The sequence below is a fragment of the Acidobacteriota bacterium genome (genome assembly GCA_016184105.1).
GTDB lineage: Bacteria > Acidobacteriota > Vicinamibacteria > Vicinamibacterales > 2-12-FULL-66-21 > JACPDI01.
The window spans coordinates 24,897-81,541 of sequence record JACPDI010000006.1 but is presented as its reverse complement, the minus strand read 5'-3'; the positions used below and the strand labels follow the sequence as shown (position 1 = coordinate 81,541).

General features: G+C 68.4%; 59 protein-coding genes and 1 pseudogene (1 of these 60 only partly in view). 56 read left to right on the top strand and 4 right to left on the bottom strand.

From position 1 onward, the window contains the following. From HYU53_01460 to HYU53_01370, 19 genes are all read left to right on the top strand, one after another. A protein-coding gene (locus HYU53_01460) for an acyl-CoA dehydrogenase family protein (protein ID MBI2219856.1) crosses the window boundary here: on the top strand, window positions 1-817 show its 3' portion. The gene continues 326 nt to the left of window position 1, outside the view; the window shows 817 of its 1,143 coding nt (coding positions 327-1,143); its start codon lies off the left edge, out of view; its stop codon occupies window positions 815-817. Between the two features lies 1 nt (window position 818). Next, window positions 819-1,754 (top strand): methylmalonyl Co-A mutase-associated GTPase MeaB, encoded by a 936-nt coding sequence (meaB, locus tag HYU53_01455; GenBank protein MBI2219855.1) that lies wholly within the window; start codon window positions 819-821, stop codon window positions 1,752-1,754. Then, window positions 1,751-2,152, top strand: coding sequence for a methylmalonyl-CoA epimerase (gene mce / locus HYU53_01450; protein MBI2219854.1), 402 nt, complete (start codon window positions 1,751-1,753; stop codon window positions 2,150-2,152). The genes meaB and mce overlap by 4 nt, the downstream gene beginning before the upstream one ends. Then, window positions 2,149-3,006 carry an MBL fold metallo-hydrolase gene (locus HYU53_01445; protein MBI2219853.1) on the top strand — a complete coding sequence of 286 codons (858 nt, stop codon included), beginning with the start codon at window positions 2,149-2,151 and terminating at the stop codon, window positions 3,004-3,006. Before mce ends, HYU53_01445 begins: the two co-directional genes overlap by 4 nt. 17 nt (window positions 3,007-3,023) lie before the next feature. Continuing rightward, window positions 3,024-3,887 carry an S-methyl-5'-thioadenosine phosphorylase gene (gene mtnP, locus HYU53_01440; GenBank protein ID MBI2219852.1) on the top strand — a complete coding sequence of 288 codons (864 nt, stop codon included), beginning with the start codon at window positions 3,024-3,026 and terminating at the stop codon, window positions 3,885-3,887. Then, entirely contained in the window at window positions 3,884-4,819 is a 936-nt protein-coding gene (locus tag HYU53_01435; protein ID MBI2219851.1) for a carbohydrate kinase family protein, read from the top strand. The genes mtnP and HYU53_01435 overlap by 4 nt, the downstream gene beginning before the upstream one ends. Then, a complete protein-coding gene (locus HYU53_01430; GenBank protein ID MBI2219850.1) occupies window positions 4,816-5,523 on the top strand; it encodes a hypothetical protein in 708 nt (235 codons plus the stop codon). Before HYU53_01435 ends, HYU53_01430 begins: the two co-directional genes overlap by 4 nt. Window positions 5,524-5,647: 124 nt before the next feature. Continuing rightward, window positions 5,648-6,658 (top strand): VWA domain-containing protein, encoded by a 1,011-nt coding sequence (locus tag HYU53_01425; protein ID MBI2219849.1) that lies wholly within the window; start codon window positions 5,648-5,650, stop codon window positions 6,656-6,658. Between the two features lie 71 nt (window positions 6,659-6,729). Beyond that, window positions 6,730-7,173 (top strand): DUF2085 domain-containing protein, encoded by a 444-nt coding sequence (locus HYU53_01420; GenBank protein MBI2219848.1) that lies wholly within the window; start codon window positions 6,730-6,732, stop codon window positions 7,171-7,173. A gap of 10 nt (window positions 7,174-7,183) precedes the next feature. Further along, window positions 7,184-7,597 (top strand): hypothetical protein, encoded by a 414-nt coding sequence (locus HYU53_01415; GenBank protein MBI2219847.1) that lies wholly within the window; start codon window positions 7,184-7,186, stop codon window positions 7,595-7,597. After that, entirely contained in the window at window positions 7,594-7,767 is a 174-nt protein-coding gene (locus HYU53_01410; protein ID MBI2219846.1) for a hypothetical protein, read from the top strand. Before HYU53_01415 ends, HYU53_01410 begins: the two co-directional genes overlap by 4 nt. Continuing rightward, window positions 7,764-8,168 carry a VanZ family protein gene (gene vanZ, locus HYU53_01405; GenBank protein ID MBI2219845.1) on the top strand — a complete coding sequence of 135 codons (405 nt, stop codon included), beginning with the start codon at window positions 7,764-7,766 and terminating at the stop codon, window positions 8,166-8,168. The genes HYU53_01410 and vanZ overlap by 4 nt, the downstream gene beginning before the upstream one ends. Further along, window positions 8,137-8,919 (top strand): enoyl-CoA hydratase/isomerase family protein, encoded by a 783-nt coding sequence (locus HYU53_01400; GenBank protein MBI2219844.1) that lies wholly within the window; start codon window positions 8,137-8,139, stop codon window positions 8,917-8,919. The genes vanZ and HYU53_01400 overlap by 32 nt, the downstream gene beginning before the upstream one ends. A gap of 11 nt (window positions 8,920-8,930) precedes the next feature. Further along, window positions 8,931-9,380, top strand: a complete 450-nt coding sequence (locus HYU53_01395) for a 6,7-dimethyl-8-ribityllumazine synthase (GenBank protein MBI2219843.1) — start codon at window positions 8,931-8,933, stop codon at window positions 9,378-9,380. After that, window positions 9,377-9,808 (top strand): transcription antitermination factor NusB, encoded by a 432-nt coding sequence (gene nusB, locus HYU53_01390; protein MBI2219842.1) that lies wholly within the window; start codon window positions 9,377-9,379, stop codon window positions 9,806-9,808. Before HYU53_01395 ends, nusB begins: the two co-directional genes overlap by 4 nt. Then, the gene (lysS, locus tag HYU53_01385; protein MBI2219841.1) at window positions 9,801-11,333 is read left to right on the top strand and encodes a lysine--tRNA ligase; all 1,533 of its coding nucleotides are present in this window, start codon (window positions 9,801-9,803) and stop codon (window positions 11,331-11,333) included. The genes nusB and lysS overlap by 8 nt, the downstream gene beginning before the upstream one ends. Next, the gene (locus HYU53_01380) at window positions 11,330-12,568 is read left to right on the top strand and encodes a lipoprotein-releasing ABC transporter permease subunit (GenBank protein MBI2219840.1); all 1,239 of its coding nucleotides are present in this window, start codon (window positions 11,330-11,332) and stop codon (window positions 12,566-12,568) included. Before lysS ends, HYU53_01380 begins: the two co-directional genes overlap by 4 nt. Continuing rightward, complete coding sequence (locus HYU53_01375; GenBank protein MBI2219839.1) at window positions 12,568-13,242, top strand: ABC transporter ATP-binding protein; 675 nt, start codon at window positions 12,568-12,570, stop codon at window positions 13,240-13,242. Before HYU53_01380 ends, HYU53_01375 begins: the two co-directional genes overlap by 1 nt. A gap of 74 nt (window positions 13,243-13,316) precedes the next feature. Beyond that, the gene (locus HYU53_01370; GenBank protein ID MBI2219838.1) at window positions 13,317-15,944 is read left to right on the top strand and encodes an AMP-binding protein; all 2,628 of its coding nucleotides are present in this window, start codon (window positions 13,317-13,319) and stop codon (window positions 15,942-15,944) included. A gap of 65 nt (window positions 15,945-16,009) precedes the next feature. Here the strand turns inward: HYU53_01370 and HYU53_01365 are convergent, their stop codons facing one another. Beyond that, window positions 16,010-16,204 carry a hypothetical protein gene (locus HYU53_01365; GenBank protein MBI2219837.1) on the bottom strand — a complete coding sequence of 65 codons (195 nt, stop codon included), beginning with the start codon at window positions 16,202-16,204 and terminating at the stop codon, window positions 16,010-16,012. Between the two features lie 149 nt (window positions 16,205-16,353). Here HYU53_01365 and HYU53_01360 point away from each other — a divergent pair, with 149 nt between their 5' ends. The 36 genes and pseudogenes from HYU53_01360 (at window position 16,354) to holA (ending at window position 53,977) form a co-directional block, all read left to right on the top strand. After that, the gene (locus tag HYU53_01360; protein ID MBI2219836.1) at window positions 16,354-17,442 is read left to right on the top strand and encodes a lytic murein transglycosylase; all 1,089 of its coding nucleotides are present in this window, start codon (window positions 16,354-16,356) and stop codon (window positions 17,440-17,442) included. 284 nt (window positions 17,443-17,726) lie between these two features. After that, the gene (locus tag HYU53_01355; GenBank protein MBI2219835.1) at window positions 17,727-18,170 is read left to right on the top strand and encodes a BON domain-containing protein; all 444 of its coding nucleotides are present in this window, start codon (window positions 17,727-17,729) and stop codon (window positions 18,168-18,170) included. A gap of 242 nt (window positions 18,171-18,412) precedes the next feature. Then, window positions 18,413-20,811 (top strand): annotated as a pseudogene (locus HYU53_01350) (ATP-dependent Clp protease ATP-binding subunit). 71 nt (window positions 20,812-20,882) lie between these two features. Further along, window positions 20,883-23,096 carry an outer membrane protein assembly factor BamA gene (bamA, locus tag HYU53_01345; GenBank protein ID MBI2219834.1) on the top strand — a complete coding sequence of 738 codons (2,214 nt, stop codon included), beginning with the start codon at window positions 20,883-20,885 and terminating at the stop codon, window positions 23,094-23,096. Further along, window positions 22,997-23,347, top strand: coding sequence for a BamA/TamA family outer membrane protein (locus tag HYU53_01340; protein MBI2219833.1), 351 nt, complete (start codon window positions 22,997-22,999; stop codon window positions 23,345-23,347). Before bamA ends, HYU53_01340 begins: the two co-directional genes overlap by 100 nt. 40 nt (window positions 23,348-23,387) lie before the next feature. Next, window positions 23,388-24,026, top strand: coding sequence for an OmpH family outer membrane protein (locus HYU53_01335; protein MBI2219832.1), 639 nt, complete (start codon window positions 23,388-23,390; stop codon window positions 24,024-24,026). Window positions 24,027-24,133: 107 nt separating this feature from the next. Next, entirely contained in the window at window positions 24,134-25,360 is a 1,227-nt protein-coding gene (gene lpxA, locus HYU53_01330; protein MBI2219831.1) for an acyl-ACP--UDP-N-acetylglucosamine O-acyltransferase, read from the top strand. After that, the gene (gene lpxI / locus HYU53_01325; GenBank protein MBI2219830.1) at window positions 25,360-26,181 is read left to right on the top strand and encodes a UDP-2,3-diacylglucosamine diphosphatase LpxI; all 822 of its coding nucleotides are present in this window, start codon (window positions 25,360-25,362) and stop codon (window positions 26,179-26,181) included. The genes lpxA and lpxI overlap by 1 nt, the downstream gene beginning before the upstream one ends. After that, on the top strand, window positions 26,178-27,113 hold the full coding sequence (locus HYU53_01320; protein ID MBI2219829.1) for a Gfo/Idh/MocA family oxidoreductase: 936 nt from the start codon (window positions 26,178-26,180) through the stop codon (window positions 27,111-27,113). The genes lpxI and HYU53_01320 overlap by 4 nt, the downstream gene beginning before the upstream one ends. 14 nt (window positions 27,114-27,127) lie before the next feature. After that, window positions 27,128-28,585 carry a menaquinone biosynthesis decarboxylase gene (locus HYU53_01315; protein MBI2219828.1) on the top strand — a complete coding sequence of 486 codons (1,458 nt, stop codon included), beginning with the start codon at window positions 27,128-27,130 and terminating at the stop codon, window positions 28,583-28,585. Then, on the top strand, window positions 28,570-29,400 hold the full coding sequence (locus tag HYU53_01310) for a hypothetical protein (protein ID MBI2219827.1): 831 nt from the start codon (window positions 28,570-28,572) through the stop codon (window positions 29,398-29,400). Before HYU53_01315 ends, HYU53_01310 begins: the two co-directional genes overlap by 16 nt. Further along, on the top strand, window positions 29,397-30,188 hold the full coding sequence (locus HYU53_01305; GenBank protein MBI2219826.1) for a menaquinone biosynthesis protein: 792 nt from the start codon (window positions 29,397-29,399) through the stop codon (window positions 30,186-30,188). Before HYU53_01310 ends, HYU53_01305 begins: the two co-directional genes overlap by 4 nt. Continuing rightward, window positions 30,188-31,399: a dehypoxanthine futalosine cyclase gene (gene mqnC / locus HYU53_01300; GenBank protein MBI2219825.1), complete on the top strand. Its 1,212-nt coding sequence runs from the start codon at window positions 30,188-30,190 to the stop codon at window positions 31,397-31,399. Before HYU53_01305 ends, mqnC begins: the two co-directional genes overlap by 1 nt. Next, on the top strand, window positions 31,396-32,631 hold the full coding sequence (locus tag HYU53_01295) for an amidohydrolase family protein (protein MBI2219824.1): 1,236 nt from the start codon (window positions 31,396-31,398) through the stop codon (window positions 32,629-32,631). Before mqnC ends, HYU53_01295 begins: the two co-directional genes overlap by 4 nt. Window positions 32,632-32,661: 30 nt before the next feature. Then, window positions 32,662-33,516 (top strand): UbiA family prenyltransferase, encoded by an 855-nt coding sequence (locus tag HYU53_01290; protein ID MBI2219823.1) that lies wholly within the window; start codon window positions 32,662-32,664, stop codon window positions 33,514-33,516. After that, window positions 33,506-34,120 (top strand): UbiX family flavin prenyltransferase, encoded by a 615-nt coding sequence (locus tag HYU53_01285; GenBank protein ID MBI2219822.1) that lies wholly within the window; start codon window positions 33,506-33,508, stop codon window positions 34,118-34,120. Before HYU53_01290 ends, HYU53_01285 begins: the two co-directional genes overlap by 11 nt. Window positions 34,121-34,173: 53 nt before the next feature. Further along, entirely contained in the window at window positions 34,174-34,845 is a 672-nt protein-coding gene (ubiE, locus tag HYU53_01280; GenBank protein ID MBI2219821.1) for a bifunctional demethylmenaquinone methyltransferase/2-methoxy-6-polyprenyl-1,4-benzoquinol methylase UbiE, read from the top strand. Between the two features lie 69 nt (window positions 34,846-34,914). Continuing rightward, window positions 34,915-35,871: a TonB C-terminal domain-containing protein gene (locus HYU53_01275; GenBank protein MBI2219820.1), complete on the top strand. Its 957-nt coding sequence runs from the start codon at window positions 34,915-34,917 to the stop codon at window positions 35,869-35,871. Window positions 35,872-35,968: 97 nt separating this feature from the next. Next, window positions 35,969-36,904, top strand: coding sequence for a tRNA (adenosine(37)-N6)-dimethylallyltransferase MiaA (gene miaA, locus HYU53_01270; protein MBI2219819.1), 936 nt, complete (start codon window positions 35,969-35,971; stop codon window positions 36,902-36,904). A gap of 93 nt (window positions 36,905-36,997) precedes the next feature. Continuing rightward, window positions 36,998-38,182 carry a phosphopentomutase gene (locus HYU53_01265; GenBank protein MBI2219818.1) on the top strand — a complete coding sequence of 395 codons (1,185 nt, stop codon included), beginning with the start codon at window positions 36,998-37,000 and terminating at the stop codon, window positions 38,180-38,182. An 11-nt stretch (window positions 38,183-38,193) separates the two neighbouring features. Beyond that, window positions 38,194-39,240: a deoxyguanosinetriphosphate triphosphohydrolase gene (locus HYU53_01260; protein ID MBI2219817.1), complete on the top strand. Its 1,047-nt coding sequence runs from the start codon at window positions 38,194-38,196 to the stop codon at window positions 39,238-39,240. A gap of 69 nt (window positions 39,241-39,309) precedes the next feature. Beyond that, window positions 39,310-39,843: a DUF177 domain-containing protein gene (locus HYU53_01255; protein ID MBI2219816.1), complete on the top strand. Its 534-nt coding sequence runs from the start codon at window positions 39,310-39,312 to the stop codon at window positions 39,841-39,843. Between the two features lie 83 nt (window positions 39,844-39,926). Then, on the top strand, window positions 39,927-40,109 hold the full coding sequence (rpmF, locus tag HYU53_01250; GenBank protein MBI2219815.1) for a 50S ribosomal protein L32: 183 nt from the start codon (window positions 39,927-39,929) through the stop codon (window positions 40,107-40,109). Window positions 40,110-40,207: 98 nt separating this feature from the next. Then, a complete protein-coding gene (gene plsX / locus HYU53_01245) occupies window positions 40,208-41,203 on the top strand; it encodes a phosphate acyltransferase PlsX (GenBank protein MBI2219814.1) in 996 nt (331 codons plus the stop codon). Further along, window positions 41,200-42,129 (top strand): ACP S-malonyltransferase, encoded by a 930-nt coding sequence (fabD, locus tag HYU53_01240; GenBank protein MBI2219813.1) that lies wholly within the window; start codon window positions 41,200-41,202, stop codon window positions 42,127-42,129. The genes plsX and fabD overlap by 4 nt, the downstream gene beginning before the upstream one ends. Then, window positions 42,126-42,866: a 3-oxoacyl-ACP reductase FabG gene (fabG, locus tag HYU53_01235; protein ID MBI2219812.1), complete on the top strand. Its 741-nt coding sequence runs from the start codon at window positions 42,126-42,128 to the stop codon at window positions 42,864-42,866. The genes fabD and fabG overlap by 4 nt, the downstream gene beginning before the upstream one ends. A 110-nt stretch (window positions 42,867-42,976) precedes the next feature. Further along, window positions 42,977-43,219, top strand: coding sequence for an acyl carrier protein (gene acpP / locus HYU53_01230; GenBank protein MBI2219811.1), 243 nt, complete (start codon window positions 42,977-42,979; stop codon window positions 43,217-43,219). A gap of 8 nt (window positions 43,220-43,227) precedes the next feature. Beyond that, window positions 43,228-44,469 (top strand): beta-ketoacyl-ACP synthase II, encoded by a 1,242-nt coding sequence (gene fabF, locus HYU53_01225; GenBank protein MBI2219810.1) that lies wholly within the window; start codon window positions 43,228-43,230, stop codon window positions 44,467-44,469. A gap of 71 nt (window positions 44,470-44,540) precedes the next feature. Further along, window positions 44,541-45,299 carry an electron transfer flavoprotein subunit beta/FixA family protein gene (locus HYU53_01220; protein ID MBI2219809.1) on the top strand — a complete coding sequence of 253 codons (759 nt, stop codon included), beginning with the start codon at window positions 44,541-44,543 and terminating at the stop codon, window positions 45,297-45,299. 2 nt (window positions 45,300-45,301) lie between these two features. After that, window positions 45,302-46,267 (top strand): electron transfer flavoprotein subunit alpha/FixB family protein, encoded by a 966-nt coding sequence (locus HYU53_01215; protein ID MBI2219808.1) that lies wholly within the window; start codon window positions 45,302-45,304, stop codon window positions 46,265-46,267. Between the two features lie 21 nt (window positions 46,268-46,288). Continuing rightward, window positions 46,289-48,130 carry a (Fe-S)-binding protein gene (locus tag HYU53_01210; GenBank protein ID MBI2219807.1) on the top strand — a complete coding sequence of 614 codons (1,842 nt, stop codon included), beginning with the start codon at window positions 46,289-46,291 and terminating at the stop codon, window positions 48,128-48,130. Window positions 48,131-48,144: 14 nt separating this feature from the next. Continuing rightward, entirely contained in the window at window positions 48,145-48,780 is a 636-nt protein-coding gene (locus HYU53_01205; protein MBI2219806.1) for a lysophospholipid acyltransferase family protein, read from the top strand. A 35-nt stretch (window positions 48,781-48,815) separates the two neighbouring features. Then, the gene (locus tag HYU53_01200) at window positions 48,816-49,841 is read left to right on the top strand and encodes a histone deacetylase (GenBank protein ID MBI2219805.1); all 1,026 of its coding nucleotides are present in this window, start codon (window positions 48,816-48,818) and stop codon (window positions 49,839-49,841) included. A gap of 37 nt (window positions 49,842-49,878) precedes the next feature. Further along, window positions 49,879-52,410: a leucine--tRNA ligase gene (locus HYU53_01195; GenBank protein MBI2219804.1), complete on the top strand. Its 2,532-nt coding sequence runs from the start codon at window positions 49,879-49,881 to the stop codon at window positions 52,408-52,410. Next, window positions 52,407-52,952: an LptE family protein gene (locus HYU53_01190; GenBank protein ID MBI2219803.1), complete on the top strand. Its 546-nt coding sequence runs from the start codon at window positions 52,407-52,409 to the stop codon at window positions 52,950-52,952. The genes HYU53_01195 and HYU53_01190 overlap by 4 nt, the downstream gene beginning before the upstream one ends. A 2-nt stretch (window positions 52,953-52,954) precedes the next feature. Then, window positions 52,955-53,977, top strand: a complete 1,023-nt coding sequence (holA, locus tag HYU53_01185) for a DNA polymerase III subunit delta (GenBank protein ID MBI2219802.1) — start codon at window positions 52,955-52,957, stop codon at window positions 53,975-53,977. Here the strand turns inward: holA and rpsT are convergent. Genes rpsT through HYU53_01170 form a run of 3 tightly spaced genes read right to left on the bottom strand, consistent with a single transcriptional unit; the run spans window position 53,974 to window position 55,381 of the window. After that, window positions 53,974-54,234 carry a 30S ribosomal protein S20 gene (gene rpsT / locus HYU53_01180; protein ID MBI2219801.1) on the bottom strand — a complete coding sequence of 87 codons (261 nt, stop codon included), beginning with the start codon at window positions 54,232-54,234 and terminating at the stop codon, window positions 53,974-53,976. The two genes, holA and rpsT, sit on opposite strands and share 4 nt — an antisense overlap. 40 nt (window positions 54,235-54,274) lie before the next feature. Further along, a complete protein-coding gene (locus HYU53_01175; GenBank protein ID MBI2219800.1) occupies window positions 54,275-54,670 on the bottom strand; it encodes an RNA-binding S4 domain-containing protein in 396 nt (131 codons plus the stop codon). A 45-nt stretch (window positions 54,671-54,715) separates the two neighbouring features. After that, the gene (locus HYU53_01170) at window positions 54,716-55,381 is read right to left on the bottom strand and encodes a lytic transglycosylase domain-containing protein (protein ID MBI2219799.1); all 666 of its coding nucleotides are present in this window, start codon (window positions 55,379-55,381) and stop codon (window positions 54,716-54,718) included. A 204-nt stretch (window positions 55,382-55,585) separates the two neighbouring features. Between HYU53_01170 and HYU53_01165 the strand changes: the two genes are divergently transcribed. Beyond that, complete coding sequence (locus HYU53_01165; GenBank protein ID MBI2219798.1) at window positions 55,586-55,939, top strand: hypothetical protein; 354 nt, start codon at window positions 55,586-55,588, stop codon at window positions 55,937-55,939. Window positions 55,940-56,645: the final 706 nt, after the last annotated feature.

Genomic DNA, 56,645 nt, shown 5'->3' with positions numbered 1-56,645 from the left:
GTGGCTCGCCCCGCTCGCGCAGGGCAAGATGCTCGGCGCGTGGGGGCTCACCGAGGCGGGGGCGGGCAGCGACGCGGCAGGCATGAAGACCGTGGCGCGCCGGGACGGTGATTCGTGGGTCATCAACGGCTCCAAGCAGTTCATCACGCACGGCACGGTCGGCGGGGTGATGGTCGTGATGGCGGTGACGGATCGCACCAGGGGGCATCGCGGCATCTCGGCGTTCATCGTCGACGCGGGCACGAGCGGGATGACGCCCGGCCGAAAGGAAAACAAGCTGGGGATGCGCGCGAGCGATACGAGCGAGGTGCTCTTCCAGGACTGCCGGGTGCCGGCCGGCCAGCTGCTCGGCGAGGAAGGACAGGGCTTCATCAACACGCTCCAGGTGCTCGATGCCGGGCGGATCGGCATCGCGGCGCTGTCGGTGGGGCTGGCGCAGGGCGCCTACGAGTGCGCCCGCAGTTACGCGCTCGAGCGGCGGCAGTTCGGACAGCCGATTGCCGCCTTCCAGGCGATCCAGTGGAAGCTGGCGGACCAGGCCACGCGCATCGAGGCGGCGCGGCTGCTGACCTATCGCGCGGCCTTCCTGAAGGACCAGGGGCAGCGGATGACGCGCGAATCCTCGATGGCGAAGCTCTATGCGAGCGAGACGGCCGTTCGCGCGGCCGAAGACGCCGTGCAGATTCACGGCGGTTACGGCTTCGTGAAGGACTACCCGGCCGAGAAGTTCTTCCGCGACGTGAAGCTCACGACGATCGGCGAAGGCACGAGCGAGATCCAGCGGCTCGTCATCGCGCGGCAGCTGCTGGGACAGTGACGTGGCGCTGTCGGACCGTATCCTCGCCGGCGACCCGCGCGCGATCGCGCGCGGCATCTCGCTCATCGAAGACGAGGCGCCGGAAGCGGCGGGCCTCGTGCGCGCGATCTTCCCCCGCACCGGCGGCGCCTACCTGGTGGGCATCACCGGCGCCCCGGGCGCCGGCAAGAGCACGCTGGTCGACCGGCTGACCGCCGAGATCCGCCGGCGCGGGCCGAGCGTCGGCATCGTCGCCGTCGATCCCACGAGCCCGTTCACCGGCGGCGCGATTCTCGGCGACCGCGTCCGGATGCAGGCCCACGCGGCCGATCCCGGCGTGTTCATCCGCAGCATGGCCACGCGCGGCCACCTTGGGGGCCTGGCGCGCGCCACCGGCGAAGCCGCGCTCGTGCTCGACGCGGCGGGCAAGGACCTCGTCATCATCGAGACGGTGGGCGTGGGGCAGGACGAGGTGGATATCGTCCGCACCGCCGACGTGTCGATCGTGGTCATCGTGCCGGGGACCGGCGACGAGGTGCAGGCCCTCAAAGCCGGCATCATGGAGATCGCCGACATCTTCGTCGTCAACAAGGCGGACCGCGAGGGGGCGGATCGCACCGCCGCGTCGCTTGAAGCGATGCTGGCCCTCGAGACGTGGAACGACGGGGCGTGGCGGCCGCCGATCCTGAAGACCGAGGCGACGACGGGGCGCGGCCTGCCGGAGCTGCTCGATACCATAGAACGGTTCCGCGAGCACATGCGGGAGGCGCAGGGCGCGCGCCGGCGTGCGCGCGCCGAGTTCCGCCTGCGCGAGCTGCTCGGGCGGAGGTTCATGCAGCACGTCGAGGAGCAGGTGCTGGAGCCGGGAGAGTTCGACGCGCTGCTGGATCGCATTGCCGCGCGCGAGACCGACCCGTACACCGCCACGGCGGACCTGCTCAGGAGAGCGTTGGGATGAAGGCGATCCTCGATCACATCGGCATCGCGGTGAGCGACCTCGAGGCCTCGCTGGCGCTCTATCGCGACATCCTCGGTCTGGAGATTGCGGCGCCGGAAGACGTGCCGTCACAGCGCGTGCGCGCGCATTTCATACCGGCAGGCGAGGGGTTTCTCGAGCTGCTCGAGGCCACCGCGCCCGACTCGCCGATCGCCAGGTACGTCGAGAAGCGCGGGCCCGGCCTGCACCACGTGGCGCTGCGCGTGGACGACATCCGCGCCGCCCTGGCGCACCTCAAGGCCCGCGGCGTCCGCCTGATCGACCAGGAGCCGCGCCCCGGCGCGCACGGCTCGCTCGTCGCGTTCATCCACCCCTCGGCCGCGCACGGCGTGCTGGTGGAGCTGATCCAGAAGCCGTGATTGTCGGGGACCTCGAGCTCATCTCCGTCTGCGACGCCTATTTCCATCTGGACGGCGGCGCGATGTTCGGCGTGGTGGCCAAGCCGCTCTGGGAGCGGCGCGCGCCGGCCGACGCGCGGAACCGCATCGCGCTCGGCATGCGGCCGCTCGTCGTGCGCGGCCACGGCCGCACGCTCATCATCGACGCGGGCATCGGCGAGAAGATGGACGCGAAGAGCACGGACATCTATGGCATCCGCCGCGAGCGGTCGCTCGAGGAGACGCTCCAGGCCGCCGGGGTCGGGCTCGCGGACGTCGACGTCGCGCTGGCCAGCCATCTGCACTTCGACCACGTCGGCGGCTTCACGCGTCGCGACGCGACCGGCGCGCTCCACCCGCTGTTCCCCCGCGCGGAGTACGTCATCCGGCGCGGCGAGTGGGACGATGCCACCCACCCGCACGAGCGGAGTCGCGCGAGCTACCTGCCCGAAAACTTTGTCCCGTTGATGGACGCCGGCGTCGTCCGGTTCATGGACGGTGATGGCGAGGTCGCGCCGGCGGCGATTCCCGGCATCCGGGCCGTTCGCACGGGTGGCCACACGCGCCACCACACCATCATCTACATCGAGTCGAAATCCGAGGTCGCCGTGTTCGCCGCCGATCTCATGCCGACGACGGCCCACGTCGATGCGCCGTGGATCATGGCATACGACCTGTATCCGATGGAGACGCTGGAATTCAAGCGGGCCTTCCTCCGCGAGGCGATTGACCGCGAGTACCTCGTGTTCTTCGAGCACGATCCGAAGGTCGCCGCCGGGATCATCAGGGAACGGGCCGGCCGGCCGTTCGTCGAACCAGTCGAGCTGCACGTATAATTCACGGATTCATTCACATGAGCGACATCCAGATTGGCATCATCGGCGGCTCCGGCCTGTACGACATGCCGGAGCTGACGGACCGGGACGAGGTGACGTTGACCACGCCGTTCGGCGACCCGTCGGCGCCGTACGTCGTCGGGACGCTGCGCGGGCGGCGCGTGGCGTTCCTGTCGCGGCACGGCGCGGGACACCGCTACATGCCGACCGAGTTGAACTACCGCGCGAACATCTTCGGCATGAAGACGCTCGGCGTGGAATTCATCCTGTCGGCGAGCGCGGTGGGCTCGCTGCAGGAACGGTACGTGCCGCAGCATCTGGTCATTCCCGACCAGTTCTTCGACCGCACCCGGGGGCGCGTCAGCACGTTTTTCGGCAACGGCCTGGTGGCGCACGTCGGGTTTGCCCATCCGATCTGCCGCGCGCTGGGGGAGATCGCGTACGAGAGCAGCGTGACGGCGGGCGCCACGGTGCATCGCGGCGGCACGTACGTCTGCATGGAGGGGCCGCAGTTCTCGACGCTCGCCGAGTCGAAGCTGTATCGCAGCTGGGGGATGGACATCATCGGCATGACCAACCTCCAGGAGGCGAAGCTCGCGCGGGAGGCGGAGATCTGCTACGCGACGATCGCGCTGGTGACCGATTACGACTGCTGGCACCCGGACCACGACGCGGTGACCGTCGAGATGATCGTGGACAACCTCGTCGCCAACGCCAGGACGGCGCAGCGCGTGATTGCCGAAGCCGTCGGGCGCCTCCCGATCGCGCGGGACTGCGAATGCGCGCATGCGCTGCGGTACGCCATCATCACCAGGCCTGAGGCGGTGCCCGAGCGCGTCAAGCGCGATCTGGCGCCGATCATCGGAAAATATCTTTCATGAAGATTGTCGTCACGGGTTCCATCGCGTTCGATTACCTGATGTCGTTCCCCGGGAAGTTCACCGACCACATCCTGCCGGAGCACATCAACCGGGTGAGCCTGTCGTTCCTCGTCGATTCCATGGACAAGCGGCGCGGCGGCTGTGCGCCGAACATCGCGTACACGCTCGCGCTGCTCGGCGAGCGGCCGCACCTGATGGCCACCGCGGGCGAGGATTTCGGCGACTACCGCCGCTGGCTGGAGGCCGCCGGCGTGGACACGTCGCTCGTGAAGGAAATCGCGGGGAAGTTCACCGCGTCGTTCTTCTGCTCGACCGATGCGGAGCACAACCAGATCGCCTCGTTCTACACCGGCGCCATGGCGAACGCCGCGGAGCTGTCGTTCCGCACGATCGACGGCTGCGGGCTCGCGATCATCGCGCCCAACGATCCCGAAGCGATGCTGCAGTACGCCGACGAGTGCCGCGCGCTGGGCGTCCGGTTCATCTTCGATCCCGGACAGCAGTGCGCCCGGCTCACCGGCGACGAGCTGAGGCACGGCCTGCGCGGCGCGGAGATCCTGATCTGCAACGACTACGAGTTCGAATTGATCCGCGAGAAAACGGGGCTCTCCGACGCCGACCTCCTGTCGCAGGTCCGGGTCCTCGTGGTCACGCGCGGCGAGAAGGGGGCGACGATTACCGCGGAACGGCAGGCCGTCGACGTGCCGGCCGTCGCACCCGAGCGCGAGGCGGATCCCACGGGGGTGGGCGATGCCTATCGCGGCGGCTTCATGAAGGGGCTCGCGCGCCGCGCGGACTACGTCACCTGCGCGCGGCTTGGATCGGTCGCCGCCACCTACGCGCTGGAACATCTCGGCGGCAGCAGCCACTCGTATTCGTGGGACGACTTCAGAGACCGGTACGAGCGGCACTTCGGCCCGCTCAGGCTGTGAACGCCGCCCCCGTCGTCGTGTGCGCGACGGCGGCATCGTACATCGCGGGCTGGGTCGTCGGCCTGCCGTATCTCGTTCCTGTCCTGAACGCGCTGGCGGGATATCCCTTCATGATCGCTCCCGTGCGGCGGGGCCAGCTGCGGACCGCCATCGGGCTCATGCTCGTCTGGGCGCTGTCGATGGGCGTGTTTGCGACGGCCCTCGCCTACGCGCGCCCTGCCACGACCGCACGCCTCTTCCTGAACGCCGCCGCGTACGAGCGCGAGATGTTCACGTGGGTCGCGACGAGCGATGGACGCGAGAGCCGCCCCCGCGAGTCCATCCCACAGCACCTCGGCCAGGCCGCGGTGTTTTCGGGCCTTTCGCTCGCGACGGGCAGTGCCCTCTCGATGCCCATGGGGGCCGCGCTGATGAACTACATGGGGCACTACGTGGGAGCGCTGGCCCATCACGGCGGGTCGCCCTGGCTGCTCGCAGCGGCGTGGCATCCCTGGTCTGTAATCCGGATAACAAGTTTTGTCGTGCTCGGCGTCGTCCTGTCGGGCCCCGTCATCTGCGCCGTCGGCGGCGGCCGGTGGCGATGGGACGGCGAACCCCGGCGTTGGACCGTGCTGGCGATGGCCGGGCTGGTGGCGGACGTGCTCCTCAAGGCGTTGGCCGCGCCGGTGTGGAGGCATTTACTCACATCGCTTGCCGGCTGGTAGTCCCGGAGCGCAACTGGGTCGCGCACGACATACTGCCGGGCTCCGAGGGGCACGCCGCCGGGTCGGCGCGGTGCGGTATGTCACTTGCTGAGCACCTGACGGGACGTCGGCAAGGAGGCGTGCTGTGCGGCGACTGGGTCTCTCGTTTCTCGCGGTGCTGAGCGTCGCGGCTGCGGCGCACGCACAGCTGCTCCCGCCGGTCCCGGCGCTGAAAGACACTGTTGCGCAGGTGCCGCCGCCCGTCTTTCGCAGCGGCGCGGAGCTTGTCGCGCTCAGCGTCGCCGTGCTGGATCGCAACCAGCACTTCGTTCGGGGCCTGGCCGCCACCGACTTCGCCGTGTTCGAAGACGGCGTCCAGCAGGACGTCTCCTTCTTCGCGACCTCCGACGTCCCGCTCGATCTGATCCTCCTCCTCGACACCAGCGCGAGCATGAGCGACAAGATGAAATCGGTGCACGAGGCGGCCCTGGGCTTCCTGCGCACGTTGCGAGGGCAGGACCGCGGGGCCGTCGTCGCCTTCAACGATGGCGTGCAGGTTCTGCAGGCGCTCACCGGCGATTTCCCGAGCCTCGAACGCGCGGTCCGTTCGACGCAGCCGAGTGGAGCGACGGCGCTGAACAACGCGATCTACGTGGCCCTGAAGGAATTCGGCCGCTCCGCCCGTCAGTCCGGGGAGGTGCGCCGCCAGGCGATCGCGGTGCTCTCGGACGGCGACGACACCTGCAGCCTCATCTCGTTCGACGACGTGCTGGGCGAGGCGAAGAAGAGCGGGGTGGGCATCTACACGATCTCCTTGCGCATGCGCCTGGGCCCCAGGCAACACGGCACTTTTTCCACGGCGCTGTATTCGATGAAAACGCTGGCACAGGAGACCGGCGCGCTGGCATTCTTCCCCGCAGCGATCGAGGACCTGAGTGGCGTCTACGGAAAGATCGCCGACGAGCTCGAACACCAGTACGCGATCGGCTACTCGCCGAAGAACGGCCGGGCGGACGGCCGTTTTCGCCGCGTCATCGTGCAGGTGGTCTCGCGGCCCGAGCTGCGGCTGCGCGCCCGCACCGGGTACTTCGCGGAACGCGCGCGCGGGTCGACAGCCGCGGCGAACACGGCCAGCGCCCCACTGCCGCGGCGATAGGTGATAAAAAGGGGTCGGGAGCCTTTTTCCTCTCTCCCGCATCAGGAAACAGGCCCCGACCCCTTCTCATCATGCTCCTGCCGCTGCTCCTCGCATCCGCCGCGGTCTGGACGCTCGCCGTCATCGCGGCGCCGCTGCTCGACGCGTCGTTCATCTACGCCGCCGCCGCGCTCGTCTGTCACCAGATTCCGGAAAGAACCTTTCAAGTCGCGGCCGGGCCGGTCGCCGTCTGCGCGCGCTGCCTCGGTTTGTACGTGGGCGGGCTCGCCGGTCTCGTTGCCGGCGGATCGTGGCGCATCAAGGCGCCGCACCTCACGCCGGCGGTGGCGCGCGCGCTGCTGGCGCTCTGCGCGATCCCGACGGTGCTGACGCTGGCGGCCGAATGGATTGCCGGATGGCCGGTGGGCAACATGACACGGTTTCTGACGGCGCTCCCGCTCGGCGGCGGCGCGGCGTTGGTCGTCGCCGCGGCAATCGCCGCGGAGCGCCGGGGGGCCGGCGCTCGGGTGATGTAGACTGAATCCAGTGAGGAATTCCGCCAAGGCGGCCACGGCCGCCGCCGCGCCCCAGGTCGACAAAACCGGACTGATCCTGCTCGAAATCGCTGCCTGGGCCGTCCCCGGGGCCGCGCACCTGTGGCTTGGGCGCCGGCAGAAGGGGCTCGTGTTCCTGATCGTGTTGCCCCTGATGTTCGCCATCGGGCTCGCGCTCGATGGGCGGCTGTTTCCCTTCGACGTGTCGCAGCCGCTCGTCGCCCTCGCCGCGGTCGCGGACGTCGGGCTGGGAGCGCCGTTTCTCGCCGCGAAGATGTTCGGCCTCGGTGCCGGTCGCGTGATCTCGCTCACCTTCGAATACGGCAACGCCTTCATCATCGTCGCGGGCCTGTTGAATTTCCTCGTGCTGCTCGACGCCTACGACATCGCGCTCGGCCGGAAATGACCAGTCACCTCCTCCTGATGGCGCTGTTCGCGGCGCTGGTCTCCGCGGTGTTCGCGACGCTGCTGCGCGACACCCCGCGGGATCAACTCGCGCTCGGCGCGCGGCTCTTCGGCGGATTTCTCGCCGTGGCGGTTGCGCTGGGCTGGCTGATGTACCCCTTCCCGCTTTGATCTGGCTTCCCGCGGTGCTCTGGATGGCGGTGATCTTCACCGTCTCCTCCATTCCCGACGTCGGGGCGATGCCGGGCGGCTTCGCGGATTCGACGCTGCACGGGGCGGAGTACCTGGTGCTCTCGGCCCTCCTGGTGCGCGCGATCGCCCGCGCGGAATGGCGGTGCGTGACGTGGCGGACGGCGCTCGCCGCGCTGGCGGCGAGCACGGCGTACGCGCTCACCGACGAGTGGCACCAGTCCTTCGTGCCGGGGCGCGCGAGCGAGTGGCGCGACGTCGTCTCTGACGCGGCGGGCTCGTCGGTGGCCGCCGGAGGCGCGTGGGCGTGGAGTATAATCAGGCATTTTTCGCGATCTCGCGAGAGGCGTCATGGCGTACACGAACCTCCTCCTCGAGCGTGACGGCGGCGTCGCGGTCGTCACCATCAACCGGCCCGAGAAGCGCAATGCGCTCAACAGCGACACGATCGACGAGCTGCGGCGCGCGGTCCTGGACATCAAGCGCGACGATGGCGTGCGGGCGGTGGTGATCACCGGCGCCGGCGACAAGGCGTTCGTGGCGGGTGCGGACATCAACGAGCTGGCGGTGCTGACGCCGGTGGGCGGGCGGGATCACGCCCGTACCGGCCAGCACGTCTTCGACCTGGTCGAGCATCTGGGCAAGCCGGTCATCGCCGCGATCAACGGCGTCGCGCTCGGCGGCGGATGCGAGCTGGCGATGGCCTGCACGCTGCGCATCGCGGCCGACACGGCGAGGCTCGGCCAGCCGGAGATCAACCTGGGCATCATGCCGGGGTACGCGGGCAGCCAGCGGCTGCCGCGCCTGGTCGGCAAGGGGCGCGCGCTCGAACTGCTGCTGACGGGGGACCCCGTCACCGCGGAGGACGCGTGGCGGATCGGCCTGGTCAACCGCGTGGTGCCGGCGGCATCGCTGATGACCGAGGCCAGGGCGCTCGCGCACGCGCTGGCCGCCAAAGCGCCGATTGCCGTGCGCTACATCATCGACGCGGTCAACCAGGGGCTCGACATGAGCCTGGCGGATGCGCAGACCAACGAGGCCACGCTGTTCGGCCTGGTCTCGAGCACCGAGGACATGCGCGAAGGCACGAGAGCGTTTCTCGAGAAGCGCAAGGCGGGGTTCAAGGGGCGCTAGCGCCACGCATCATGGCTGATCACGCGCGGCGCGGCGTTCGAATCGCGCTCGTCGTGTCCCGCTACAACGAGTTCGTCACCGATCCGCTGCGCGATGCGGCGCTGGAGACGCTCGTCGAGGCGGGCGTGCCACGCGAGAACGTTCGCGTGCACGCCGTGCCGGGCGCGTACGAGATCCCGCAGGCCGCGGCGGCGGTGGCCTCCGCCGGCGGCGTGGACGCGCTCGTCTGCATCGGGTGCGTCATCCGCGGCGCCACGCCACATTTCGAGTACATCTCGTCGGCGGTCGCGCACGGCGTGACGACCGCCTCGATCCGGACCGGCGTGCCCATGGCGTTCGGCGTGCTGACCACCAACTCGGTGGAAGAGGCGCTCGAGCGGAGCGCGCCCGGCCCGGCGAACAAGGGGCGCGAGGCCGCGCTGGCCGCGCTCGAAATGGCCGCGCTTTTCAGGAGCTTATGAACCGCGAAGAGAGGCGCGGGGCGCGCGAGGCGGCGCTCCAGATCCTGTACCAATGGGAGATCGGCGGCGCATCGCTCGATGACACGCTGGCGGCCTACTGGGACGTTCGCGAGCAGGATCCGGCCGAGGGCACCCCTCCCGCGGTGGACCGCGAGTACGCCGCGACGCTGGCGCGCGGCACCGCCGAGCGGCTGCCCGAGCTCGACCCGCTCATCGAGGCGCGGGCGGAGCACTGGCGGCTGTCGCGCATGGCCGTCATCGATCGTCTCATCCTGCGGCTCGCCGCCTACGAGCTGCGGCACCAGCCCGGCGCGCCCGCGCCCGTGGTGATCAACGAGGCGCTCGAGCTCGCCCGCACGTTCAGCGGCGAGGACTCGGTGCGGTTCATCAACGGCGTGCTCGACGGCCTCGCGAAGCGACATGACTGAGGAACAGCAGCAGAAGGAATCCGACCAGATCGTTCAGCGGCGTGCGAACCTCGCCGAGCTGGAGCGGCTGGGGGTGCCGCCGTACCCGCGCAAGTTCGAGCGCACCGACACGATTGCATCGCTCGTCGCGGCGCACGGCGCGAGAAGCGCAGGCGAGCTCGAGGCCGCGCGCGTGGAGATCCGCACCGCCGGCCGCATCCTGGCCATCCGCAGCTTCGGCAGGGCCAACTTTCTCGTGCTCTCCGACGGCCAGGCGAAGATCCAGGTGTACGTCCGGAAGGACGCGCTGCCGGAGCTGGACTTCCGGGTGTTCACGCTGCTGGACTTCGGCGATTTCGCCGGTGTCGCGGGCCACCTGTTTCGCACGAAGACCAACGAGCTGACGATCTGGGCGACGCACGTCGAGTTCCTCGCGAAGTGCCTCCTGCCGATGCCCGAGAAATGGCACGGCCTCCAGGACGTCGAGATTCGGTATCGCCAGCGCTACCTCGACCTGATCGTCAATCCCGACTCGCGCAAGGTGTTCGAGGTCCGCAGCCGGGTGCTTGCCGCGATCCGTGCGTTCCTGAACGCGCGCGGCTACCTCGAAGTCGAGACGCCGATGATGCAGGCCGTCGCCGGCGGCGCGCTGGCCCGCCCCTTCGAGACCCATCACAACGCGCTCGACCTCGACCTCTACCTGCGCATCGCGCCGGAGCTGTACCTCAAGCGGCTCACCGTCGGGGGAATCGAGCGTGTCTACGAGATCAACCGGAATTTCAGGAACGAAGGGATCTCGACGCAGCACAACCCCGAGTTCACGATGCTCGAGTTCTACCAGGCCTACTCGGACTACCTCGAGCTGATGGACATGACCGAGGAGCTGATCGTCTGTGTCGCGCGCGAAGCCGTGGGGCGCGAGACGATCACGTTCAACGGGCGTGAGATTTCGCTGGCGCGCCCCTTCCGCCGGATGAAGCTGCGCGACGGCGCGCGCGAGGCCGCGTCGAAGGCGCTGGGCACGGAGGTGTCGGACGCGGACCTCAGGGATGCCACGCGCGCTGCGGCGATCGCCATGCGGCTCGGCGTGGCGCTGGAAGCGGGCTGGGGAGCCGGGAAGATCACGACGGAGATCTTCGAGAAGCTCCTCGAGGAGTCGCTGCTGGACCCGGTGTTCGTATACGACTTCCCGACCGAGGTCTCGCCGCTGTCGAAGCAGAAGCCGGATGACCCGGACACGGTCGAGCGGTTCGAGCTGTACATCGGCGCCTTCGAGGTGGCCAACGCCTTCAGCGAGCTGAACGACCCGGCGGAGCAGCGCCGCCGCTTCGAAGCGCAACTGCTGGACCGCCAGCGGGGCGACCAGGAAGCGCACGCGATGGATGAGGATTACATCCGCGCGCTCGAGTACGGCATGCCGCCGGCGGCCGGCGAGGGGCTGGGCATCGATCGTCTCGTCATGCTGCTCACCGACAACCCATCGATCCGCGACGTCATCCTCTTCCCGCTCATGAAGCCACGGCGGCAGGGGCGTGCCGCCGAATGAGGGAACTGCCGTTCGAGCTGTTCGTCGCCTTGCGGTACCTGCTCGCCCGGCGCAAGCAGGCGTTCATCTCGCTGATCTCGTTCATCTCCACGCTGGGGGTCGCCGTCGGCGTGATGGCGCTCATCCTGGCGCTGGCGCTCATGACCGGTCTCCAGGGGGAGCTTCGCAACCGCATCGTCGGCTCGGCGGCGCACATCTACGTGTGGAAGGTGGGCGGCGGCGGCATCACCGAGCCGGAGCAGGACACGAAACGTGTCCGGGCCCTTCCGCGCGTGGTGGGTGCGGCGCCGGTGATCATCGGCAAGGCGCTCGTGGACTCGGGGCGCGAGAAGGCGTTCATCACCATCAAAGGGATCGACCCGAGGCTCGAGGCGTCGGTGACCGACGTCGGCCGCGCCATGCAGCAGGGATCGCTGGCAGCGCTCGAGGCGAGCACCACGGACCGGCCTGACGGCATCGTGATCGGCCGCGAGCTGGCCGCGCAGCTGTCCGTGTCGCTGGGGGATGACGTCTCGGTGCTGACGCCGGAGGGGACGCTCTCTCCGATGGGCATGATCCCGCGCACGCGCCGCTTCCGCGTCGTCGGCATCTTCAGCCTCGGGTTGTTCGAGTTCGATGCGGCGTACGGCTACGTGCGCATGGACGTCGCGGGGCACCTGCTCAACCGCGATCGCCCCGACTACATCGAGGCGCGTGTGGACGACATGTACGCCGCGCCGAGACTCGCGGAGGAGTACGAGCGGCAGCTCGGCGAGAGCTACATCACCCAGGACTGGGCGGACATGAACCGCTCGCTCTTCTCGGCGCTGTGGCTCGAGAAAATGGCGATTTCCATCACCATCGGGCTCATCGTCATGGTCGCCGCGCTCAATATCGTCGCGTCGCTCGTGCTGCTCGTCATGGAGAAGAACCGCGACATCGCGATTCTGAAGACGATGGGGACGGGGGCCGCGAGCATCCGCACGATCTTCATGCTGCAGGGGCTGCTCATCGGCCTCGTCGGCACGACCGCCGGGACGGTCCTGGGCCTCGGAGCGTCGTACGTGCTCGACAGGTACAAACTGATCCGCGTTCCCACCGATGTCTACCAGATTTCGTACGTGCCCTTCGTCGTCGAGCCGCTGGACCTGCTCGTCGTCATCGCATCCGCCGTGCTGATCTGCTTTGTCGCGACGATTTACCCGTCCCGCCAGGCCGCGAGGCTCGACCCGGCGCAGGCGCTGCGGTACTCGTGATGTCGTTTGTCACCGTCTCCGGGCTCAGCAAGGCGTACCCGGTAGGCGGCCGCTCGCTGAGCGTCCTGCGCGGCCTCGATCTCCTGGTGGACCGCGGCGAGATGGTCGCGATCATCGGCGCATCGGGCGTGGGGAAGAGCACGCTGCTGCACCTGCTCGGCGGTCTCGATACGGCGGACGGCGGTCGGGTCCGCGTCGCGGAGGCGGACCTCACCGCGATGGCGGATGCGGACCGCGTGACGTTCCGGAACCGCCACATCGGGTTCGTGTTCCAGTTTCATCACCTGCTGCCGGAGTTCACCGCGCAGGAAAACGCGGAGATGCCGTTGCGCATCGCCCGCGCCGATGGGCCGCCGCGGAACGCGCGCGCCCGCGAGGTGCTGACGCGCGTCGGCCTCGCGGAGCGCCTGGACCATCGTCCCGGCATGTTGTCAGGCGGCGAGCAGCAGCGCGTCGCGGTGGCCCGCGCGCTCGTGATGGCGCCGGATCTGCTCCTCGCGGACGAACCCACCGGCGACCTCGATGAGACCACCGCGGACGCGCTGCACGGCCTGCTGCGCGAGATGCACCGCGAGCGGCACCTCACGTCGATCATCGCGACGCACAACCCCCGCCTCGCGGCGGCGTGCGATCGCGTGCTGCGCCTGCACGATGGCCGGCTCGAGCCCGCCTGATATAGAATTCCGCCACCATTCCGGACAACTTTTACGACCTCTTCGCGCGGGCCGCGGACCGCTTTGGGGATCGCGTGGCCACCGAGCTGCAGCGCCGCGACCGCGTTGACCGCCTGACGTATCGCGAGCTGGCCGCGATCGCCGGTCGCGCCGCGGCATGGCTCGACGCCCGTCGCGTGGCGATCGGATCGCGTGTCGCCATTCTTGCGGAGAACGACGGCGAGTGGTGTGGGGCGTACCTGGGCGTCCTCCGGGCCGGCGCGGTCGCGGTGCCGCTCGACACCACCTACAGCGTGGAGCAGGTCGCGAAGCTCCTGAAGGACTGCGGCGCGGCGGCGGTGTTCACCAGCGACCGCTTTGCCGAGACCGCCCGGGCCGCGGTGGCCGCGATCGCCCCGGCGATCGTGGCGGTCGCGAACCTTCACCGTGATTTCGCCGCCTGCGACGGGCCTGGGGCCCCGGCCCCCGTCGGGGACAGCGACCCGGCCGTGATCCTCTATACGTCCGGCACGACCGCCGATCCCAAAGGGGTCGTGATGACGCACGACAACATCGTGGCCGAGCGGACCGCCGCGTTTCATCTCGTGCACGTGGACGAGCGCGACGCGATCCTCAGCGTCCTGCCGCTGTTTCACGCGCTCGCGCAGATGGCCAACCTGCTGTTGCCGTTCTCCGTGGGCGCGCGGGTGGTGTACCTGGAGACGCTCAACACCACCGAGCTCACGCGCGCGCTCCGGGAACGCGGCATCACGGCGTTGGTCTGCGTCCCGCAGTTCTTCTACCTGTTGCACCAGCGGATCGAATCCGAGATTCGCGCTCTGCCGCTTGCCGCGCGCGCCGTCGTCCGGATGCTCTCGGCGTTCAATCTCCGCGTTCGACGCGCCACGCGCCTCAATCCCGGCCGTGCGCTCTTTCGAAAAATCCACCGGTCGCTGGGGCCCGACCTGCGCCTGCTGGTGACCGGCGGCGCCCGGTTCGATCCGCTCATCAACGAATCGTTGTTCGCGCTCGGGTTCTCCATCCGCCAGGCCTACGGCCTCACCGAGTGCTCGGGCGCGGCCACGATTTCCGACGATGGCGACCCGAATCTCGGGTCGGTCGGCCGCGTGCTGCCGGGAAACGAAATCCGGATCGCGCCGTCCGACGGCGCCGACGGCGAAGTGCTCGTCCGCGGGCCGATCGTGATGCAGGGGTACTTCAACCGGCCCGAACAGAACGCGGCGACGCTCGCCGGCGGCTGGCTGCACACCGGCGATCTCGGACGCCTGGACGGCCACGGCCGCCTGTTCGTCACGGGCCGCAGCAAGGAGGTCATCGTCCTCGGGTCTGGCAAGAACATCTACCCGGAAGAGATCGAGGCGCACTACGAGCGCTCGCCGTTCATCGAGGAGCTGTGCGTCGTCGGGCTCTCGCGGCCGGGCGAGCCGACCTCGGAGCGGCTCCACGCGCTCGTGCGGCCGGATGCGGCGGCGCTGCGGGCGCGCGGCGCGGTGAACATCCGCGAGCTCCTGCGCTTCGAGCTTGAAGGGCTCTCCGTGCAGCTCCCGGCGCACAAGCGGATCCTGGGCTACGACGTCACGCTCGATCCGCTTCCGCGCACGACGACGAGGAAGCTGAAACGCTTCGAGATCCAGAAGCAGCTCGAACAGCGCGCGGCAGAGGCGGAACGCGCGGAGATGACGAGTCCCGCCGCGCGGGTGCCCGACGAGTGGAGCGCGGATCCGCAGGTCGCCACGATTCTCTCCGTCATGCGGGAAGCGGTGCCCGCCGGCGCCGGCCTGCGCCGCGACGCGCACCTCGAGCTGGACCTGGGGCTCGACTCGATGGAACGGGTCGAGCTGTTCGTGCATCTCACCGGCACCCTGCAGATCCAGATCCCGGACGACGTGGCGCAGCAGCTGCACACGGTTGGGGATCTCGTCGAGGCGTGCCGCTCGCGCCTGCGCGAGGGATGGGATACCGCCGGGCGCGTGCAGCCTTGGGAGCGGCTGCTCCAGGAGCCGCCGGCTGACGGCGAATTCCTCCGCGAGCTGCAGAAGCCGAAGCGCGTGCGCGCGGCGTTGCTGTTTGTCGCCGTCAAGCTGCTGTCGGTCTTCTTTCACGTGGCCGCCGGCCTGCGGGTCCGCGGGCAGCAGCACGTGCCGGCGCGCGGGCCGTACGTGATCAGCCCGAACCACCAGAGCTACGTCGATGCGTTCCTGCTCGTCGGCGCGCTGCCGTTCCGCGCGTTCAAAGACATGTTCTTCGTCGGCGCCGCGGAGTACTTCGAGGCGCCGTTCATGCGCTGGCTTGCGCGCACGTTGAACGTCGTGCCGATCGACGCCGACGCGAACCTCGTGGGCGCGATGCAGGCCGGGGCGTACGGGCTGCGCCTCGGCAAGGTGATGATTCTGTTCCCGGAAGGCGAACGTTCGATCGACGGAACGGTGAAGGCCTTTCGCAAGGGGGCCGCGATCCTGGCCCACCACGCACGCGTCCCGATCGTGCCGGTCGCGATCGACGGGGCCTGGGACATCTGGGCCCGCGGGCGGAGCCCGCGCTGGTCATCGCTGCTGCCGTGGTCGCCGGCGCGTGCGCGGCTCGAGTTCGGCGCCCCGCTCGAACCGGCCTCCGATGCCACCTACGCGGCGCACACCGAGCGGCTGCGCACCCGCGTGGTCGCCATGTGGGACGCGCTGCATCAAGACCGGCGGCGGCCCTGAAGGCACTCCCGCTCGCCATTCCCACTCGACCGCATCGTCTATAATTCGCGAGACTCCAGGCGTGATTACGCCACGTCGCGAAGCACTGGCGCGTCGGGTTCCGCTGCCTGCGCGGGACGGCATGCCAGGTGCCCTTGGACGTGGTTCAGTTCCCAGATGGCCGCGCAGCCGTAGACCAGGGAGTTGAACGCCAGGTGCGGCTCGCGCCGTTTCAGCCAGGCGGCCACGTTGTAGACGGCACACACGGCGACTGTGGCCATCAGGACACAGTGAACCCCCGCCTTGAGCGGCTCGCAGCGTCCGACCGTCAACAGTTCAAGGAATTCTGCGGGATTCCGTTCTTCCGTCGGTCCCATTGGGTTCTCCCGGTGTCTTGAATGCAACAGCTGAGCCAACGTCGAACCTCCCGATGCATAACCGCCTCTCGGCGGCCCTGACCGCCTTTTTCATCACCGTTACGCCGGCTGCCGGGCAGACGCCCGGGCCCCTGCGTCCCGCATTTGCCGATTGGCTCCGGCAGTTTCGTGAAGTCGCGCTCCAGGAAGGCATCGGCGCCGCCACGCTCGAGCGCGCGTTCGACGGCCTCGAACCGCTTCCCGTCATTGTCGAGCGAGACCGCACCCAGAAGGAGCTGATTCTGACGGTGCAGCAATACGTGGAGCAGCGCGTCACGGCGGGCGTGGTCCAAACAGGGCGGCGGGCGGTAGCCGCCCATGCCGGGCTGCTCCGTCGGGTCGAGCGCACCTACGGCGTGCCCCGCCAGATCGTGGTGGCTGTCTGGGGCCTCGAGTCGAATTTCGGGCGGTTCAGGGGCGTGCGCCCGACCATCCAGGCGCTGGCCACGCTCGCGTGGGAGGGACGCCGCGAGGCGTTGTTTCGACAGCAGCTGCTCGCCGCTTTGGGAATCCTGGATCGCGGCGAAGTCGATTTCGATCGGCTGCGCGGATCGTGGGCCGGCGCGATGGGGCAGGTGCAGTTCCTGCCGACGTCGTACGTGGCCTACGCGCAGGACTTCGACGGCGATGGGCGCAAGGACATCTGGGAATCGCGCGCCGACGTGTTTGCCTCGATCGCGAACTACCTCCGCGAGCGGGGTTGGCAGGGGGGTGTGCGCTGGGGCGTGCGAGTCAAGCGCCCCGCCAAAGAGTCCGAGGCTTTCGTGTCCCTGGCGGCGCCGCGTGGCGCCGGGTGCGGCGCGGAGCGCGACCTGTCCTCCCCTGCGCCGCTGGCTGTGTGGCGGAAAGCGGGCGTGCGCCCGGCCGGTGCGGCCGGTGACGCACGCCGCCCTTACTCGCTGCTCACACTCGGTCGCGCGAGTTACCTGGTGACGGCGAACTACGAGGCGCTGCTCGCCTACAACTGCGCGCACTCCTACGCGTTGAGCGTCGCGCAACTCGCCGACAAGATCGCGCCCGCCGCTGACGCCGCCAGAGGCCGTGGCGCGAGCCCTACTGCCGACTGCCCTCAGGGCACACGCGGTCCGAATCCCTGGCGATAGCCCGCGCGGTACCCGGCCTGATAATCCTGGAGCGCGCCCATGCCGGGCGCATACCCCGCGTCGGCCTGCTCGAGTTCGCGCTGGCCCTCCAGGTCCCACGTGTTTGTGAGCTCGCGGTCCTCGCGTCCAGCCTGGCCAGGCCTCCCGCTTCCCCGTGCCGGGCCATCTCGACCGATCATCCGGCACGCCGGCTGCAATGGGCGACCGGTGGAGGTCGCCGTGCGTCTTCCCCAGGAGATCATTACTGCTGACCCGGCGGCGACGAGGTGGGAAGGAGGAACGTCATGCTGCGTTCGCTGGTGCGGGCGATCGTCGTCGTGGTGATCGTCGTGGCGGCGCTCGCGTTCTTCGCCGGTTATCGGCTGGCGAACGGCCGGCTCGTCGCGCCCGGGGACCGGGAGCGTGCCGTGGGCACGGCCGGCCGGACGGATGCGCCGATCGATACCTCGGAGGCGCGCAAGCGCGGTGCGGAAGCGGGCGAGTCGATCGCCGATGCTGGCAACCGCGCGGCGGAAGTCATCAGCGACGTGTCGCTGACGACGAAGATCAAGTCGAAGATGGCGCTCGATGACACCGTGAAGGCGCTCGACATCACCGTGACGACGACGGATGGTCACGTCACGTTGTCGGGAACCGTGCGCACGGCGGCCGAGCGCGATCGCGCCCTTGCGCTCGCACGCGAGACTGCCGGCGTGAAGTTGGTGATCGATCGCCTGCGGCTGCCGTGAAAGAGGACGGCCGGAAGTGGGACAGTCACACTTTCCCCAGGAGCGGCTACTGGAAAGTGTGACTGTCCCACTTCCGGCCGGGGAGAAGTGTGACGGTCCCCTTTTCTAGGTCAGTCGCGGTAAAGCCCAGTGTGCTGCGGACTTAGACGCGAGGACTGCTGGCGGAGGGGGGAGCTTTGCCTTATAATGACCCCAGGTTGCCGATGCCGAGCGACCGCACCCCCTTCTCCTAGGACGTCAGGATGTTCGAACGGTACACGGAACGGGCGCGACGTGTCCTCTTCTTCGCGCGATACGAGGCCAGCCAGCTCGGGAGTGTCTCGATTGAAACCGAACACCTCCTGCTCGGGCTGATCCGGGAGGGGAAGGGACTTACCAGCCGGATTTTCGCGCGGTCGCACCTCTCCCTCGAAACGATTCGCAAGGAAATCGAGGGGCGCACGGTCTTCCGCGAGAAGGTCTCGACCTCCGTCGAGATTCCTTTCAGCGCCGAAACCAAGCGCGTGCTGCAGTACGCGGCCGAGGAAGCCGACCGGCTCCTGCACAACTACATTGGCACCGAGCACCTGCTGCTCGGCATCCTGCGCGAAGAGCGCTCGGTCGCGGCGACGATCCTCATGGAAAAGGGCATGCGCCTCAGCGCGGTCCGCGAGGACATCGTCCAGCTGCTCAACGAGAAGACGACGCTCACGCGTGTGAAGGAGACGCCGCTCCTCGCCGAGTTCTCGCGCGATCTCACCGAAGCGGCGATGAAGAGCCAGCTCGACCCGCTCGTGGGCCGTCACGAAGAACTCGAGCGCGTGCAGCAGGTCCTCTGCCGCCGCACCAAGAACAACGCGGTCCTCATCGGCGAGCCGGGCGTCGGCAAGACCGCCATCGTCGAAGGGCTGGCGCAGAAGATCGTCTGCGGCGACGTGCCGCACTTCCTGGCGGACAAGCGCATCCTCGCGCTGGACATCTCGCTCATCGTCGCCGGGACGAAGTATCGCGGCCAGTTCGAAGAGCGCCTCAAGGCGATCATGAAGGAGCTCATCGAGAACCCGAACATCATCGTGTTCATCGACGAGCTGCACACGCTGGTGGGCGCCGGCTCCGCGGAAGGCTCGCTCGACGCCGCCAACATCCTGAAGCCTGCGCTCTCGCGCGGCGAGATCCGCTGCATCGGCGCGACGACGCCGGCCGAGTACCGCAAGTACATCGAGAAGGACCGCTCGCTCGAGCGCCGCTTCCAGGCGATCAAGGTGGACCCGCCGTCGGAGAAGGACACGATCCAGGTGCTGATGGGCGTGAAGGACCGCTACGAGCAGTTCCACCACGTCGAATACACGCACGAGGCGATCGAAGCCGCGGTGTAATCGACCTGGTGGACGAGGCGGGCGCGCGGGCGAAGCTGCGCGAGGCGGGCTACAGCGAGGAGTTAGGCGAGATCAACAAGTCGATCCGCGTGGCCGTCGAGCAGATGGAGACCGCGGTCGCGGCGAAGGACTACCAGAAGGCGGAAGCGTTCCGCGAGCAGGAGGCCGTCGCGCGCGAGAGCCTGCAGTTCGTCCGCGAGAAGTTCGACGTGAAAACCAGCTCGCGCCGCGTCGTCGTCGGCAAGGGTGACATCGACGAAGTGGTGGCGAAGTGGACGGGCGTCCCCGTCGCGTCGCTCAACCAGGATGAGAGCGAGAAGCTGCTCCGCATGGAAGGGGAGCTGCACCGCCGCGTCATCAGCCAGGAGCGCGCCATCTCCGCGCTCTCGCGGGCGATCCGCCGCTCGCGCGCCGGGCTGAAGGCGCCCACGCGCCCGGTCGGCAGCTTCGTGTTTCTCGGGCCGACCGGTGTCGGCAAGACCGAGCTGGCGCGCGCGCTCGCCAACTTCCTGTTCGGCAGCGACAGCGCGCTGATTCGCTTCGACATGTCCGAGTACATGGAGAAGCACTCCGTGTCCAAGCTGATTGGCTCCCCTCCGGGGTACGTCGGCCACGAAGAGGGCGGGCAGCTGACCGAGAAGGTGAAGAGGAAGCCCTACTGCGTGGTGCTGCTCGATGAAATCGAGAAGGCGCACCCGGACCTGTTCAATATTTTGCTGCAGGTCTTCGAGGACGGCCACCTGACGGACGGCCTCGGCAACCGGGTGAACTTCAAGAACACGATCATCATCATGACGTCGAACATCGGCGCGCGCTTCATCCAGAAGAAGGCGTCGATGGGATTCGCGTCGAGCGATCAGCGCGAGATCAACAAGAGCGTGTCGGACATGGTGCTCGGCGAGGTGAAGCGCACCTTCAACCCCGAGTTCATCAACCGCATCGACGAGATCATCGTGTTCGATCCGCTGTCGGATGACGACCTGCGGCTGATCACGCGGCTGCTCGTGGACCAGTTGAACCTGAACCTCACCGATCGCCGCCTGCAGGTGGCGCTGACGCCGGATGTGGTCGACTGGATCATCGACGTGACGTGCAAGGACCGCTCGTACGGCGCGCGTCCGCTGCGGCGGGCGATCCAGCGTCATGTCGAAGACCCGCTCTCCGAGGAGCTCATCAGGGGGCAGCTAAAGGAAGGCACGATCGAGGTTTATCTCGATGGCGGGCAGCTCGCCTGGCGCGCCGCCGGGCAGACCGGCTCCGGCCGGCTACTGGCCACGAACGTCTAAAGTCCAGTAGACTAGCTGTTTCGCGTCCCTTCACTATGGTGCTACAAGCGTGTACCCGCCCGCTGGCGGGCGTGTTGATTGCTGTCGGGATCACGACGTCCGCCTTCGCCGGCCAGCAGACTTCGCCGGCTTCGGCGGGGCAGGCCCCTGTTCCGCAACTGCCGGCGCAGACGCCGTCTGCGGCCCTGCCGCCCGCCGGGTCGCCGCCCGTCGTCCGCTTTGTCGAAATCAAGTCCACCAAGCAGAACGACGCGCTCGCGATTGATCCGGAGACCTACCTCTATTACATCCAGACCAAGCCGAGCTCGGCGCAGTTCGGCCGATGGGTGCCGTACAGCGAGCAGGTGGTGCTCGAGGATTTCAAGCGGTTGTGGGCGACGAATTTCCTCGATGACCTCACGATCGACGTGAAGGACGCCCCGTATCCGAACGGCGTCATCGGGAAGCACATCATCTTCGACCTCGAAGAGCGCCAGCGCGTGAAGATCGTCGACTACGTGGGCTCGAAGCGGGTCGAGCAAGCGAAGATCGAAGAGAAGCTCCGGGAGAAGAACTCGCAGATCCGGATGGACTCGTTCATCGATCCGGGTCTCGTGCAGCGCGTCCGCAACACGGTCCACGAGCTGTACGCGGAGAAGGGCTATCTCTACGCAACCGTCACCCCCGAGATCAAGCCGATCGCGGGCGGCCCCAAGCTGGTGCACCTCACCTTCACCATCGACGAGGGACCGAAGGTGAAGATCCGCGACGTCGAGTTCGTGGGGAACCAGGCGATCTCGGACGGCAAGCTCGCGGGCAAGATGAAGGAGAACAAAGCCAGGGGCTTCTTCTCGTTCATCACCGGCGGGGGCACCTACAAGGAAGACAAGTTCGCCGAGGACGCGGAGAAGGTCACGGAGTACTACCGCGAGAGAGGCTACATCGGTGCCCGCGTCGGGAATCCCGAGCTGAAGGTCCTCGAGGACTCCACCGACAAGAAGTCGCGCTGGATCCAACTCCGCATTCCGGTGACCGAGGGGCAGCGGTATCGCGTCGGCGACTTCAAGTTCGAGGGGCAGACCGTCGTCAAGGACGAGGCGCTGCGGCCGCTGTTCAAGGTCAAGGCGGGCGACTGGTACAACGAGAAGGACATCCGCAAGGGGCTGCAGAAATCGCAGGAGATCTTCGGCTCCGGCGGGTACATGGAATTCACCGGCTTCCCGGACCTGAGCCCGCGCGAAGGGCAGCAGGTCAAAGGCGCGCCCATCGTCGACGTGACGATGAGGATGCAGCCCGGCAAGCAGTACTTCGTCAACCGGATCATCTTCGTCGGCAATACGACCACGCGCGACAACGTCATCCGCCGCGAGATGCGGCTGTTCGAGGCCGGCGTGTTCAACACCGAGGCGTTGAAGTTCAGCATCAAGCGCCTCAACCAGCTCGGGTACTTCAAGCCGCTCGAGGGCAACGATTCCATCAACGTCCAGAAATCGCCCAGCGAAGAGAACAAGGTCGACGTCACGCTGAAGTTCGAGGAGCAGAACCGCAACCAGCTCACGTTCGGCGCGGGCGTGTCGCAGTTCGAGGGCTTCTTCGGCCAGCTGTCGTTCCAGACGTCGAACTTCCTCGGCCGCGGCGAGACGTTCACGCTCTCGGCGCAGCAGGGGGTCCGGGCGAAGAACTACCAGATCGCATTCACCGAGCCGTTCCTGTTCGACCGGCCGATCACCGCGGGCATCGACACCTTCATCCGGGAAATCCGGTACATCGGGCTGTTCACGCAGGCCTCGGCGGGCGGCAATTTCGTCTTCGGCTTCCCGCTGCGCGATTTCACGCGCATGTTCGTGAACTACAGCTACGAGCGGACGAAGGTGAAGGAGCTGAACGACGCGTACCTCGATCCGGAGGTCCAGGCGCGCAACCCGTTCCTGGCCGATTCGCTCCTGCTCGGCCAGGGAGGGCGGCGGACGATCAGCAAGATCACGCCGAGCGTGGTCCACAACACGGTGGACAACCCGATTTTCCCCACCGCCGGGCGTCGTTATACCGCGTCGATCGACTACGCGGGCATCGGCGGCGACACGAACTTCTACAGCCCGACGGTCGAAGGCGTCTGGTACATCCCGCAGTCGCGCCGCGTTTCGATTGGCCTCCGGGCGCAGGCGCAGTACATCGCGCCGTGTTGTTCCTCGGCGGCGAATACAGCGTGCGCGGCTTCGACATCCGGACCAGCGGGCCGCGCGACCCCGAGACGGCCATCGTCATCGGCGGCAACAAGAGCCTGCTGTTCAATGCGGAGTACCTGATTTCGATTGCCGGGCCTGTGCGGCTCGTGCTGTATTACGACGCCGGCCAGGTGCAGGATGCAGGGCGCAAGTTCGCGATGCGCGATTTCCGGACGTCGACGGGGGCCGAAGTCCGGTTCTTCATGCCGGTGTTGAACGTGCCATTCCGGCTGATCTTCGCCTACAATCCGCAGCGCGAAGGCGTGCTGGACAACAGCTTCCGGCCGCAGCAGAAGTTCAACTTCCGGTTCGCGGTGGGTTCGACCTTCTAGACACTTACTTGGAGAGGACGACGACAGTATGAGAGGCGTAATGATTCCCGCGGTGCTGGCCGTCATGCTCGGTGCCGCACCTGTGTTTGCGCAGGCTGCCGGGCAGCAGCCCGCGCCAAAGCCGGCCGCCCCTGCCACCCAGGCCCCCGCGCAGCCCGCCCCCGCCCAGCAGCCGCCCGCGGCGCAGCCGCAGCCGCCGCGCCCCTTCCCCGAGGGGGCGAAGATCGCGTACGTGCAGCTGCCGCTCATCGCGCAGAACTCCACGGAGGGCAAGGCGGCCTCGGCGAGGATCCAGGAGCTGCAGTCGAAGAAGCAGGTGGAGCTGCAGGAGAAGAACAAGTCGCTCCAGGCGGCGCAGCAGAAGCTCACGTCGGGCGGCACCGTCCTGAACGACCAGGCGCGCGCCCAGCTCGAAAAGGATATCGAGCGCCAGCAGCGTGAAATCCAGTTCGCGCAGCAGAACGCGCAGGCGGAAGTCCAGGACCTCACGGCAGACCTGCAGGAGCAGTTCCGGCAGAAGCTGGTGCCGATCCTGAACCAGATCGGCGAGGAGCGCGGGCTCCACTTCATCTTCAGCGCGGGCGATGCCGGCTTCATCTACGCCAACCCGGGGCTCGACCTGACGCAGGAAGTCATCAAGCGCCTCGACACGAGGGCGACCGCCGCCCCCAAGCAGTAGAGCGGGACGAATTTGAGGATTTGACATTTGAGGATTCGAAATCCTCAAATCCTCAAATCCTCAAATTCTTGATACAGTTCTCTTTCGTGCCCTCGTCCATCCCCCAGATTCTCGATCGCCTCCACTACCGCTATCCTTCGCTGCTCGTCGACGACGTGGTGGAGTACGAGGCGGGCCGGCGCATCGTCGCGGTCAAGAACGTCACCGTCAACGAGGATTTTTTCCAGGGGCATTTTCCGGGGGCGCCGCTGATGCCCGGCGTGCTCATGATCGAGACGCTGGCGCAGGCGGCCACGCTGCTGCTGATGCAGGAGAGCGGGGGGCCGGCGCTGCGCGCCCGGCTGCGTGGCGTCGACAACGCGAAGTTCCGGCGGCAGGTGGTTCCCGGCGACCGGCTGACGCTGGAGGTGACGCTTGGCAGGCGGCGCGGCGCGGTGACCCGCGCGCAGGCGGTGGCGAGCGTCGAGCAGAATGTCGTCGCCGAGGCGGAGCTGGTGATGACCGTCACCGAGGACGTGGCGGCGATTCACCCGACGGCGATCGTCCACCCGGGCGCCGCGATTGGCGACGGCTCGGTCATCGGGCCGCATGCGATCATCGGCCCGGATGTCCGGATCGGGCGCCGCTGCTCGATTGGCGCGTCGAGCGTGATCGACGGCTGGACCGAAATCGGCGACGAATGCGAGGTCTACCCGATGTGCTCGATCGGGCTCGTGCCGCAGGACCTCAAGTTCCACGGCGAGAAGACGCGCCTCAAGATCGGGGACCGGAACGTGTTCCGCGAGTTTGTCACGATCCATCGCGGGACGCACGGCGGCGGCGGCGTCACGACGGTCGGCGATCACAACTTCTTCATGGCCTACGTGCACGTCGCGCATGACTGCCACGTGGGCAGCCATACGATCTTCGGCAATGCCGCCACGCTTGGCGGCCACGTCGAGGTGGACGACTTCGCGACGATCAGCGCGTTTTCCGCCGTGCACCAGTTCTGCCGGATCGCGCGGCACGCGTTCATCGGCGGCGCGTCGATCGTGACGAAGGATGCGCTGCCGTTCGCGAAGTCGGTCGGCAACCGCGCGCGCCTCTACGGCCTGAACACGATCGGCCTGGTCCGCCGCGGGTTTCCGCCCGACGTGGTGGCAAAGCTCAAGCGCGCGTACCGGCTCCTGATGGTCTCGAAGCTGAACACCAGCCGGGCGCTCCACCAGATCGAGCACGATCCGGAGCTGCAGTGCGACGAGGTCCGCTACCTGCTCGACTTCATCCGCAGCTCGAAGCGCGGCGTGGTCCTGCGGCGCCCGACCCGCCGCGATGAAATGGTGGCCGACGACTGATGCACATCGGCCTCATTGCGGGAAACGGCCGGTTCCCGTTCCTCGTGCTCGACGGCGCGCGCAGCATGGGCCACGACGTCACGGTCGTGGCCATCAAGGAAGAGACGTTCCCCGAAATCGACGAGGCGGCGGCACGCGGCGGGCGCAAGTCGGCCGTGCATTGGATGTCGCTCGGCCAGCTCGGGAAGGCCATCGACGTGCTCAAGACGGCGGGCGTCACGCGCGCGGTCATGGCGGGGCAGGTCAAGCACGTGAAGATCTTCTCGGGCATCGTTCCGGACCTCACGCTGCTCTCCGTCCTGCGCCGGCTCACGGCGCGCAACACGGACGCGCTGATTTCCGCGGTCGCCGACGTCATGCGCGAGCACGGCATCGATCTCATCGACTCGACGACGTTCCTCGCGCCGCTGCTGGCGCGCGAGGGGGTCCTGACGCGGCGTGCCCCCACGGACGAAGAGCGCGGGGATTTCGCGTTCGGCTACCGGATCGCCGATGCCATCGCGGCGCTCGACGTGGGGCAGACCATCGCCGTGAAGCACAAGGCGGTCGTGGCGGTCGAGGCCATGGAGGGGACCGACGAGGTGATCGGCCGTGCGGGATACCTCGCCGGGCCCGGTGTGCGCGTCGTCAAGGTCGCAAAGCCGGGGCAGGACATGCGATTCGACGTGCCCGTTGTGGGGTTGCTGACGATGACGGCCATGCGGCGCGCGGGGGCCTCGGCGTTGTCCATCGACGCGGGGAAGACGCTCGTGCTCGACGGCGACGCGTTCTTCGACTCGGCCAACGAGGCGGGCATCGCCATCGTCGGGAGGCAGCGGTGAGCGACGTCCGCATCGCGGTGATTGGCGTTGGCCACCTTGGAAAGCACCACGCGCGAATCCTGGCGTCGCTGGCCGGCGCGCGGCTCGTGGCGGTCGTGGACATCAACGAGGCCCGCGCGAAGGACGTCGCGGCGCAGCACGGCACGCGCGCGCTGACCGACTCCCGCGCGGTGCTAGGCGACGTCGACGCGGTGTGCGTCGCGGTGCCCACCGAGCGCCACCTGGACGTGGCCCGTCCGTTCCTCGAGCGTGGCATCGCGACCCTCGTGGAGAAGCCGATTGCGCGCTCCGTGGAGGAAGCCGACGCGCTCGTCGCCGCGGCTGAACAGGGGGGCGCGGTGCTGGCCGCCGGCCACACGGAGAGATATAACCCGGCCGTCCAGGCGTCACTGCCGCTCGTCACCACGCCCCGGTTCGTCGAGGTGCACCGGCTCGGCGTCTTCCCGGAGCGCTCGCTGGACATCGACGTCGTCTTCGACCTGATGATTCATGACCTCGACGTCGTGTCCGCCCTCGTGCGCTCGCCGGTGGTGTCGATCGAGGCGGTCGGCATTCCCGTGCTGACGCCGCGCGTGGACATCGCCAACGCCCGGCTGCGTTTCGAGTCCGGCTGTATTGCGAACATCACCGCCAGCCGGATCAGCCGCGACCGCGTGCGAAAGATCCGGTTCTTCCAGCCGGATGCGTACATCTCGATCGATTACGCCGCGAAAGAAGTCGAGGCGTATCGGCTGGCGCGGCGCGACGGCCAGCGGCCCGCGATCGAAGGGGGCAAGCTGCCGGTGCCGCAGGACGAGCCGCTCGCGCTGGAGCTGGCGGATTTCGTGGCGGCCGCACGGGAGCGGCGACAACCGATGGTGACTGGCGAGGACGGCCGCCGCGCGGTGGTTCTGGCTGACCAGATCACGCGCGAGATCCAGGCAGGAATGTGAACGGGTTCACTGCGGTGTTCAACGACATCAACGACTTCGTCGCCGCACTCGACAAGCACCACGAGCTGGCCCGCATCACCGAGCCGGTCTCGCCGGACCTCGAGATCTGCGCCGTCGCCGATCGCGTGTCGAAGAGCCCCGGCGGCGGTCCGGCGTTGCTGTTCGAGCAGCCGGCCGGGTTCCAGGTGCCCGTCGCCGTCAATCTCTTCGGATCGATGAGCCGCATCTGTCTCGCGCTCGGCGTGAAGACGCTCGACGAACTCGCGCACCAGGTCGACGAGCTGACCACGCCGAAGATGCCCGGTGGCCTGCTGGACGCGGTCAGGATGCTGCCGATGCTGGCGCGCATCAAGGACGTCATGCCGCGCATCGTGAAGGACGCGCCGTGCCAGGAGGTGGTGCGCCGCGACGGCACGCTCGACGACCTTCCCATCCTCAAATGCTGGCCGGAGGATGGCGGCCGCTACATCACGCTGCCCCTGGTCATCACGAAGGACCCGGAGACGGGCATGCGCAACATCGGCACGTATCGCATGCAGGTCTTTGACGGCCGGACGACCGGCATGCATTGGCAGCGGCACAAGGGCGGCGCGCAGCATCACCGCGTGGCCGAGCGGCTCGGGCGGCGGCTCGATGTCGCCGTCGCGCTCAGCCCGGACCCCGTGCTCGCGTACTCGGCGACCGCGCCGATGCCCGAGGGGCTCGACGAGCTGATGCTCGCCGGCTTCATCCGGCGCGAGCGCGTCGACCTGGTGAAGTGCGTCACGTCGGACCTCGAGGTGCCCGCCAACGCCCACATCGTTCTCGAGGGATACGTCGAGCCGGGCGAGCGGCGCGTCGAGGGGCCCTTCGGCGATCACACCGGCTTCTATTCCCTCGCGGAGGAGTATCCCGTCTTCCACCTGACGTGCATCACGCACCGGAAGAACCCCACCTACCTCACGACCGTGGTAGGCGTGCCGCCGATGGAGGACTACTACCTTGGAAAGGCAAGCGAGCGGATTTTCCTGCCGCTCATCAGGAAGACGCTCCCGGAAATCGTGGACATGCACTTCCCGGCGGCGGGGATTTTCCACAACATCGTGCTGATCTCGATCGACAAGCGCTATCCAGGACACGCGCGCAAGATCATGAACGCGGTCTGGGGCCTCGGCCAGCTGATGTTCTCCAAGTGCGTGGTCATCGTGGACAAGGACGTCGACGTGCAGGACGAGCACGAAGTGGCGTGGATCGCGGGCACGCACGTCGATCCGGCCCGCGATATCCAGTTCACGACCGGGCCGATGGACGACCTGGAGAACGCGTCGAACGTTCCGGCCTACGGCGGGAAGATGGGCATCGACGCGACGCGGAAATGGGCGTCGGAAGGCTTCACGCGCGAGTGGCCGAAGCGCATCGCCACGAGCGAGGCCGCCGGCCGGCGCGCGCAGGAGTTGTGGTTGAAGATTGCCAGAGGATGGAGCGCGAAGTGATCGCCGGCGTGACGCGAGCCGACGCGGAGCGGCTGCTCGAGACGAAGGACCTGATTGCCGTGGGCGTGCAGGCCGACGACCGGCGGCGGCAGCTGCGCGGTGACAACGTGACGTTCCTCCGCGTGCTCGACGTGCCTGCGGAAGGCCCCGTGCCCGCCGTCGCGCCGGATACCGGCGAGATTCGCATTCTCGGCCTCGCCCCCGATTCCGAGTCGGCGCTTGCGCGCATCCGCGAGGTGGCGGCCCGTGCCGGCGGCGTGCCGGTCAGCGCGGGGGCGCTTCACGAGATTTCAGGCGCGTTCGCGAAGCGCATGAAGGCGGCGGGCGCGGCGCTGGTCGCCGAGGCCGCCGTCGATCGCCGGCTCGATCGCTCCGCCATCGACGATGTGCGCGCGGCGGGGCTGGACGTGGCGCGGTGGGTCGTGCAGTCGTACACGCCGCTGGCCACGCTCGACCTGTTCGAGCACGTGCGTGCGCTCGGACCGCTGCGCTCGTTCGCGCCGCTGCCGCGCGCCATCGATCCGGTGTCGCCCACCACCGGGTATGAGGACGTGAAGGTCGTGGCGGTGGCGCGCCTGTTCCTGCCGGAGGTCGCCTCCATTTCCGTTGACTGGTCGCTGTACGGGCCGAAACTGGCGCAGGTCGCGCTGACCTTCGGGGCGGACGATCTGGATGGCGTGCCGGCAGAATCCGGCGGCGCCAGCCTGCTCGGCCCGCGGCGCGCGACGATCGAGGAGGTGAGGCGTAACATCCGCGCGGCCTCACGGACGCCGGTGATGCGCGACGCCCGGTTCGAGGCGATTCCCGAGCCATGACCCGCGCGCGGCTCGGGGCCGTCCATTACCTGAACGTACGGCCGCTGATCTATCGGCTCCACGAGGATCCGCTCTTCGACCTGCGGTTCGATGCGCCGTCGCGCTGCGCCACGCTGCTCGCTGAAGGAGCCATCGATCTCGGCACGATTCCCTCGATCGAATACGCGCGGGCCGACGACTACCGGATCGTGCCTGGCCTGTCGATTTCGTCTCTGGGAGAGGTCGCGTCGGTTGCGCTCTTTTCGCGGGTGCCCGTCGAGCGGGTGCGCACGATCGCGGCCGACACCAGCTCGCGGACCTCCGTCGCGCTGCTGCAGATTCTGTGCGCCCGCCGGTTCGGCATCATGCCGGACCTGCGGCCGATGGCGCCCGACCCGGAACGGATGCTCGCCGCGTGCGACGCCGCGTTGATCATCGGCGACCCCGCGCTGTTCCTCGACCAGGACGCGATGGGTGTGCTGAAGGTCGACCTCGGGGCGGAGTGGCTCGCCCTGACGGGGCAGCCGTTCGTGTGGGCGATGTGGGTCGGACGGCCGGGCGCCGCCGATGCCGCCGTCATCCGCCGCCTGCAGCGCGCGCGCGACGAGGGCCTGGCGCACACCGACGAGATCGCGGCGGACTATTCCCGAGGAGACGGCCGCCGCGCCGCGATCGGCACGCGTTATCTGAGGGATAATATGCGCTACGGGCTCGGCGGGTCCGAGCAGGCCGCGCTCGCCACGTACTACCGCGAAGCCGCGGCGCTTGGTCTTGCTCCCGCGGCCAGAACACCGCGATTGTTCGATTGATGACGAGCATCATCGCACGTGCCGCTGCCAAGGTCCGCGACGGCGAACGGCTGACGCCGGCCGAGTCGGTGGAAATGTACCTTCACGCGCCGCTGCCGCTCCTCGGGGAGCTGGCGGACGTGGTCCGCGAGCGCAAGCACCCCCGGCGCGTGGCGACCTACATCATCGATCGCAACGTGAACTACACCAACGTGTGCGTGGCGCGGTGCAGCTTCTGCGCGTTCTACCGCCCCGTGGGGTCGTCGGACGGTTACGTGCTCGGGTTCGACGAGATCTTCCGCAAGATCGACGAGACGATCGAACTCGGCGGCGGCCAGCTCCTGCTGCAGGGGGGGCATAACCCCGACCTGCCGCTGGAGTGGTACGAAGACCTGTTTCGCGCGGTGAAGGCGCGCTATCCCTCCTTCCGCCTTCACGCCCTCTCGCCGCCAGAGATCATTCACCTCACGCGCATGTCGCGGCTGTCGATCGCAGGCGTGATCGAGCGGCTGATCGCGTCCGGCCTCGACAGCATCCCGGGCGGCGGCGCCGAGATCCTGGTCGACCGTGTCCGCAAGGCGCTCAACTGCTACAACAAGGCCACGTCGGACGAGTGGCTCGAGGTCATGCGCCAGGCGCATCGCGCCGGCCTTCGCACCACCGCCACGATGATGTACGGCACCGTCGATACGCCCGACGAGCGCATCGAGCACATGCTGCGGCTGCGGGCGCTGCAGGACGAGGTGGGAGGCTTCACGGCGTTCATCGCGTGGAGCTACCAGCCGGAGCACACCGAGCTTGGAGGCGTGCAGGCGACCGGCCTCGAGTATCTCCGCACGCTCGCCACCGCGCGTCTCGTGCTGGACAACTTCCCCAACCTCCAGGCGTCGTGGGTGACGCAGGGGGGGAAGGTCGGGCAGTTGAGCCTCGCCTACGGCGCGAACGACATGGGCAGCGTCATGATCGAAGAAAACGTCGTCCGCGCGGCGGGCGCCGCGTACTGCATGGACGAAGTGGAGATCGTGCGCAACATCGAGGATGCCGGCTTCACCGCCAGGCGGCGCAACATGCACTACGAGATCCTCGGGGAGCCCATCTTCCGCCAGAAAGAGGTGCGGCGCATGCTGAATCTCGCCGTGGCCCGCGAAGAAGGGGACGGCTCGGTGCCCGCCGAGCTGGCGAATTACCCCGCCAGAAGCGCCTCGGAAAAACGCCGCCGCGCCCTCCAGTGAGCACGCTCTACCGGGCGGACTGGATTCTTCCCATCGAGTCGCCGCCAATCCATGACGGCTGGGTGTTGGTGGACGAACGCCGCATCGCGGAGGTGGGAGCCGGTCCGCCTCCGCCGGTCCGCAACGAGGCGACCCTCGGATCGGTTGCCGTCCTGCCAGGCCTCGTGAACGCCCACACGCATCTGGAATTGTCCGGGATGCGCGGGCGCGTGCCTCCATCCTCCCGCGTGTCCGGCTGGATCCGCGATCTCATGCGGCTGCGACGGGAGGGGCATCGCGACGATCCGCTCGCGATGGCGGCGGCGGTCGGCGAGCTGAGGCGATGCGGCACGTCGCTTGTCGGCGACATCACGAACACGTTTGCGAGTTTCCATGCGCTCGCGGCGAGCCCGATCGGCGGCTGCGTCTTCTACGAGCTGCTCGGATTCAATCACCCGCGGCCGGCCGAGCGCGTGGCTGAAGCCGCCGCGATGACACGAGAGGCGAACCGGCGCGCCGCGGACGCCGGCAGCAGTGGCGCGGGCCTTCCAGGCCCGCGAGTGCGCGCCTCAGTTGTCCCGCACGCACCCTACTCGGTCTCGCCGGCGCTCTTCCGCGAGATCGCCGCGCTGGCCGAGGCGGAGCAGTGGGTCACCAGCGTGCATCTCGGCGAGTCTGCCGAGGAGATCGAGTTCCTGCGCACCGGGCGCGGGCCGTGGCGCGATCTGATCGAGGAGCTCGGCGTCTGGAACGACGGGTGGCGCGCGCCGGGATGCGGCCCGGTCGCGTACCTGGACACGCTGAGCGCTCTCACGCGCCGCACGCTCATCGTCCATGGCGTGCAGCTCACCGACGATGACCTGGCGAGAGTTCGCGACAGGGGCGCGACCGTCGTAACCTGTCCCCGCAGCAACGAGTGGGTGGGGGCGGGGCAGGCGCCCATTGCGCGCTTCTACGCGTCCGGCGTCCGCGTTGCGGTGGGAACCGACAGCCTGGCAAGCTGTCCCGACCTGAATCTGTTTTCCGAGCTGGCCGCAATGCGGCGCCTCGCGCCGGACGTGCCTGCCTCACGCCTGCTGCACAGCGCCACGCTGGCGGGCGCCGAGGCGCTCGGGTGTGCTGGCGAGCACGGCGCGTTGTCCGCAGGGCGGCGCGCCGACCTCATCGCCGTCGGCGTCCCCGCGGGGACGACGGATGTGGAAGAATGTCTGTGCTCGGGGATCCAGCCGGACTCCGTCCGTTGGCTCGCCTGACAATCTGGCCTCCGGTACCTGGCCTCTGAAATGTTGACGCGCATCCGAACCTACGCCTCGTTCGTTCGTTTCAGCCACTCGGTCTTTGCCCTGCCGTTCGCCCTGACGGGCGCGCTGCTGGCGTCGCGCCAGGTGCCGCTGACCTGGGCGCGCGTGCTTTGGATCGTCGTCGCGATGGTAGCTGCGCGCTGCGCCGCGATGGGCTTCAACCGGCTGGCCGACGCGCGGTACGACGCGCAGAATCCGCGCACGTCCAGTCGCGAGTTGCCCCGCGGCGTGATGTCCGAGCGCGAAGCCGCCGCCTTCGTTCTCGTCGCCGCGGCGGTGTTCGTGTATGCCGCGTATCGCCTGGGCCCCATCTGCCTGGCGCTGTCGCCGGTCGCCCTCGCGATCGTCTTCTGGTACTCGCTCGCGAAGCGGTACACCGCCTACACGCAACTGTTCCTCGGCCTCGCGATGGCCGTGGCGCCGGTCGGTGGCTGGCTGGCGGCCGGTGGGCGCGGCGGCTGGGAGCCGTGGTTGCTCGCGATCGCGATCGGCGCGTGGGTGGGGGGCTTCGACGTGCTCTACGCCTGCCAGGATCTGCCGCATGACGTCGCGCAGGGCCTGCGGTCGATTCCCGTGAAGTACGGCGTACGGCGCTCCCTCGTCATCTCCCGTGTCATGCACGTCGTCACGGTGGTGGCGCTCGCCGCCCTGGCGGCCATCGTGCCGCTCGGCGGCATCTACCTGGCCGGCGTCGCCTTTGTCGCGATACTCCTGGTCTACGAGCAGTCGCTCGTGCGCGAGGACGACCTCTCGCAGGTCAAGAAGGCTTTCGACATGAACGGGTACGTCGGCATCGTGTACTTCCTGACCACCGCGGCGGCGCTCTATGCCGGCTGACGCCCGCCGCACGATTGCGATCGCGATGACCGGCGCGAGCGGCGCCCTCTACGCGGTGCGCACGATGGCCGCGCTGCTCGAGCGCGGGTGTCACCTGGAGCTGGTGGTCTCGGACTACGGCCGCCGCCTGCTCCGCGACGAGCTGGGCGAGGAGGCCGCCGTCGAGCGGCTGGGCGCCTTTCTCGAGTCCAAGTACGGCAGCGATGTGACCCGGGGCTCGTTCGAGCTGCACAGCAACAGGGACCTCGGTGCCGCGATCGCGAGTGGCAGCCACCGCTGCGACTCGATGGCGATCGTACCGTGTTCGATGAAGACGCTGGCCGGCGTTGCCCATGGCCTCTCGCGCAACCTCGTGGAGCGTGCCGCGGACGTCATGCTGAAGGAGCGGCGCACGCTGGTGATCGTCCCGCGCGAGACGCCGATGAGCCTGCCGCAGCTTCGGAACATGGCGTTGTGCGCCGAAGCGGGCGCGATGATTCTGCCGGCGATGCCCGCCTTCTACCAGATGCCGAAGACGATCGACGACCTCGCGGATTTCATGGCCGGCAAGATTCTCTCCGCGCTCGGCTTCACGCACGAGTTGTATCCGGCGTGGAAAGGCTGATCGCGACGCCGGTGCCCAGCGCCCCTGACAAGAGCCCTCAGAAGATCGCGCAGATGTTCGACGCGATCGCGGGCCGGTACGACTTCCTGAATCATCTCCTGAGCCTCGGGATCGATCGCCGCTGGCGGCGGCGCGCGGTGCGCGAGCTGGAGCTGGCGCAGGGAAGCCGCGTGCTGGACCTTTGCACCGGGACGGCGGATCTTGCGCTTGCCGCGCTCGAGGGCCCGCGCGACGCCGGTCGATCCGTGATCGGCATCGATTTCTCCGCGGCCATGCTGCGTTGTGGACGCGAGAAGCTCGCGCGGCTCGGCGAACCGCGCGTCGCGCTCGCTCGCGGCGACGCGATGCACCTGCCGCTGCCGGACCAGTCGGTCAACGCCGTCACCATCGGGTTCGGCATCCGAAACGTGGAGCGCCCCGACGTGGCGACGCGGGAGATCGTCCGCGTCCTGAAACCCGGCGGCCGGCTGGCGATCCTCGAGTTCGGCACTCCAACGCTGCCAGGCCTGCGCGCGGCGTATTTGTTCTATTTCCGGCGCGTCTTGCCCCTCATCGGCCGCCTGATCTCACGTCATAACGACGCGTATTCGTATCTGCCGGCCTCCGTCGCGGCGTTTCCGTCGCCCGACGCCTTTCTCGCGCTCCTCCGTGACGCCGGTTTTTCCGACGTCCGTGTCGTCTCTTTGACCTTCGGCGTCGTCTATCTCTTTAGTGCCCGAAAATAGACGAACGCGGGGTCAGGCCACGAAAAAAGTGATATTTCGGGATCTGACCCCTATAATCGTAAATAGCTGATGTACTTCGACTTCGAGGACGCGCACCCGGAAACGCCGACGCTGACGGCTCCCATCTCGCTGCGCGAGGGGGTGCTGCTGTCGATCATCGCGCACCTGGTCCTCGTCGTCCTGATTCTTGCGGGGCCCAGGCTGCCCTTCATCCGCGCGTTCCTCGCCGAGCAGCAGCAGGCGGAAGAACAGCGCCGCGCCGAGCTCCTCGAGCAGCAGCGCCAGCAGCAGCCGCGCTTTGTCTTCATGCAGCCGCGCGTCGAGATGCCGCCGCCCCGGACGCCCGCGCGACGGCCGGAGCTTTCGGATCGCGACCGCGTCGCCGGCGGACCCGAGCGGGCGGTCGACCCGACGAACCCGATGCCGTTTTCGCGCGGCAACACCACGGAAAAGGTGGATTCCGACCTGGCGCGCCGGCAGCGGCAGGCGATGGAGGAGTCGCGGAGCGCCGCCGGCAGCAACGGCACCAGCATCGCGCCGTTGCCGCAGGCGCCCGCCGGCGCGATGACGATCCCGCGCGAGACGCGGCCGGGCACAGAGCGCGGCTCCGGCGGCGTGATTGGCGACGCGCTGCGGAACATCCAGCGCTACGCTACCGGAGAGCGATTTCAGAATCTCGGCGGCGGCGCGGACCAGAACTACCCGACGATCCAGTTCGACTCGAAAGGGGTCGAGTTCGGGCCGTGGATTCGCCGCTTCATCGCGCAGGTGAAACGCAACTGGATGATTCCGTATGCCGCCATGTCGATGCGCGGCCACGTGGTCCTCACCTTCTACGTGCACAAGGACGGCCGCATCAGCGAGTTGACGCTGGCCGGCCCCTCGGCGGTCGGCGCGTTCAACAACGCGGCGTATAACGCGCTCTCCTGGTCCAACCCCACGCAGCCGCTGCCATCCGAGTATCCGGACGACCGCGCGTTCTTCACGGTGACGTTCTTCTACAACGAGCAGCCGCCGCAGAACTGACGATGGTCCGCTTTACGCGCTCCCAGCAGCTGGGCCTCCTGGTCCTTCTCGTGCTCCTCGCGCTGCTGGCGCTCGCGCGCAGCGCGGCCCTCGGCTCGTGACGACACCAGCCTCTCCGCGGCTCCTCGCGGTTCTCGGCCCCACCGCGACCGGCAAGAGCGCCCTCGGCGTTGCGCTCGCCAGCCGTTTCGGCGGCGAGATCGTCGCGTGCGACTCCACGGCCGTGTACCGTGGCTTCGACATCGGCACTGACAAGGTGCCGCCCGTCGAGCAGCGCGGCATCCCTCATCACATGGTGAATGTCGCCGACCCGCTCGAAGAGTACTCCGCCGCGCGATACGCGCGCGAGGCGGAGGCGGCCGTTCGGGACATCTCCGCGCGCGGGCGGCTGCCGATTCTCGTCGGCGGGACCGGATTCTATTACCGCGCGCTCACGCGCGGGCTCTTTCCGGGACCCGGTCGCGACTCCCGCATGCGCGCGCGGCTCGTGCGCGTCGCAGAGAAGCGTGGCCCGGAGCGGCTGCATCGCTGGCTGGCGCGCATCGACCCCGAATCGGGGCGGCGAATCCAGCCGCGCGATCTCAAGCGCATCGTCCGCGCGCTGGAGGTGTACTGCCTCACGGGGCGCCCGCTCACGCAGCATTTCGCCGAGACGCGCGCCCCCCTCGCGGATTACGCGGTGACGGCCATCGCCTTGTCGCTGCCGAACGACCGCATCGCGGACCGCGTGGCGCGCCGCGTCGAATCGCAGTTCGCCCGCGGCATCATCGACGAGGTGAAAGGCCTGCTGGCGGGCGGGCTGCCCGAGGCCGCGCACCCGTTCACGGGCCTGGTCTACCGGCAGGTGCTCGAGTACCTGCACGGCGTGCGCGACGAGCAGGAGACGCGCGCGCTCATCGTCCTGGAGAACCGGCATTACGCGCGCCGCCAGTTGATCTGGTTCCGGAAAGAGCCTAATCTACGATGGATTCACGGCGCCGGCGAAGATCCCGCCACGCTGCACGCGGCCGAACAGGTCATCGGGGGACTCTAAGGGGTCGGGAGCCTTTTTCGGCCACCGATTCCCGTCGAAAAAGGCTCCCGACCCCTTTTATCAGTGTCTTTCACTCGCGCCATCCTCATCGTCATGGACAGCGTCGGCATCGGCGAGTTGCCCGACGCCGCCGCGTACGGAGACCAGGGGAGCAACACGCTCGGCAACATCGCCCGCAACCGGCGGCTGCAGATTCCCACGCTCCGCTCGCTCGGCCTGCCGCGCGTGGTGCCGCTGCGCGACGTCGAGCCGATCGCCAGTCCGATCGCGTGCTACGGCCGGATGGCGGAGGCATCGGCCGGCAAGGACTCGGTGACCGGGCACTGGGAGATCGCTGGAATCGTCCTCGACAGTCCGTTTCCGACGTTTCCGCGGGGGTTTCCCCAGGATCTGCTCGCAGCCTACGAGGCACGCATCGGCCGGCGCGTGCTCGGCAACACCGTGGCATCGGGCACCGCGATCATCGATGCGCTCGGCGCGGAACACATGCGCACGGGACTGCCGATCGTGTACACATCGGCCGACAGCGTCTTCCAGATCGCCGCGCACGAGGAGATCGTTCCCGTGCCGGAGCTGTATCGCTTCTGCGAGGCGGCGTACGAGATGGTCGGCGAGGGGCTCGGCGTCGGCCGCGTGATCGCGCGCCCCTTCGTGGGCGTGCCCGGGCGCTTCACGCGGACGGCCAACCGCAAGGACTACGCGCTGCCGCCGCGCGGCGAGACGCTCCTCGACCGGCTCCAGGCGGCTGGATGGCCGGTCGTCGCCGTCGGCAAGATCGAGGATCTGTTCGCCGGCCGCGGCGTCTCGCGCGCCATCCACACCGCGAGCGACGACGAGGGGATGGATGTCGTCGAGCGGATGATGGAGGAAACCGAGCGCGGGCTGATTTTCGCGAACCTCGTGGACTTCGACACGCAGTTCGGCCACCGCAACGACGTGGCGGGATACGCCGCGAACATCGAGCGCTTCGACGCGCGGCTTGCCGAGATCCTGCCGCGGCTGCGCGCGGGCGACCTGCTGGTCGTCACGGCGGACCACGGCAACGATCCGACAACGCCAAGCACCGACCATTCGCGGGAGTACGTGCCACTGCTCGTGACCGGCCCGCAGGTCGAACAGGGGGTCGACGTGGGCACGCGCAGCACGTTCGCCGACCTGGGGCAGACGCTCGCGGATCTGTTCGGCGTCGGGCCGCTCGCCAACGGGACGAGCTTCCTGCGCGAGATCAGGAAGGGGGACAGTCACACTTCTTCCCCGCGATCGGAGGAAGAAGTGTGACTGTCCCCCTTATCCGCGAGCAGCTCGAACAGCGCGAGCGCGAGTTCCTGGCCCCGCAGGCGGCCAAGAGCGCCGACAGCCGGGGGCGGCTCCGCGACGAGCCCCAGGACCCGATCCGCCCCGTGTTCCAGCGCGACCGCGACCGGGTCATCCATTGCAAGGCGTTCCGGCGGCTCAAACACAAGACGCAGGTGTTCTTCGCGCCGCGAGGCGATCACTATCGCACGCGCCTCACGCACACACTCGAGGTCTCGCAGATCGCCCGCAGCATCGCGAAGGTGCTGCGCCTGCACGAAGAGCTGACCGAGGCGATCGCGCTCGGGCACGACCTCGGGCACACGCCGTTCGGTCATGCCGGCGAGCGCGTGCTGGCCGCCCTCGTGCCCGGCGGCTTCGAGCACTACGCGCAGAGCCTTCGCATCGTCGACGTCCTGGAGCGCGACGGCAACGGCCTGAACCTCACCTGGGAAGTCCGTGACGGCATCGCGCGGCACTCGAAAGGGAAGCACGGCCTGCCGGTCGGCGCGCCGCCCGAACACCGCGCGAGCACGATCGAAGGGCAGATTGCGCGCGTGGCGGACATCATCGCCTACGTCAATCACGACATCGATGACGCCGTCCGCGCGGGACTGATGACCGGCGAAGATCTGCCGAAGGCCGCCGTCGAGCGACTCGGACGCACCTCCTCCGAGCGTATCGGCACCATGGTGACCGACGCCGTGCTGCGGACGCTCGAGGGAAACCTGGCCGAAGTTCGGATGAGCGACGAGGTCCTCGACGCGACCCTCCAGCTCCGGAGCTTCCTGTTCGAAACGGTCTACGAGAACGGCATCGCCACCGCGGAATTCAAGAAAGCGACCGGGATTCTCGGCGGATTGTGGGAGAAAGTCCGTGAGCGCCCCGAAGAGTTCCTCGACCAGCGCACCATGGCCACCGAAGGCCTGGATGCCGCGGCGCGCGATTTTCTCGCCGGGATGACCGACCGCTACGCGATCGGCCTCTTCGAGCGGCTGTTCATTCCCAGGCCGTGGGTCGATTTACGGTCGGCCGGTTTGTGACCCTCTGCCTCAGCTTTGATATAATCGGGGTTTCGTCCGCCCGGTGGCGGGGCCGACTATATGTCCGCGATGTTGCTCGAACTCAGCAAGATACAGTCGCCCCGGGAACGGCTCGACTACACCTGGCCCGAGAGCGCGCTCGACACGAGCGAGGACGAGTTCGACGTCGTGGCGCCAATCCATCTCGAGCTGGAAGTGCAGAAGGCGGGGGAGGACAGGTTTCGCCTCGTCGGCCGGGCGCGGACCACGCTCGAAGCGGCATGCAGCCGATGCGTGGAGCCGTTCCGGATTCCGATCGACGCGCCCTTCGACCTGTCGTACCTGCCGCAGGCGGACAACGCCGGCGAGCCGGAGCGTGAGATCCAGGACGACGATCTGAGCACCTCGTTTTACCGGGATGGCACGATCGACCTGGGCGGGCTGCTCCGCGAGCAGTTTTACCTGGCGCTGCCGATGAAACCGTTGCACGACGAGCACTGCAGAGGGCTCTGCCCGCTGTGCGGCACGAACCTGAATCGCGAGACGTGTGAGTGCAAGGTGGCGTGGGAAGACCCGCGGCTCGCCGGCCTCAAGTCGCTGCTCGACGAGAAGAAGACAAACTAGGCGCAAGCGGCGTCACGGATGCAGAGTTGCGACTCGAATGACCGACGCCGCCGCGCGAAGGCCGCCCCGCGAGGGCTAAAAAAATGCCGAATCCAAAACGACGCCATTCCAAGTCGCGAACTGCCAAGCGGCGCGCTCACGACGCGCTCAAGCCGCTGACGCTCGGCCAGTGCCCGCAGTGTCACGAATCCAAGCGCCCACACCAGGTGTGCCCGCACTGCGGGTACTACAAGGGACGACCGGCCCGGCAGGTGGAGGAAGCCTGATCAGAGGCCAGGGACCAGAGGCGTCGGGGTTCGGCGACCAACGGCCACCGAGTGCCGGTCACCTTCCCGCTGCCCACTGTTCACTGCCCACTGTTTGAATGCGCATAGCCGTTGACGCGATGGGGGGCGATTTCGCGCCCCGTGCGGCGGTTGAAGGGGCGCTTGCGGCGGCCCGCGACCTGCGTGCGGCATTGGTGTTGGCCGGCCGCGAAGACGCCGTCCGTGCCGAACTGGCGCGGCACGAGACCGGCGGACTCGACATCGAGGTGCGGCACGCCGACGACGTGATCGCGATGGGCGAGGCGCCCATGGCTGCATTGCGCGCGAAACCGCGCTCGTCGATCCGCGTGGCGGCGGAGGCGGTGACGCGGGGTGAGGCCAACGCCGTGTTTTCCGCCGGTCACACGGGGGCCGCGGTCCTGGCGACGCACGCCGCGTTTGGCATGCTGCCCGGGGTCGATCGCCCGGCGCTTGCGGTGATCATTCCGACCAAGTCCGGCAGGGCCGTGCTGCTCGACGCCGGTGCGACGGTGGATTGCCGGCCGCATCACCTGTTCCAGTTCGCGGCGATGGGGACTGTCGTCGCCCGCGTGGCGCTCGATGTGGCCAGCCCGCGCGTCGGCCTGCTGTCGATTGGCGAGGAAGAGTCCAAGGGAAACGATCTGACGCGCGAGGCGCACCGCCTGCTGCGCGGATCGCCCGTGAACTTCGTCGGCAACCTGGACGCCGGCGGCGTGTACTCGGGTCACGCCGACGTGATCGTGTGCGACGGGTTCACGGGAAACGTCGCCCTGAAGGTCAGCGAGAGCCTGGCCTCGGCGATCGCGGGGCTGCTCGACGAGGAGCTGTCGCGAACCGTCACCGCGCGCGCCGGATTCCTGCTCGCGCGACGCGCGTTCGAGCGCCTCCACCGCAGGCTGGATTACGCGGAGTACGGCGGCGCGCCGCTCGTCGGCGTCCACGGATTGTGTGTCATCGGGCACGGGCGCTCCGACGCGCGCGCGATCCGTAACGGGATCGCGCTGGCGCTTCGCTTGGCCGCCATGGGGTTCGTCGAGCGCATCGCTGAGGACATCCAGGTCGCTCATTCATGATCGCGTTTCTGTTTCCCGGGCAAGGCTCGCAGCGCGTCGGCATGGGCAGGGCGCTCGCCGACGCGTTTCCGGTCTGCCGCCAGACGTTCGAAGAGGCTGACGCCGCGCTTGGCATCGCTCTCAGCCGCATCATCTTCGAAGGCCCCGAAGACGCGCTCACCCTCACGGAAAACACCCAGCCTGCCATCCTGACGATGTCGGTCGCCGTTCAGCGGCTGCTGGCCTCGCGCGGCCTCGAGCCGTCGATGGTGGCCGGCCATAGCCTCGGCGAGTACTCGGCGCACGTGGCGGCGGGCACCTTCGCGTTTGCCGACGCGGTCCGGGTCGTGCGAAACCGCGGTCGCTACATGCAGGAGGCGGTGCCGGTCGGACGCGGCGCCATGGCCGCGATTCTCGGGCTGGACGCGGCGCTCGTCGAGCAGGCCTGCGCCGAGGCCGCAGAGGGGGACGTGGTGAGCCCGGCGAACCTGAACTCCCCGGGGCAGGTGGTCATCGCGGGATCGGCGGACGCCGTGGCGCGGGCGGGGGACCGCGCAAAGGCGCTGGGCGCCAAGCGTGTCATTCCACTGGCCGTGAGCGCCCCCTTCCACTGCGCGCTGATGACGCCCGCCGAGGAACGGCTCGCCCCTGAGCTGCGCGCCCTGGCCGCGCGGGATCCGCGGGTGCCGGTCGTGGCCAACGTGGACGCCGTCCCGAAACGGGACGCCGCGTCGGCCATCGACGCCCTCATCCGGCAGGTCTCCGCCCCGGTCCGCTGGGAAGACGTCGTCAAGCGGCTTGCGTCCGAGGGCGTCCGCGCATATGTTGAAGTGGGTCCCGGAACGGTATTGAGCGGTCTCGTGAAGAAGATCGACCGGGGCGCCCGCCTGGCCAACGTCGAGGACGAATCGGGGCTCGCGGCCGCTGAGGCCCTGAAAACTCTATGATCAATCTTTCGGGCCGCATTGCCATCGTCACCGGTGCGTCCCGGGGTATCGGCCGGGCCACCGCCCGGATGCTGGCCGGGCAGGGGGCGACGGTGGTGGCGGCCTCGCGCGGCGAGAACGCGCGTGCGACGGTGGACGAGATCGCCGGGGCCGGCGGGCACGCGGAGCTGGCGTCGGTGGATGTGACCGATCGCGAGTCGATCGACCGGATGGTCGCCGGGGCGCTGGAGCGGTTCGGCCGGGTCGACGTCCTGGTGAACAATGCCGGGATCGCGCGCGACCAGCTGATGCTCCGGATGAAGCGCGAGGACTGGGACGCGGTGGTGGCGACCAACCTGACGGCGATGTTCTCGTGCGTGCAGGCGGTGCTCAAGCCGATGGTCCGGCAGCGGGCCGGCCGGGTGATCTCCATCAGCTCGGTCGTGGGGCAGGCCGGCAACGCGGGGCAGGCGAACTACGCGGCCTCGAAGGCGGGCATCATCGGCTTCAGCAAGGCGCTGGCGCTCGAAGTGGCCTCGCGCGGGATCACGGTGAACGTCGTCGCGCCCGGGCTGATTGACACGGACATGACCCGCGCGCTCACCGCGAGCGCGCGCGAGACGTGGGCCTCGAAGATCCCGCTGGGCCGTCTCGGAACACCGGAGGACGTGGCGTCGGCGGTCTGCTTTCTGGCGTCGGACGCGGCATCGTATATTACGGGACAGGTTCTCGCGGTCAACGGCGGGATGTACATGTAGAGCGCCTGCGGCTCGCGCGAGGCGCTGGAAGGGAGTCCTGCGCTCCAGCGCGGGACCGCCGAGCGCGGGCGAGCGGGGTTGGGCCCCGCGAGCGTTCAAGGAGGAAGCACGTGGCGGTTGCAGACAAAGTCAAGAGCATCATCGTGGAGCAGCTCGGGGTCGACGAAGAAGAAGTGACGCCGGATGCGTCGTTCGTGGACGACCTGGGCGCCGACTCGCTCGACACCGTCGAACTCGTGATGGCGTTCGAGGAGGAGTTCGGGATCGAGATCCCGGACGAGGACGCTGAGAAGATCACGCGCGTCCGCGAGGCGATCGAGTACATCGACTCGCATTCCAAGGGGAAAAAGTAGGGGGGCCATTGGGTCGTCGGGTTGTAGTCACGGGCGTCGGGCTGGTGTCACCGCTCGGTGTCGGGACGGAAACGAACTGGGACGCGCTCTGCGCCGGCCGGAGCGGGATCGGCCCGATTACGCGTTTCGACGCTGCGCAGCACGCCTGCCGCATCGCGGGGGAAGTGCAGGGGTTCGACCCCCTCCAGTTCCTCGAGAAGAAAGACGTCAAGAAGATGGACGTCTTCATCCAGTACGCCATCGCGGCCTCGCAGTTCGCCATGGACGACGCGCGGCTCTCGGTGACGGAGGACATCGCCCCCCGCGTGGGGGTGTTCATCGCGTCCGGCATCGGCGGGTTCAGCACCATCGAGCGTGAGCACAAGGCGCTGCTCGAGGGAGGGCCCCGGAAAATCTCGCCGTTCTTCATTCCGGCTGCCATCATCAACCTCGCGGCGGGCCAGGTCTCCATCCGGTTCGGCGCGAAGGGGCCCAATTCCGCCACGTGCACCGCGTGCTCCGCCTCCGCGCACGCCATCGGCGACGCGTACGAAATCATCCGGCGCGACTCGGCGGACGTGATGATCGCCGGCGGATCCGAGGCCGCCATCACGCCGATGGGCGTCGGCGGCTTTGCCGCGATGCGCGCGCTCTCCACGCGCAACGACGAGCCCGAGCGCGCCAGCCGGCCGTTCGACGCCGAGCGCGACGGCTTCATCATGGGTGAGGGCTCGGGCGTCATCATCCTCGAGGAGCTGGGGTTCGCGAAGGCGCGCGGCGCGGCCATCTATGCCGAGCTGGTCGGCTACGGCATGTCGGCCGACGCGTTCCACATCACCGCGCCGTCCGAGGATGGCGACGGTGGCGTCCGGGTCATGCGCGCCGCGCTGAAGGACGCCGGGATCGAGCCGTCTGCGGTCGATTACATCAACGCGCACGGCACCTCCACGCCGTACAACGACAAGCTCGAGACGCTGGCGATCAAGAAGTGCTTCGGCGACCACGCGCGGAAGCTGGCCATCTCGTCCACCAAGTCGATGACGGGGCACCTGCTCGGCGCGGCCGGCGGGCTCGAGGCGGGCATCAGCGCGCTCGCGGTCAAGCGGCAGATGCTGCCGCCGACGATCAACCTGGACAACCCGGACCCGGAGTGCGACCTCGATTACGTGCCGCACACGGCCCGGGCGGCGACCGTCCGGTACGTGCTGTCGAACTCTTTCGGCTTTGGGGGGACGAACGGGGCGCTGCTGTTCAAGAGGTACGAGGAGTAGTGACCGGCGGCCGGTGATCAGTGGCCAGAACGACCACTGCTCACTGACCACTGCCCACTGACCACCATACGATGAAGATTGCAGTCTGCATCAAGCAGGTCATCACGCGCGAGTCGCAGATCCGCGTCAACGAGCAAAAGACCTGGATCCGCGACCAGGACGCGACATTCGAGCTGAACGAGCCTGACGCCTACGCGCTCGAAGAGGGGCTGCGCCTCAAGGAAAAGCACGGCGGCGAGGTCGTCGTCTGCAGCGCCGGCCCCGCCCGCGCGACGCAGGTCATCCGCGAGGCGCTGGCGCGCGGCGCCGACCGCGCCATCCACGTCGAGGGGGAGCTGGGATCCGGCGACGCGTTTTCGATGGCGGGCGCGCTCGCCTCCGCCATCAAGGACGAGGCCTTCGACCTCGTGCTCACGGGCCTGCAGTCCGACGACCACGGCTTCGGCCAGGTCGGCGTGGTGCTCGCCGAGAATCTCGGCATCCCGCACGCCACGATCATCATGGAAGTCAACGCGGATGGCGGCAGCCTCCGGGTCAAACGCGAGCTGGAGGGCGGCTGGTTCCAGTTCGTCACGATGCCTCTTCCGGCGCTGCTCACGATCCAGAGCGGCATCAACCAGCTCCGGTACGCGACGCTCAAGGGCATCATGGCCGCGAAGAAGAAGGAAATCCGCACGGTCCCGGCGCCCGCCGGCCTTGCGGCGCGCCAGCGCATCGTCGACCTGTATCCGCCGCAGAAGGTGAAGAAGACCGAGATGATCGGCGGCTCCGCGGCGGATGCGGCCAGGCAGCTCGTCAGGGCGCTCCGTGACGATGCGAGGGTGATCTAGCCATGGCGGGCATCCTCGTCATCGCGGAACAGACGGGCGGGACGCTCAACCGGGCGTCATGGGAAGCCATCGTCGCCGCGCAGTCGATCGGCGGCGACGTGAAGGTCGCCATCGCCGGGCGCGAGGTCGGCGCGGCGGCCGCGGAGCTTGCGGCGGCGGAGGTCGCGGAAGTCATCGCGCTTCAGCACGCGGCGCTCGATCTCTACACGCCGGACGGGTACGTGCAGGCTCTGGCCGCGTTCATTCGTGACGCCGAGCCCGGCCTCGTCGTGCTGCCGCACACGTACCAGACGCGCGACTTCGCGCCGAAGCTTGCCGCGCGCCTCGAGCGGGCGCTCATCACCGACTGCACCGCGATCAAGGCCCATGGCGACGGCCGCGCGTTCACGCGGCCGGTCTTCCAGGGGAAGCTGAACGCCGACGTCGTTGCCGACGGTCCGACGCCGCACCTCGTGACGATCCAGATCGGGGCGTTCCGGGTCGATGCGCTCAAGAAGAGCGGCCGGCGGGCCGCGGTTCGCACCGTCGATGCGGCCGTGGACGCGTCAGCCATCCGCCAGAAGCCGGAGGCGCCGTTCAAGGAAGCGCGGCAGGCCGTCGATCTTTCCCAGGCCGAGCGCATCGTGAGCGTGGGGCGCGGCATCAAGGGGCCCGAGGGACTGCCGCTGGTGCAGGCGCTGGCCGACGCCCTCGGCGCGGAAGTCGCGGCCTCGCGCCCCATCTGCGACGCCGGCTGGCTGCCGATGGAACGCCAGGTGGGAAGCTCGGGACAGACGGTGGCGCCGAAGCTGTACCTGGCGCTTGGAATCTCCGGGGCGATCCAGCACCTGGTCGGCATGAAGGGCTCGAAGACGATCGTGGCGATTAACAAGGATCCCGACGCCCCGATCTTCGAGGTGGCCGACTATGGCATCGTCGCCGACTTGTTCGACGTCGTCCCAGCGCTGACGACTGCGTTGAAGGAGTGACGCCGCCTTTCGGCGGCCCGCATGGAAACGCTCGCCCTCTGGGTGCTGGTGGTCCTGTTCGTGGGCGCGTTTGCCGCGCAGATGGCGACGCGCGTCCGCCTCATTGCCGCGGCCCCCAACAACTTTTCTCTCGAACGCCCGGGCTTCCGCGTCTGGCGGTTCCTCGTTGATGTCGTCGGCCAGCGGAAGACGATCGTCGAGCGCCCGGTCGCCGGCATCGCGCACGCCCTGGTGTTCTGGGGGTTCGTGGCGTTCGGGCTGTACACGCTCGCCGAGTTCCTCAAGGGGCTCGGCATCGCCGATCTGACCCACGCCGGCTGGTTCCGCGCCTACCGCGCCGCCCTCACACCGTTTGCCATCGCCGTCCTGGCGGGCATCGTCTACCTGCTGATCAGGCGGGCGTTCGTGAGGCCGGCCGGCCTGGGCGAAAAGGTGTCGCTCGAGTCGGTCGTCATCGCGCTGTTCATTGCCACCCTGATGGCGACGTTTCTCCTGGGATGGAGGCTCGACGAGGCGTCGGTTGCGGGGCGCGTGAACTGGTGGGTGCACGCCATCGTCATCCTCGCGTTCCTGTCGCTCATCCCCGGGTCGAAGCACCTGCACCTGCTGCTCTCGCCCATTACGGTCTTCCTCAGGTCGCCGCAGCTGGGGAACGTGCCGAACCTCGATTTCGAAAAGGAGGAGGTGGGGCTCGAAACGATCAAGGACCTGGCCGGCAAGATGGTGCTCGACGCGTTCACGTGCGTGGAGTGCGGCCGGTGCCAGGTGAACTGCCCCGCGTGGGGTGCCGGCAAGGAGCTGAACCCGAAGACGATCATCCTCAGCACCGAGGACGCGCTGCTGGCCGGGAAACGCGACGCGACGCTCGCGGAGATCTACACGGAGAAGGCGCTGTGGCAGTGCACGACGTGCGGGGCGTGTGAGAACCAGTGCCCCGTGGGGATCGAGCACCTGCCGATCCTCATCGGATCGCGCCGCGGACTCGTCTCGAACGGCGATGCGCCGGAGTACCTGGGCGCGATGTACAACCTCCTCGAGCGCCGCGGCAACATCTGGGGACTCGGGTACGACCAGCGGCAGAAGTTCGTGGAATCGGCCGCGCTCGAGACCTTCGACCCGGCCAGGCACGACGTGCTCGTGTGGCTCGGGTGCGCCGGCGCGTTCGAGGCCGACTACCAGAAATCGTTCCGGTCGCTGTTCGAGATCCTCCGCGCGCGCGGCGTGCGGTTCGGCGTGCTCGCGAAGGAACGCTGCACGGGAGATCCCGCCAAGCGCACCGGCAACGAGTACATGTTCCAGGAGCTGGCCAACGCCAACATCGCGGACCTGAAGGCGTCGAAGGCGAAGAAGATCGTGACGTCGTGCCCGCACTGCGTCAAGACGATCGGCGACGATTACCGGCGGTTCGGGTACGAAGTGGAAATCGTCCATTCAGCGGTGTTCGTTGAAGAGGTCACGCGCGACCTTCGCCTGGCCGCCGGCGGTGACGGGCCGGACGGAGCGGTCACGTATCATGACCCGTGCTATCTGGCGCGCTACGGCGGGAAAGTCGACGAGCCGAGGAGCCTGCTGGCGCGGTTCGGCGCCGACGTGCGGGAGCCGGTGCGCAACCGCGAAAACCCGTACTGCTGCGGCGCCGGGGGGGGGCTGCTCTTCGCGGACAAGGAAGAGGAGCCGGGCGCGCGCATCAGCGACGTGCGATTCAAGCAGCTGCAGGAGACGGGCGCGGGGACGGTGGTCACCGCCTGCCCGTTCTGCTCCATCATGCTCAAGGGCGCGCAGGCCAGCGCGCCGGGAAGCGAGGTCCAATTCGTCGACCTCATGACATTCGTCAACGGGCGGTTGCCGCGCGCGCGCGGCTGACAGCGCGCCAGCGGGTGACGGCGGCGTCGATCGCGCTCGCCGGCTATCCGCTCATCGCTGCCCTGGGCCGTACGCTGCGATGGCGTGTGGACGGGCGCGAGCACCTGGACGCGCTGGAGCGTTCGGGGCGTCCTCCGGTCATGGCCTTCTGGCACGGCCGAATCCTGCCCGCCACCTGGTTCTTTCGCCGCCGCGGCATCGTCGTCATCACCAGCGAGAATTTTGACGGCGAGTGGATCGCGCGGATCATCGAGCGCTTCGGCTACGGCACGGCGCGCGGATCGACGTCACGCGGCGGGCAGAGGGCGCTCCTGCAGCTGCGCCGCGACATGGCGGCGGGGAAGGCCGCCGGCTTCACCGTCGACGGGCCGCGGGGACCCGCTCGCAAAGCGCAGGCGGGTGCCGTGTGGCTGGCGGGAGCGACCGGCAACCCTCTGCTCCCGTTCCACGCGGAGGCCGCCCGGCACTGGACGGCGCGCAGCTGGGATCGCACGCAGGTGCCGAAACCGTTCAGCCTGGTGGCGCTCGCGATCGGCGCGCCGATCGAGGTGCCCCGCGATCCTGACGCAGATCTCACCGAACGGAAGCGCCTGGAACTCGAGGAGGCGCTCCTGGCGCTCGAGAGGCGCGCGGCGGCCCTGCTCTTGTAGCCGCCGGCCTTTAGGCCGGCGGCTACGCGTGTCATATGTCCCTTCTCTTATTCACCTCCGACCGCTTCGCCGAGCACACCCCGCCGCCGGGGCATCCCGAGCGGCCCGAACGGGCCGAGGTGTTCGATGCGGTGGCGGCCCGCTGGCGTCAGCGCGGCGGCGCGGTGGCGGCGCCGCGCCCCGCCAGGCGGGAGGAGCTGGCGCGCGTGCACGAAGAGGGCTACCTGGATGCGATCGCCCGGACGCAGGGATCCGCCGTCGCGCTGGATCCGGATACCTACACGTCGCCTGAATCGCACGAGATCGCGCTGCTTGGCGCCGGCGCCGCGATCGAGGCGGCGCGCCACGCGCTGGAGGGGCGAGGGCCGGCGATGGCCTTCGTCCGCCCGCCGGGGCACCATGCCGAGCGGAACCGCGCGATGGGCTTCTGCCTGTACAACCACGCGGCCGCAGCCGCGGCCGACGCGCTGGCGCGCGGCGCCTCGCGCGTGGCGGTCGTGGACATCGACGTGCACCACGGCAACGGCACGCAGTGGATCTTCTATGACGAGCCGCGCGTGCTGTACCTCTCCACGCACCAGTACCCGTACTACCCGGGCACAGGGGCCGCCGACGAAGTTGGACGGGGGGAGGGGACAGGGTACACGGTCAACGTGCCGCTCGAAGTGGGCGCAACCGACGCGGACTACTGGCGCGTGTACGACGGGGTCATCGGCCCGATCGTCGAGCAGTACGCCCCGGATCTCGTCATCGTGTCCGCCGGCTTCGACGCGCACGAGCGCGATCCGCTCGCAGGCATGCGCGTCACGACGGCCGGCTACGCCGCCATCATCGCCCGCCTGCATGCCGCCGCCCGGCGGGCCTGCGGCGGGCGCATCGCGGCAGTCACCGAGGGAGGCTACCACCTCGAGGCCCTCGCGGCGTGCCTGGACGCGACCCTGACCGAGCTCGACGCGGTCGCCTCGCCGATCTCGTTTCACCCGTCCGGCACGAGCGATCGCGCGCGCGCCGCGCTGGGCATGGTCCGCGCGGCACAGAAGGCGCACTGGCCTGCGATATAGTTGTGAAGGTTTAGGGTTCAGGGTTCAGGAAGAACCGTTGGCAGACTACAGACCACAAACGATCGAAAAGAAGTGGCAGGACCGCTGGCAGCGGAGCGGGACGTTCCAGGTCGCTGAAGATCCGTCGAAGCCGAAGTTCTACTGCCTCGAGATGTTCGCGTACCCCTCGGGGCACGCGCACGTCGGCCACGTCAAGAACTACATCATCGGCGACGTGGTCGCGCGGATGAAGCGGATGCGCGGCTTCAACGTCCTCCATCCCTTCGGCTGGGACGCGTTTGGGCTGCCCGCGGAGAACGCGGCCATCAAGAGCGGCACGCATCCCGAACCGTGGACGCTGGAGAACATCGCCCACATGAAGGGACAGCTCCAGCGGCTCGGTATCAGCTACGACTGGAGCCGCGAGATCGCCACCTGCACGCCGGAGTACTACCGCTGGAACCAGTGGCTGTTCACGCGGATGTTCGAGAAGGGGCTCGCCTACCGCCGCCGTTCGTCGGTGAACTGGTGCCCGAGCTGCAACACGGTGCTCGCCAACGAACAGGTCGTGGACGGCGACTGCTGGCGCTGCGGCACGCCGGTCGACACGCGCGACCTGGAGCAGTGGTTCTTCCGCATCACCGCGTACGCCGACGAGCTGCTCGACGCCACCTTCCACCTGCAGGACTGGCCCGAAAAGGTCCTGACGATGCAGCGGAACTGGATCGGGCGATCGGACGGGGCGCGGCTGCAGTTCGCGCTGCCGGACGGCGGCGCCATCGACGTGTTCACGACGCGCATCGACACGATCTACGGCGCGACGTTCGTCCTGCTCGCGCCGGAGCACGAGCTGGTCGCCGAGTGGAGCCGGGCCGACCCGTCGCTGCGCGAGCGCGCGCAACAGTTCCGGTCTCTCGACCGGACGGCGCGCCTCACCGGCGAGATCGAGAAGGAAGGCTTCGATACGGGGAAGACGGCGATGAACCCGTTCACGAACGAGCCGGTGCCGGTCTGGATCGCCAACTTCGTGCTGGGTGAGTACGGCACGGGCGCCGTCATGGGCGTTCCCGCCCACGATCAGCGCGACTTCGAGTTCGCACGCAAGTATGGCCTTCCCGTGCGTGTCGTCGTGCGCCCGCCCGGCGCCGCTGCTCCCGCGGATGAGGACCTCGTCGCGGCCGCATCGGATGACGGGGTGCTCGTGAATTCCGGCCCCTATGACGGGCTGGACTCCGAGGCCGCGCGCGGGCGGCTCTCCGAGGAGGCACGGCGCCGCGGCATCGGCGAGCCGACGGTGCAGTACCGCCTGAAGGACTGGGGGATTTCGCGGCAGCGCTACTGGGGCACGCCGATCCCGATGATCTACTGTCCAACGGACGGGATCGTGCCGGTCCCTGACGGCCAGCTGCCCGTCACGCTGCCGAAGGTGGCGGAGTTCAGCGGGCGCGGCGACTCGCCGCTCGCGCACGTGCCGGAGTTCGTCAACGCGCAGTGCCCGAAGTGCGGCGGGCCCGCCAAGCGCGAGACCGACACGATGGACACGTTCGTCGACTCATCGTGGTACTTCCTCCGCTATTGTGATCCCCGGAACGAGCGGCTGCCGTTCGATCCCGCCACGGTCAGGTACTGGGGGCCGGTCGATTTCTACAGCGGCGGGGTCGAGCACGCGATCCTGCACCTGATCTACTCGCGGTTCTTCACGCGCGTGTTCCGCGACCTCGGGATGCTGGCGTTCGACGAGCCGTTCACGCGGTTGCTCACGCAGGGCATGGTGCTCAAAGACGGCCAGGTCATGTCGAAGTCCAAGGGGAACGTGGTGGACCCCGACGACATGATCCAGAAGTACGGCGCGGACGCGCTGCGGACCTACATCATGTTCGTCGCGCCGCCCGAGAAGGAAATCGAGTGGACGGACGCCGGGCTCGAGGGCAGCTTCAGGTTCCTGGCTCGGGTCTGGCGGCTGATCGACCAGGTGGCCGACACCATCGGCGGCGAGGGGATCCCAGCGCCCGGCGCGCTCCAGCTCGATGCTGCCGAGCGCGCGCTGCGACGGAAGACGCACGACACGATCCGCCGCGTGACGCAGGACCTGGATCCGCGCGTGCACCTGAATACCGCGATCTCCGCGATGATGGAACTGGTGAACGAGCTGTACGCCTTCTGCGATCGCGAAGAGTGCTCGCTGCTCGGCCGCAAGGCCCAGGCAGCCTTGGAGCGCGGACTCGTCGAGCGGCGCGAAACGATTGCCGTGCTGAAGGAATCCGCCGAAGCGCTCGTGCGCATGCTCTCGCCGTTCGCGCCGCACATGGCCGAGGAGTTATGGGAGCGGCTCGGGCACGCCGAAGGCATCGAGGCGGCCGGCTGGCCGGCGTTCGACGCTGGAGTGGCCAGAGCCGACGAGATCGTCGTGCCCGTGCAGGTGAACGGCAAGGTGCGCGCGCGTCTGACGGTGCCCGCCGACGTCGCGGAAGACGAGCTGCGGGAGCGCGCCCTGTCCGATGTCCAGGTGCAGGCGCACACGGCCGGCAAGAAGGTGAAGAAGGTGGTCGTCGCGGGGGGCGGGAAGCTCGTGTCCGTGGTGGTCGCATGAACCGCGTGCGCTCCTTTGTGAGCTTGGTGGTCTTCGTGGTCCTGGCGCTGTCCTCGGCGGGTTGTGGCTACACGCTTGCCGGGCGGGGATCGTTCCTGCCCGAGTCGATCCGCACGATCGGCGTGCCGCTGTTCGTCAATTCGACGCCGGTGTTCGATATCGAGCGCCGGCTGACCGAGCGCGTGCGCTCGGAATTCATCGGCCGCGGCCGGTACCGCGTCATCCCGGAGGTGGCGGGGGCCGACGCGGTGCTCACCGGCGAAATCACGTCGATCACGCTGACCCCGTCGAGCTTCAACGATCAACAGCAGGCGACGCGCTACGCGATCGTCGTGACGACGAGGCTCGAGTTCAAGGACGTTCAGGCCGACAAGATCCTCTGGTCGAACCCGTCATGGCAGTTCCGCGAGGAATACGAGGTCACCAACGCGGAAGCGGCCAGCGACGTGAACGCGTTCTTCGGCCAGGAGGCGAACGCGCTCGACCGCATCGCGCAGAACTTCGCCCGGGCGGTCGTCAGCGCCATCCTGGAAGCGTTCTAGCGGTGCCCACCGCCAGCCCCGAGACGCTCCGCAGCCACATCTCCGGCGGGAAGCTCCAGCCCGTCTATCTGCTGGTCGGCGACGACGACCGCCAGCTCGACGCGCTGGCGACGGCCCTGTCAGATACGGTGGAAGAAGGGCTGCGCGCGTTCAACTGCGAGCGCGTGTACGCGACCGACAAGGACCTCACGGCGGACACGGTGCTCGAGTCGGCACGCACGGCGCCGATGATGGCGCCCCATCGCGTCGTGACCGTCCTGCGCGCCGAGAAGTGGCTGAAGCCGAAGAAGCTTTCAGCGTCCGAGATGGCCGGCGAGGCGGAAGGCGAAGACGACAAGCCGAGTGGCGGCGCCGAGGACAAGGCCGCGCTCGCGCCCCTCGTCGAGTACCTGAAGCACCCGGTCCCGAGCACGGTCCTCGTGTTCGTTGCCGCCGACGTGCACAAGGGGGCCGCCGTCGTCAAAGCGCTTTACAAGAACGCCACCGTCGTCGAGTGCCGGGGGCTGGGCGAGGGCGATCCCGTGCGCGGCGGGACCGCGCTCGCCTTCATCCGGGAGGCTGCGTCCGCGACGGGCCGGCAGTTCGAGCCGGGCGCCGCGCAGCTGCTCGCGGAGCGGAGCGGCGGCGACATCAGCAAGCTGCGGGCGGACGTCGACCACGTGCTGCTCTTTGCGCAGGGGAAGCGCGCCATCACGAAAGCGGACGTGGAGGCGGTCTCCAGCGACCGCGAGGGGGTCCAGGATCCCTGGGCCATCGTGAACGCCATCGAGCGCGGGCAGGCTGCCGAGGCGCTGCGCCTGCTCGGCGTGGCGCTGGAGGAGGGAGCCGTGCCCGTGATCGTATTGGGGCAGCTGGCGTGGTTCGTCCGGGAGAAACTGCCTCGGGTCCGGCCGCAGACCGCCGCGGCGGCGGTCCAGGCGGCCTTCCGCACCGACCTCGACCTGAAATCCTCCGGCGGGGACCCGCGAATCCTGCTCGAGCGGCTGGTGCTGGAACTGTGCGGAGAGCCGCGCAGACGGCGCTAGGCCGTCTTCGCTGCGCGCTTGGCGAGCCGCGACTTGTAACGGGCGGCCGTGTTGTCGTGGATGATGCCCTTGGCCGCCATCTTGTCGATGAGCGACACGGTCATCGCGAGGTCCTCGGGCTTGCCGGTGGCGTTGCCTTCATTGCCGCCGCGCGCGGTCTTCAACGCGGTGCGCAGCTTGCTGCGCTGCTGCCGGTTCGCCTCGCGGCGCTTGACATTCTGACGGTGCGCCTTCAGCGCAGACTTGTGGTTGGCCACTGAATATTCCCTCTGAACTTGGCGTTACAAACCACCAATTCTAGCCTTTTCCGCGCATCTTTCGCAACAGCCGGCGGTCGCGCTTGTCGGGAGACCCCGAAGGGCTGATAAACGGGCGCGCCAGCCTCGCCATCCGGCGCATTTCCACCTCGTCGGGCGTCGGGGGCGGCGTCAGATCTTCGTAGAGGCGCCGTGCTTCCGCCTTCGGGATGTGGATCTCAGCCAGCCCGGCGATCCGCACGTGCTGCTTCCGCCCCAGGGGGCGGGTAATCACGAGTTCATCGCCAATCCGCACCTCGCGGTGCGGCTTGGCGCTGACGCGGTTGACCTCCACCTTGCCGCCTCTGCACGCACGCTGGGCCTCCGACCGTGTGCGGAAGAGGCATGCGACATCGAGGTACACGTCGAGGCGGACGGACTTGAGGTCGTCGGTCATCGTGACTTCATGACGCCGCAGGGTCGAGGGCGGGGTGCCGAGCGTTCAGCGGCTGGAGGGACGGTCCGAGTAGCGGACGACTTCGCGGCCGTCGATCACTTCGACCGTGCGATAGATCCTGGTGCTGCCCGACCGCGTCGTGACCGCGGTGCGGCCGCGGACCCTCGCGACGTAGTTTCTCGTTTCCCGATACGGCGGCACCGAGCCGTAACGATCCACGGCGGTCGGCCCCGCATTATATGCCGCCAGCGCGAGCTCTTCGTTGTTCCGATACCGATCGATCAGCTGGCGGAGGTACGTCACGCCGCCGCGGATGTTCTGCTCGGGATCGAAGGGGTCGACGACGCCCAGTTCGGAGGCCGTCCGGGGCATGAGCTGCATGAGCCCGAGCGCCCCCTTGGACGAACGTGCGAACGGATTGAACCCGGATTCGGTCTGGATCACGGCCCGGACAAGATCCGCTCGGACGCCCTCACGCGCGGCGTGCTCCCTGATGAGCGGGTCGTACTGCGCGATCTGCCCGACGCGCACGATCGACACGCGGCGCGTGCTCCGGATCATCGCCGACTCGCGGACCCCGTAAGTCCGGGCGACCGCGCCCAGGGGTCGATCGGAGAGCACCAGCCGGCCGTTCTCGTCGCGCCACGAATAGATCTGCGCGCTCGCCGCGGCAGGAAAGCACGCAGCCAGCGCAACGGCCACCAGCGTCAGAACGCTTGCTCGTCTCAAGGTCAACAGGGGGTTTTCAGTTCAGCAGTTTAGCCGTGCCGTCGAGGTTCCCGCAAGGCCGGTACCGGCGGCCGGTGCGCAGCGGCGCGCCAAAACGCGTCCTTTTACGCTAGTATCGGTCTGAACTCATCCGCGCGGGAGTTCCTGTTTCGAACCCGTGATTTCGATTCTGTAATGGGAGCAGCGATGGGGGATTCGGGGATCTTCAAGACCGGGCACCATGTCTGGCAGCGCGCCAACATCATGGCGGCGGCCAGCTACCTGCGCGAGCAGCTCGCGCGAACTCCGGACGATCTTCGCGTGAAGTCGCTGTACGAGGGGCTGCTGGAAGTGCTCGACCCCTCGCGCCGAGCCGTGCGGGTTCAGCGCGAGCTGGCGGCGGCGTCCGCTGCCGCGACGACCATGCGAGTTGAACGGCGCTCGCGGGAACGGCGCAGTAGCCAGCGGAGAAAGGCGCTGCTCGGTGCGCCCGCGGCGGGCGAGCGGCGCCCGGGGAGCGAGCGCCGCAGCGGCCGGGATCGCCGCGGGCCGCGGCGTTAAGCGCCGCTGATCTCCACAGGTGTTGCTTCAGGCTGGGAGCGCGAGGATGAGCAAGCCGCTCCCGTCGGACGAGATTCCCGTTCGAGCGTGGTTGTTCAGATGTTCGGCGCGGCATCTACTCCAGGCTGTATCAGCTGCAGTACAAGGACCAAGAGATTAGGGAACTCATCGATCGGGGGCCTGCAGCCAGGAGCCTTGAGTTCAGGCCGCAGGCTGACATCAGGGGTACGCCGTATGACTCCGAACCGCACCGCGCGTTCAATTGCCCATGGTGTCAGCCCGAAGTCTTATCGGATAGAAACGCCGGTCGAGCCTACTCAGCAGGAGGATTCCCACGTACGTGTCTTCAAGGCCGCGCGCACCGGATTCCTTCTTGGACAACCGCCTACGGAGAACAACGAGCGATTCTCTGGCGAGCTCCGGAGAAGTAAGGACAACACGACCGTCCGGGTGTTTCGTGAGCAGCGTACGAAGGTTATGGCCGACTGCCCTGCGGCCGGATTCCTGGGAGTGGTGCAGCACAACCACAATGACCGGCGCGACGCGCCACTCCTTAGCCAGCGGCGGCTTGAGACGGAAGGACTTGACCTCCAGTGCAGCTGGTAGCGGGAGATCTCCGGAAACGTGGAAGATCAGATGGGAGGTCGTACCAGCCGTCTCCAGATGCGGTCCTCGTGCGGTAATGCTTACGAACTCACTGAGGGCG

Excerpts from the sequence above, each read along its gene's own strand:
- HYU53_01365 (MBI2219837.1), bottom strand. The coding sequence starts at position 16,204 with ATGGCCACAGTCGCCGTGTGTGCCGTCTACAACGTGGCCGCCTGGCTG.
- HYU53_01305 (MBI2219826.1), top strand. The coding sequence starts at position 29,397 with ATGACCCGCGCGCGGCTCGGGGCCGTCCATTACCTGAACGTACGGCCG.
- mtnP (MBI2219852.1), top strand. The coding sequence starts at position 3,024 with ATGAGCGACATCCAGATTGGCATCATCGGCGGCTCCGGCCTGTACGAC.
- HYU53_01395 (MBI2219843.1), top strand. The coding sequence starts at position 8,931 with ATGGCTGATCACGCGCGGCGCGGCGTTCGAATCGCGCTCGTCGTGTCC.
- HYU53_01400 (MBI2219844.1), top strand. The coding sequence starts at position 8,137 with ATGGCGTACACGAACCTCCTCCTCGAGCGTGACGGCGGCGTCGCGGTC.
- HYU53_01210 (MBI2219807.1), top strand. The coding sequence starts at position 46,289 with ATGGAAACGCTCGCCCTCTGGGTGCTGGTGGTCCTGTTCGTGGGCGCG.
- HYU53_01275 (MBI2219820.1), top strand. The coding sequence starts at position 34,915 with ATGTACTTCGACTTCGAGGACGCGCACCCGGAAACGCCGACGCTGACG.
- mce (MBI2219854.1), top strand. The coding sequence starts at position 1,751 with ATGAAGGCGATCCTCGATCACATCGGCATCGCGGTGAGCGACCTCGAG.
- lysS (MBI2219841.1), top strand. The coding sequence starts at position 9,801 with ATGACTGAGGAACAGCAGCAGAAGGAATCCGACCAGATCGTTCAGCGG.
- HYU53_01420 (MBI2219848.1), top strand. The coding sequence starts at position 6,730 with ATGCTCCTGCCGCTGCTCCTCGCATCCGCCGCGGTCTGGACGCTCGCC.
- fabG (MBI2219812.1), top strand. The coding sequence starts at position 42,126 with ATGATCAATCTTTCGGGCCGCATTGCCATCGTCACCGGTGCGTCCCGG.
- HYU53_01355 (MBI2219835.1), top strand. The coding sequence starts at position 17,727 with ATGCTGCGTTCGCTGGTGCGGGCGATCGTCGTCGTGGTGATCGTCGTG.
- HYU53_01410 (MBI2219846.1), top strand. The coding sequence starts at position 7,594 with ATGACCAGTCACCTCCTCCTGATGGCGCTGTTCGCGGCGCTGGTCTCC.
- HYU53_01255 (MBI2219816.1), top strand. The coding sequence starts at position 39,310 with ATGTTGCTCGAACTCAGCAAGATACAGTCGCCCCGGGAACGGCTCGAC.
- lpxI (MBI2219830.1), top strand. The coding sequence starts at position 25,360 with ATGCACATCGGCCTCATTGCGGGAAACGGCCGGTTCCCGTTCCTCGTG.
- HYU53_01380 (MBI2219840.1), top strand. The coding sequence starts at position 11,330 with ATGAGGGAACTGCCGTTCGAGCTGTTCGTCGCCTTGCGGTACCTGCTC.
- HYU53_01220 (MBI2219809.1), top strand. The coding sequence starts at position 44,541 with ATGAAGATTGCAGTCTGCATCAAGCAGGTCATCACGCGCGAGTCGCAG.
- fabD (MBI2219813.1), top strand. The coding sequence starts at position 41,200 with ATGATCGCGTTTCTGTTTCCCGGGCAAGGCTCGCAGCGCGTCGGCATG.
- rpmF (MBI2219815.1), top strand. The coding sequence starts at position 39,927 with ATGCCGAATCCAAAACGACGCCATTCCAAGTCGCGAACTGCCAAGCGG.
- HYU53_01200 (MBI2219805.1), top strand. The coding sequence starts at position 48,816 with ATGTCCCTTCTCTTATTCACCTCCGACCGCTTCGCCGAGCACACCCCG.
- HYU53_01375 (MBI2219839.1), top strand. The coding sequence starts at position 12,568 with ATGTCGTTTGTCACCGTCTCCGGGCTCAGCAAGGCGTACCCGGTAGGC.
- HYU53_01265 (MBI2219818.1), top strand. The coding sequence starts at position 36,998 with ATGGACAGCGTCGGCATCGGCGAGTTGCCCGACGCCGCCGCGTACGGA.
- HYU53_01190 (MBI2219803.1), top strand. The coding sequence starts at position 52,407 with ATGAACCGCGTGCGCTCCTTTGTGAGCTTGGTGGTCTTCGTGGTCCTG.
- plsX (MBI2219814.1), top strand. The coding sequence starts at position 40,208 with ATGCGCATAGCCGTTGACGCGATGGGGGGCGATTTCGCGCCCCGTGCG.
- HYU53_01215 (MBI2219808.1), top strand. The coding sequence starts at position 45,302 with ATGGCGGGCATCCTCGTCATCGCGGAACAGACGGGCGGGACGCTCAAC.
- HYU53_01175 (MBI2219800.1), bottom strand. The coding sequence starts at position 54,670 with ATGACCGACGACCTCAAGTCCGTCCGCCTCGACGTGTACCTCGATGTC.
- HYU53_01310 (MBI2219827.1), top strand. The coding sequence starts at position 28,570 with ATGGAGCGCGAAGTGATCGCCGGCGTGACGCGAGCCGACGCGGAGCGG.
- HYU53_01360 (MBI2219836.1), top strand. The coding sequence starts at position 16,354 with ATGCATAACCGCCTCTCGGCGGCCCTGACCGCCTTTTTCATCACCGTT.
- HYU53_01165 (MBI2219798.1), top strand. The coding sequence starts at position 55,586 with ATGGGGGATTCGGGGATCTTCAAGACCGGGCACCATGTCTGGCAGCGC.
- HYU53_01290 (MBI2219823.1), top strand. The coding sequence starts at position 32,662 with ATGTTGACGCGCATCCGAACCTACGCCTCGTTCGTTCGTTTCAGCCAC.
- HYU53_01335 (MBI2219832.1), top strand. The coding sequence starts at position 23,388 with ATGATTCCCGCGGTGCTGGCCGTCATGCTCGGTGCCGCACCTGTGTTT.
- mqnC (MBI2219825.1), top strand. The coding sequence starts at position 30,188 with ATGACGAGCATCATCGCACGTGCCGCTGCCAAGGTCCGCGACGGCGAA.
- HYU53_01285 (MBI2219822.1), top strand. The coding sequence starts at position 33,506 with ATGCCGGCTGACGCCCGCCGCACGATTGCGATCGCGATGACCGGCGCG.
- nusB (MBI2219842.1), top strand. The coding sequence starts at position 9,377 with ATGAACCGCGAAGAGAGGCGCGGGGCGCGCGAGGCGGCGCTCCAGATC.
- HYU53_01435 (MBI2219851.1), top strand. The coding sequence starts at position 3,884 with ATGAAGATTGTCGTCACGGGTTCCATCGCGTTCGATTACCTGATGTCG.
- ubiE (MBI2219821.1), top strand. The coding sequence starts at position 34,174 with ATGTTCGACGCGATCGCGGGCCGGTACGACTTCCTGAATCATCTCCTG.